The 57,671-nt window shown below is 68.9% G+C and carries 48 protein-coding genes (1 of these 48 running past the window's edge); 26 read left to right on the top strand and 22 right to left on the bottom strand.

Going from position 1 to position 57,671, the window contains the following annotated elements; all coding sequences use genetic code 11:
* Positions 1-1,882 carry the 3' portion of an AAA family ATPase gene (locus ACIG5A_RS40885; RefSeq protein ID WP_397250454.1) on the top strand. The gene continues 821 nt to the left of window position 1, outside the view, so only the last 1,882 of its 2,703 coding nucleotides appear in the window; its start codon lies beyond the left edge, outside the window; the stop codon is at positions 1,880-1,882.
* Here the strand turns inward: ACIG5A_RS40885 and ACIG5A_RS40880 are convergent.
* Positions 1,872-2,090, bottom strand: coding sequence for a hypothetical protein (locus tag ACIG5A_RS40880; protein WP_397250452.1), 219 nt, complete (start codon positions 2,088-2,090; stop codon positions 1,872-1,874). The two genes, ACIG5A_RS40885 and ACIG5A_RS40880, sit on opposite strands and share 11 nt — an antisense overlap.
* Before the next feature lie 86 nt (positions 2,091-2,176).
* On the opposite strand from ACIG5A_RS40880, the gene ACIG5A_RS40875 reads away from it, so the two are divergent.
* Together ACIG5A_RS40875 and ilvA are read left to right on the top strand one after the other, a co-directional pair.
* Entirely contained in the window at positions 2,177-2,611 is a 435-nt protein-coding gene (locus ACIG5A_RS40875) for a nitroreductase family deazaflavin-dependent oxidoreductase (RefSeq protein WP_397250450.1), read from the top strand.
* Positions 2,612-2,665: 54 nt separating this feature from the next.
* Positions 2,666-4,021: a threonine ammonia-lyase IlvA gene (gene ilvA / locus ACIG5A_RS40870; protein ID WP_397250448.1), complete on the top strand. Its 1,356-nt coding sequence runs from the start codon at positions 2,666-2,668 to the stop codon at positions 4,019-4,021.
* A gap of 109 nt (positions 4,022-4,130) precedes the next feature.
* Here ilvA and ACIG5A_RS40865 read toward each other — a convergent pair whose 3' ends face one another.
* Both ACIG5A_RS40865 and treZ read right to left on the bottom strand, forming a co-directional pair.
* A complete protein-coding gene (locus tag ACIG5A_RS40865; RefSeq protein WP_397250446.1) occupies positions 4,131-5,378 on the bottom strand; it encodes a serine hydrolase domain-containing protein in 1,248 nt (415 codons plus the stop codon).
* 66 nt (positions 5,379-5,444) lie between these two features.
* Positions 5,445-7,169, bottom strand: coding sequence for a malto-oligosyltrehalose trehalohydrolase (gene treZ / locus ACIG5A_RS40860; protein WP_397250444.1), 1,725 nt, complete (start codon positions 7,167-7,169; stop codon positions 5,445-5,447).
* A 64-nt stretch (positions 7,170-7,233) separates the two neighbouring features.
* Between treZ and ACIG5A_RS40855 the strand changes: the two genes are divergently transcribed.
* Entirely contained in the window at positions 7,234-7,851 is a 618-nt protein-coding gene (locus ACIG5A_RS40855; protein WP_397250442.1) for a class I SAM-dependent methyltransferase, read from the top strand.
* Here ACIG5A_RS40855 and ACIG5A_RS40850 read toward each other — a convergent pair whose 3' ends face one another.
* Entirely contained in the window at positions 7,852-8,250 is a 399-nt protein-coding gene (locus tag ACIG5A_RS40850; RefSeq protein WP_397250441.1) for a hypothetical protein, read from the bottom strand.
* Between the two features lie 212 nt (positions 8,251-8,462).
* On the opposite strand from ACIG5A_RS40850, the gene ACIG5A_RS40845 reads away from it, so the two are divergent.
* Complete coding sequence (locus ACIG5A_RS40845) at positions 8,463-9,035, top strand: TetR/AcrR family transcriptional regulator (RefSeq protein ID WP_397250440.1); 573 nt, start codon at positions 8,463-8,465, stop codon at positions 9,033-9,035.
* A 91-nt stretch (positions 9,036-9,126) separates the two neighbouring features.
* Positions 9,127-10,317, top strand: a complete 1,191-nt coding sequence (locus ACIG5A_RS40840; protein ID WP_397250438.1) for a Cmx/CmrA family chloramphenicol efflux MFS transporter — start codon at positions 9,127-9,129, stop codon at positions 10,315-10,317.
* A gap of 47 nt (positions 10,318-10,364) precedes the next feature.
* Here ACIG5A_RS40840 and dnaE read toward each other — a convergent pair whose 3' ends face one another.
* Positions 10,365-13,904, bottom strand: a complete 3,540-nt coding sequence (gene dnaE, locus ACIG5A_RS40835; protein WP_397250436.1) for a DNA polymerase III subunit alpha — start codon at positions 13,902-13,904, stop codon at positions 10,365-10,367.
* 375 nt (positions 13,905-14,279) lie between these two features.
* On the opposite strand from dnaE, the gene ACIG5A_RS40830 reads away from it, so the two are divergent.
* The 8 genes from ACIG5A_RS40830 to ACIG5A_RS40795 all read left to right on the top strand — a co-directional run bounded on the left by ACIG5A_RS40830 (position 14,280) and on the right by ACIG5A_RS40795 (position 23,642).
* The gene (locus ACIG5A_RS40830) at positions 14,280-15,485 is read left to right on the top strand and encodes a sensor histidine kinase (protein ID WP_397250434.1); all 1,206 of its coding nucleotides are present in this window, start codon (positions 14,280-14,282) and stop codon (positions 15,483-15,485) included.
* Positions 15,486-15,513: 28 nt separating this feature from the next.
* Positions 15,514-16,353 carry a LytR/AlgR family response regulator transcription factor gene (locus ACIG5A_RS40825; RefSeq protein ID WP_397250432.1) on the top strand — a complete coding sequence of 280 codons (840 nt, stop codon included), beginning with the start codon at positions 15,514-15,516 and terminating at the stop codon, positions 16,351-16,353.
* The gene (locus ACIG5A_RS40820; RefSeq protein WP_397250430.1) at positions 16,350-16,715 is read left to right on the top strand and encodes a hypothetical protein; all 366 of its coding nucleotides are present in this window, start codon (positions 16,350-16,352) and stop codon (positions 16,713-16,715) included. Before ACIG5A_RS40825 ends, ACIG5A_RS40820 begins: the two co-directional genes overlap by 4 nt.
* 4 nt (positions 16,716-16,719) lie before the next feature.
* Positions 16,720-18,474, top strand: a complete 1,755-nt coding sequence (locus tag ACIG5A_RS40815) for a cation acetate symporter (RefSeq protein ID WP_397250428.1) — start codon at positions 16,720-16,722, stop codon at positions 18,472-18,474.
* 165 nt (positions 18,475-18,639) lie between these two features.
* The gene (locus ACIG5A_RS40810; RefSeq protein WP_397250426.1) at positions 18,640-18,984 is read left to right on the top strand and encodes a DUF485 domain-containing protein; all 345 of its coding nucleotides are present in this window, start codon (positions 18,640-18,642) and stop codon (positions 18,982-18,984) included.
* The gene (locus ACIG5A_RS40805; RefSeq protein WP_397250424.1) at positions 18,981-20,615 is read left to right on the top strand and encodes a cation acetate symporter; all 1,635 of its coding nucleotides are present in this window, start codon (positions 18,981-18,983) and stop codon (positions 20,613-20,615) included. The genes ACIG5A_RS40810 and ACIG5A_RS40805 overlap by 4 nt, the downstream gene beginning before the upstream one ends.
* Before the next feature lie 49 nt (positions 20,616-20,664).
* Complete coding sequence (gene acs, locus ACIG5A_RS40800; protein ID WP_397250422.1) at positions 20,665-22,590, top strand: acetate--CoA ligase; 1,926 nt, start codon at positions 20,665-20,667, stop codon at positions 22,588-22,590.
* A 113-nt stretch (positions 22,591-22,703) separates the two neighbouring features.
* Positions 22,704-23,642 (top strand): alpha/beta hydrolase family esterase, encoded by a 939-nt coding sequence (locus ACIG5A_RS40795; RefSeq protein WP_397250420.1) that lies wholly within the window; start codon positions 22,704-22,706, stop codon positions 23,640-23,642.
* A gap of 270 nt (positions 23,643-23,912) precedes the next feature.
* Here ACIG5A_RS40795 and ACIG5A_RS40790 read toward each other — a convergent pair whose 3' ends face one another.
* The 5 genes from ACIG5A_RS40790 to ACIG5A_RS40770 form a co-directional block, all read right to left on the bottom strand.
* Complete coding sequence (locus tag ACIG5A_RS40790; RefSeq protein WP_397250418.1) at positions 23,913-24,866, bottom strand: alpha/beta hydrolase; 954 nt, start codon at positions 24,864-24,866, stop codon at positions 23,913-23,915.
* Between the two features lie 49 nt (positions 24,867-24,915).
* Positions 24,916-25,614, bottom strand: a complete 699-nt coding sequence (locus ACIG5A_RS40785; RefSeq protein ID WP_397250416.1) for a B3/4 domain-containing protein — start codon at positions 25,612-25,614, stop codon at positions 24,916-24,918.
* Positions 25,615-25,797: 183 nt separating this feature from the next.
* The gene (locus ACIG5A_RS40780) at positions 25,798-26,130 is read right to left on the bottom strand and encodes a hypothetical protein (protein ID WP_397250414.1); all 333 of its coding nucleotides are present in this window, start codon (positions 26,128-26,130) and stop codon (positions 25,798-25,800) included.
* A gap of 151 nt (positions 26,131-26,281) precedes the next feature.
* Positions 26,282-26,869, bottom strand: a complete 588-nt coding sequence (locus ACIG5A_RS40775) for an NADPH-dependent FMN reductase (RefSeq protein WP_397250412.1) — start codon at positions 26,867-26,869, stop codon at positions 26,282-26,284.
* Positions 26,866-27,774 carry an alpha/beta fold hydrolase gene (locus ACIG5A_RS40770; RefSeq protein ID WP_397250410.1) on the bottom strand — a complete coding sequence of 303 codons (909 nt, stop codon included), beginning with the start codon at positions 27,772-27,774 and terminating at the stop codon, positions 26,866-26,868. The genes ACIG5A_RS40775 and ACIG5A_RS40770 overlap by 4 nt, the downstream gene beginning before the upstream one ends.
* Before the next feature lie 532 nt (positions 27,775-28,306).
* Between ACIG5A_RS40770 and ACIG5A_RS40765 the strand changes: the two genes are divergently transcribed.
* The 4 genes from ACIG5A_RS40765 (at position 28,307) to ACIG5A_RS40750 (ending at position 34,042) form a co-directional block, all read left to right on the top strand.
* Positions 28,307-31,798 (top strand): BTAD domain-containing putative transcriptional regulator, encoded by a 3,492-nt coding sequence (locus tag ACIG5A_RS40765; RefSeq protein ID WP_397250408.1) that lies wholly within the window; start codon positions 28,307-28,309, stop codon positions 31,796-31,798.
* Between the two features lie 491 nt (positions 31,799-32,289).
* Positions 32,290-32,967: a hypothetical protein gene (locus ACIG5A_RS40760; protein WP_397250406.1), complete on the top strand. Its 678-nt coding sequence runs from the start codon at positions 32,290-32,292 to the stop codon at positions 32,965-32,967.
* A complete protein-coding gene (locus ACIG5A_RS40755; RefSeq protein WP_397250968.1) occupies positions 32,957-33,532 on the top strand; it encodes a DUF6529 family protein in 576 nt (191 codons plus the stop codon). Before ACIG5A_RS40760 ends, ACIG5A_RS40755 begins: the two co-directional genes overlap by 11 nt.
* A gap of 18 nt (positions 33,533-33,550) precedes the next feature.
* Positions 33,551-34,042 carry a ubiquinol-cytochrome c reductase iron-sulfur subunit gene (locus tag ACIG5A_RS40750; protein WP_397250404.1) on the top strand — a complete coding sequence of 164 codons (492 nt, stop codon included), beginning with the start codon at positions 33,551-33,553 and terminating at the stop codon, positions 34,040-34,042.
* On the opposite strand, the gene ACIG5A_RS40745 is transcribed toward ACIG5A_RS40750, so the two are convergent.
* Together ACIG5A_RS40745 and ACIG5A_RS40740 are read right to left on the bottom strand one after the other, a co-directional pair.
* Positions 34,039-34,509, bottom strand: a complete 471-nt coding sequence (locus tag ACIG5A_RS40745) for a VOC family protein (protein WP_397250402.1) — start codon at positions 34,507-34,509, stop codon at positions 34,039-34,041. The two genes, ACIG5A_RS40750 and ACIG5A_RS40745, sit on opposite strands and share 4 nt — an antisense overlap.
* A 96-nt stretch (positions 34,510-34,605) precedes the next feature.
* Positions 34,606-35,496 carry a hypothetical protein gene (locus tag ACIG5A_RS40740; RefSeq protein WP_397250966.1) on the bottom strand — a complete coding sequence of 297 codons (891 nt, stop codon included), beginning with the start codon at positions 35,494-35,496 and terminating at the stop codon, positions 34,606-34,608.
* Between the two features lie 142 nt (positions 35,497-35,638).
* On the opposite strand from ACIG5A_RS40740, the gene lspA reads away from it, so the two are divergent.
* From lspA to ACIG5A_RS40725, 3 genes are all read left to right on the top strand, one after another.
* Positions 35,639-36,241, top strand: coding sequence for a signal peptidase II (gene lspA / locus ACIG5A_RS40735; protein ID WP_397250963.1), 603 nt, complete (start codon positions 35,639-35,641; stop codon positions 36,239-36,241).
* 73 nt (positions 36,242-36,314) lie between these two features.
* Complete coding sequence (locus ACIG5A_RS40730) at positions 36,315-37,241, top strand: RluA family pseudouridine synthase (protein WP_397250400.1); 927 nt, start codon at positions 36,315-36,317, stop codon at positions 37,239-37,241.
* Complete coding sequence (locus tag ACIG5A_RS40725) at positions 37,234-37,905, top strand: hypothetical protein (protein WP_397250398.1); 672 nt, start codon at positions 37,234-37,236, stop codon at positions 37,903-37,905. The genes ACIG5A_RS40730 and ACIG5A_RS40725 overlap by 8 nt, the downstream gene beginning before the upstream one ends.
* Before the next feature lie 257 nt (positions 37,906-38,162).
* Here the strand turns inward: ACIG5A_RS40725 and ACIG5A_RS40720 are convergent, their stop codons facing one another.
* Both ACIG5A_RS40720 and ACIG5A_RS40715 read right to left on the bottom strand, forming a co-directional pair.
* A complete protein-coding gene (locus ACIG5A_RS40720; RefSeq protein ID WP_397250396.1) occupies positions 38,163-38,819 on the bottom strand; it encodes a response regulator in 657 nt (218 codons plus the stop codon).
* A complete protein-coding gene (locus ACIG5A_RS40715) occupies positions 38,816-40,036 on the bottom strand; it encodes a sensor histidine kinase (protein ID WP_397250394.1) in 1,221 nt (406 codons plus the stop codon). Before ACIG5A_RS40715 ends, ACIG5A_RS40720 begins: the two co-directional genes overlap by 4 nt.
* Before the next feature lie 134 nt (positions 40,037-40,170).
* Between ACIG5A_RS40715 and ACIG5A_RS40710 the strand changes: the two genes are divergently transcribed.
* Complete coding sequence (locus ACIG5A_RS40710; RefSeq protein WP_397250392.1) at positions 40,171-42,243, top strand: MMPL family transporter; 2,073 nt, start codon at positions 40,171-40,173, stop codon at positions 42,241-42,243.
* Between the two features lie 39 nt (positions 42,244-42,282).
* On the opposite strand, the gene ACIG5A_RS40705 is transcribed toward ACIG5A_RS40710, so the two are convergent.
* Together ACIG5A_RS40705 and ACIG5A_RS40700 are read right to left on the bottom strand one after the other, a co-directional pair.
* Positions 42,283-43,104, bottom strand: a complete 822-nt coding sequence (locus ACIG5A_RS40705) for a PhzF family phenazine biosynthesis protein (RefSeq protein WP_397250390.1) — start codon at positions 43,102-43,104, stop codon at positions 42,283-42,285.
* A 102-nt stretch (positions 43,105-43,206) separates the two neighbouring features.
* Complete coding sequence (locus ACIG5A_RS40700; protein WP_397250388.1) at positions 43,207-45,630, bottom strand: HAD-IC family P-type ATPase; 2,424 nt, start codon at positions 45,628-45,630, stop codon at positions 43,207-43,209.
* Positions 45,631-45,924: 294 nt separating this feature from the next.
* On the opposite strand from ACIG5A_RS40700, the gene ACIG5A_RS40695 reads away from it, so the two are divergent.
* Positions 45,925-46,854: an ADP-ribosylglycohydrolase family protein gene (locus ACIG5A_RS40695; RefSeq protein ID WP_397250386.1), complete on the top strand. Its 930-nt coding sequence runs from the start codon at positions 45,925-45,927 to the stop codon at positions 46,852-46,854.
* Between the two features lie 163 nt (positions 46,855-47,017).
* Here ACIG5A_RS40695 and ACIG5A_RS40690 read toward each other — a convergent pair whose 3' ends face one another.
* A complete protein-coding gene (locus ACIG5A_RS40690; RefSeq protein WP_397250384.1) occupies positions 47,018-47,980 on the bottom strand; it encodes a GlxA family transcriptional regulator in 963 nt (320 codons plus the stop codon).
* 72 nt (positions 47,981-48,052) lie between these two features.
* Between ACIG5A_RS40690 and ACIG5A_RS40685 the strand changes: the two genes are divergently transcribed.
* On the top strand, positions 48,053-48,571 hold the full coding sequence (locus tag ACIG5A_RS40685) for a PaaI family thioesterase (protein WP_397250382.1): 519 nt from the start codon (positions 48,053-48,055) through the stop codon (positions 48,569-48,571).
* 94 nt (positions 48,572-48,665) lie between these two features.
* Here ACIG5A_RS40685 and ACIG5A_RS40680 read toward each other — a convergent pair whose 3' ends face one another.
* From ACIG5A_RS40680 to ACIG5A_RS40670, 3 genes are all read right to left on the bottom strand, one after another.
* The gene (locus tag ACIG5A_RS40680) at positions 48,666-51,932 is read right to left on the bottom strand and encodes an arabinosyltransferase domain-containing protein (RefSeq protein WP_397250380.1); all 3,267 of its coding nucleotides are present in this window, start codon (positions 51,930-51,932) and stop codon (positions 48,666-48,668) included.
* Between the two features lie 224 nt (positions 51,933-52,156).
* Positions 52,157-52,654 (bottom strand): hypothetical protein, encoded by a 498-nt coding sequence (locus tag ACIG5A_RS40675; protein ID WP_397250378.1) that lies wholly within the window; start codon positions 52,652-52,654, stop codon positions 52,157-52,159.
* Between the two features lie 96 nt (positions 52,655-52,750).
* Complete coding sequence (locus ACIG5A_RS40670) at positions 52,751-54,082, bottom strand: DNA polymerase IV (protein ID WP_397250961.1); 1,332 nt, start codon at positions 54,080-54,082, stop codon at positions 52,751-52,753.
* Positions 54,083-54,431: 349 nt separating this feature from the next.
* Here ACIG5A_RS40670 and ACIG5A_RS40665 point away from each other — a divergent pair, with 349 nt between their 5' ends.
* Together ACIG5A_RS40665 and ACIG5A_RS40660 are read left to right on the top strand one after the other, a co-directional pair.
* A complete protein-coding gene (locus tag ACIG5A_RS40665; RefSeq protein WP_397250376.1) occupies positions 54,432-54,761 on the top strand; it encodes a hypothetical protein in 330 nt (109 codons plus the stop codon).
* 62 nt (positions 54,762-54,823) lie between these two features.
* A complete protein-coding gene (locus tag ACIG5A_RS40660; protein ID WP_397250374.1) occupies positions 54,824-55,708 on the top strand; it encodes a UTP--glucose-1-phosphate uridylyltransferase in 885 nt (294 codons plus the stop codon).
* A gap of 1 nt (position 55,709) precedes the next feature.
* Here the strand turns inward: ACIG5A_RS40660 and ACIG5A_RS40655 are convergent, their stop codons facing one another.
* Both ACIG5A_RS40655 and ACIG5A_RS40650 read right to left on the bottom strand, forming a co-directional pair.
* Entirely contained in the window at positions 55,710-56,645 is a 936-nt protein-coding gene (locus ACIG5A_RS40655; RefSeq protein ID WP_397250372.1) for an SMP-30/gluconolactonase/LRE family protein, read from the bottom strand.
* A gap of 73 nt (positions 56,646-56,718) precedes the next feature.
* Positions 56,719-57,249, bottom strand: a complete 531-nt coding sequence (locus tag ACIG5A_RS40650; protein WP_397250370.1) for an NlpC/P60 family protein — start codon at positions 57,247-57,249, stop codon at positions 56,719-56,721.
* Positions 57,250-57,671 lie beyond the last annotated feature (422 nt).

Here is a 57,671-nt window from a genome sequence, read left to right as displayed (position 1 = left end):
GCGCGCCGCTGCCACCGACGGCGTGCAGCTGGCCGACCTGCAGCCCGCACAGGATGCCGGACTGGTGCGCACCGACGGCGTGACCCTCTCGTTCCGCCATCCGCTGCTGCGCTCGGCGATCTATCAGGGCGCGCCGCTGGCCCAGCGGCTCGCCGCGCACCGCGCGCTGGCCGCCGCGCTCACCGACCCGAACGATGCCGACCTGCGCGCCTGGCATCTGGCCTCGGCCGCCACCGGCGCGGACGAGAACGCCGCCGCCGCACTGGAAGACACCGCCGCGCGGGCGCGCGGGCGCAGCGGCTACTCCGGCGCGGTCGCCGCGTACGAACGGGCCGCGGGCCTGAGCACCGACGCCGCGGCCAGGGTGCGCCGCCTGGTGCTCGCCGCCGAAACCGCCGGTGAGGCCGGGCTTTTGGACCGCGCGGGCGAGCTGGCCGACCGTGCCGCGCCGCAGACGGCGGATCCGCTGCTCTCGGCGCGCCTTGATCTGGTCAGGGCGACCGCGGAATTCGGTGCGGGCAAACCCCTTTCGGCGCACCGCCTGCTGCTGGCCGGTGCCGATCTGGTGCGCGAGGCCGACCCGTCCCGCGCGGTGCGCATGCTCGCGCAGGCATTGCACACGGCCTGGTATCTGAGCGCCACCGAGCTGGCCGAGGTGGCCGAAAGGATCACCGCGCTCGCCCTGCCGGAGAGCGATCCGATGACGCCCATCACCCGCTACGCGGTGGCCGCCATCGACGGCCGGTTCACCGTCGACCTGCGCGCGGCCGCCGCCGAGGCCGCCGCCCTCGGTGCCGACAGCCCGCGCGATCTGGTGCAGATGTGCGGCACCGGCCTGGTCATCGGTCAGGACGACCAGGCCGCCGAGCTGGCGGCGGCGCTGATCGCCGAATGCCGGGATCAGGGCAGGGCCGCGCCGCTACCCGCGCTGCTGTTCTTCCGCGCCGAGGCCGAGCTGTTCCTCGGCCGCCCGCGCGAGGCCAGGATCGCGGCGGTCGAGGGCCTGCGCATCGCCGAGGACAGCGGGCAGGGGCAGTGGATCAGCCAGATGAACGCCTTCCTCGCCTATCTCGCCGCCCTGGACGGCCGCGAGCAGGACTGCCACGGGCTGATCGGCCTCGCGCTGGCCGACGAACTCGGCGGTGCGGCCGCCCCCGGCGCGCCGTGGACGGTCGCCGCGCTCGGCATCCTGGAGCTCGGGCTCGGCCGGGTGGACAGCGCGCTGACCCGGTTCGAGGCGCTCACCGTCGAACCGGCGAGGCATCACGTGATCGGACTGCGCACGCTGCCGGATCTGATCGAAGCCGCGGTGCGGGCAGGCGATCAGGAGCGGGCGGCGGAGCAGCTGACACGGCTCACCGCGTGGGCCGCATCGGCGCGGCAGCCGTGGCAGGCCGCGCTCGTCGCGCGCTGCCGGGCGCTCGTCGCACCGGATGCCGAGGTGGACAACCACTTCCGCGTCTCGCTCGAGCACGGCGGGCGGCCGTTCGAACAGGCGCGCACCCGGTTGCTGTACGGCGAGTGGCTGCGCAGGACCCGGCGCAAGAACGACGCGCGGGCGCAGTTGCAGCCCGCGCTGGCGGCCTTCGAACGGCTCGACGCGGCGCCGTGGGCCGACCGCGCGCGCACCGAGCTGGCCGCGCTCGGCGTCGGCACGGCCGTCAAGCCCGCGCACGGCGTGCTGGCCAGGCTCACGCCGCAGGAGTTGCAGATCGTCCGGCTCGCGGCGCAGGGCATGTCGAATCGGGATATCGCGGCGCAGCTGTTCCTCAGCCCGCGCACCGTCGGCCATCACCTGTACAAGGCGTATCCGAAACTCGGGGTGCTCTCGCGGGGCGAACTGGCCGATCTGCCGCTGGACGCGGACCGGCTCAGCGCGTGACGAGTGCGACGATCCAGCGCAGCGCGGCCACCGCGGCGGCGGCAAGCACCGCGATCTGCGGCGAGCCCGTGATCAGTGCCAGGATCAGGCAGGTCACCACGCCCGCGGCCACGGCCTCGAGTTTGTAGGTCGGCCACGCGCTACCCGCGATGTCGACCGTCTGGGGGTGGACCGCGGGTGGGAGCTGGGTGGGATATGGCACTGCCATCTCGTCAGGGTACACAGAACTCAATGTTCGGTCCACCTAACATTTCAACGGGAACACTCGCGCACCCCGGTATGTTCTGCTTGGTTATGCCACTTTCAGGAGAGTACGCACCGAGTACCAGCGATTGGGCCCGTAAGCAGGCGGAAGCCATCGAGAACTCCGGCGGCGCCGAGGGCACCGTGCTGCAGGGCAAGCCCGTCATCGTGCTCACCACCGTGGGCGCGAAGTCCGGCAATCTGCGCAAGACCGCGCTCATGCGGGTGGAACACGACGGCGAATACGCGGTCGTCGCCTCGCTGGGCGGCGCGCCGAAGAATCCGGTCTGGTACTACAACGTCAAGGCGCAGCCGCATGTCGAGCTGCGCGACGGCGAGGTGGTCAAGGACTACACCGCGCGCGAGGTCTTCGGCGAGGAGAAGGCGCTGTGGTGGGAGCGGGCCGTCGCGGTCTGGCCCGACTACGCGAATTACCAGACCAAGACCGACCGCCAGATCCCGGTTTTCGTGCTCACCCCGCAGTAGCCGCCCTGCCACCCGCCGCGTCGCGCCGACGCGGCGGGTGGCAGCATATTTCGGGTGTCCAATCCGCTTGATGTCATCGACGCACAGTCCACCTCCCGTCCCGTGCTGAGCGCGGACGAGATCGACGCCGCCGCCAAGCGAATTGCCGACATTATCGATCCGACCCCGCTGCAGCGCAGCGAGCGGCTCTCCACGCTGACCGGAGCCGAGGTCTATCTAAAGCGCGAAGATCTTTCCGCGGTCCGTTCCTACAAGCTGCGCGGCGCCTACAACCTGGTCATCCAGCTGACCGAGAGCGAGCGCGCCGCGGGTGTCGTCGCGGCGAGCGCGGGCAATCACGCCCAGGGCGTCGCGTTCGCCTGCCAGGCGATGAAGATCAAGGGCCGCATCTACGTTCCGACCACGACCCCCAAGCAGAAACGCGACCGGATCCGGGTGCACGGGGGCGCCTTCGTCGAGCTGATCGCGGTCGGCGAGACCTATGACGCGGCCGCCGCGGCCGCCGCCGCCGATGTGGCGCGCACCGGCGCGACCATGGTGCCACCGTTCGACGACGCGCGCACCGCCGCCGGACAGGGCACCATCGCCGCCGAACTGCTCGAACAGCTGCCGAGCGCACCGGATCTGGTGGTGGTCCCGGTGGGCGGCGGCGGCTGCCTGGCCGGTGTCGGCACGTATCTGCGCGAAAGGTCGCCGCGCACCGGCATTCTCGGTGTCGAGCCGGCCGGCGCCGCCTCGATGACCGCCGCGCTGGTCGCGGGCGGGCCGGTGACGCTGCCGGAGATCGATCCGTTCGTCGACGGCGCCGCGGTGCGCCGGATCGGCGACGTGCCCTACGCCGCGGTCGCCCGCTTCGGCGGCCGGGTGGTCTCGCATGCCTCGCTGCCGCTGCTCACCGCCACCGATGCACCGCGCGGCGCGGGCGCGTTCCGGATGATGCAGATCGACGAGGGCGCCATCTGCACGGCGATGCTGCAGCTCTACCAGAACGAGGGCATCATCGCCGAACCCGCGGGCGCGCTCGCGGTGGCCGCGCTCGGCGATATCGGGGTCGAGCCCGGGTCGACGGTGGTGTGCCTGGTGTCCGGCGGCAACAACGACGTGTCGCGCTACGGCGAGATCATCGAGCGCTCGCTGGTGCATCAGGGCCTGAAACACTATTTCCTGGTGGACTTCCCGCAGGAGCCCGGCGCGCTGCGCCGCTTCCTCGACGAGGTGCTCGGCCCGGACGACGACATCACCACCTTCGAATACGTCAAGCGCAACAACCGGGAGACCGGTGCGGCGCTGGTCGGCATCGAACTCGGCGCGCCGGAAGGGCTGGGGCCGTTACTCGCTCGGATGGAGGAGTCGCCGATCCAGTGTGAGCAGTTGGAGCCGGGTTCCCCCGCCTACCGTTACCTGACCTGAAACCCGAACCCGTAGCGGCCCCGAGGATTACACCTCGGGGCCGCTGCGGGTCTCGGGCCGCTGCGCGTCTGCGAGGCTCGCACCGCCGCAGGTCTCGCGGCCGTGGGTCTCAGGCCGCTTCGCGAATGTCCAGCGCGGTGGTCCGGCGTCCCGTGCGCAGGCAGTTGAGCGTCATCGGCAGGATCCACGCCGCCGCCGACATATCCAGCGGCAGCAGGCTCACCGACAGCCGGTTGTGCACGAAGCCGACCGCGAGTCCCGAGCGCGGATCCGCCCAGCCGAACGAGCCGCCGAGCCCGATATGCCCGAACCCGCCGTGCGCGCCGGGCATCGGCAGCGAGTGGTATCCGAGATGCCAGAGCATCGGCGCGTAGAACAGGCCGTGGTCGAGCCGGTAGCTCTCGATCCTGCGCATCGCCTTCAGCGTGCGCGCCGAGAGGTATTCGTAGCCGTCGGGCGTCTCGCCGGTGGCCAGCGCGGCGTACATGGCGGCGAGCCCGTCCGCGGTGCAGACGGCGTTGCCCGCACCGAGTTCGGTGTCGAGGATCGGCGGGTCGGCGCCCTCCAGGATCTCCTCCAGGCCGGGCAGGAACAGCGAGCGCGCCGCGGCGCCCGCTGCCCCCGGCACCGCGTGGGTGCGGCCGAGAACCCGTGTGGTGAGCGGATTACCGATCGAGCCGAGCTGACCGCCGGACAGGATCGCGTACTCGATCGGCGCACCGGCGGGCGGACGGCCCAGGTGGATGCCGTCGATGCCGAGCGGCTCGGCCACCTCCGTGCGGAACAGCTCGGCCATGCCGTGGCCGGTGACCGCGCGGGCCAGCCCGGCGCACAGCCAGCCGAAGGTGAGCGCGTGGTAGGCCGGAATGCCGAGCAGGCGATCGGGTTTCGCGGCGGCCAGGCGCTGCTCCATCAGCCGATGGTCGAGCACCTCTGCCGCATCCTTGGCGAGCGGCCGCAGCGAGCCGAGCCCGGCACTGTGCGTCAGCACTTGGCGCACTGTGATTTTCGCCTTGCCATTCGCACCGAACTCCGGCCAGTATTCGGCGACCGGCGCGGCGTAGTCGAGCAGTCCGCGATCGGCGAGCCGGTGGATGACCGTCGCGGTGATGCCCTTGGTCGCGGAGAAGATGATCGCGCCGGTCTCGGCGGACCACACCCCCGATCCCGTACTGCCGGTCCAGATGTGGACCAGCGGCTCACCGTGCCGGTACACCGCGAGCCCGCCGCCCGCACCGCGACGGCGGCCGAATGCCTTACCGAAAGTGCGTACCAGCGGCCCGAATTCACCGGCGGCACTGCCGCCGACACCGGCGGGCAGATCCGCCGGTCCCCCGAACGAAGCCTCGTTGCTCATCTTTCTACGGTAATGGCGCGCATCCACCTCGGCAACGGTCTGTCTCGGACAGTTACGATCCGAGGGTCACGGTTCGAGCTCGAGCACCGCGAAGCCGTGGCCGGGAAGTACTGTTCCCGAGCCGGATTCGGCGCGGCGCGGCGGTTCCCAGGCCAGCAGCACCGCGCCGGTCACGGGCACCGTGACCGGATTCGGGGCCAGGTTGTAAGCCAACCGCAACCCACCCCGGCGCAGCACCAGCCAGCCTGCGTCCTCGTCGTACTCGACACCGAGGTGGGGCAGCCACGGATCGGTGAGCTCGGACCGGTTGCGGCGCAGCGCGATCAGGTCGCGATAGCAGGCCAGCAGCCTGGCGTGGCCCGGCTTGCCCGGTTCGGCCCAGTCCAGCTTGGAGCGCGAGAAGGTCTGGGGGTCCTGCGGATCCGGCACTTCCTCGGCGGACCAGCCGTGCTCGGCGAATTCGGCCTTGCGCCCGGCGGCGGTGGCGGCGCCGATCACCGGATCGGTATGCGAGGTGAAGAATTGGAACGGCGTGCGCGCGCCCCACTCCTCCCCCATGAACAGCATCGGCGTGTAGGGCGCGAGCAGCACGAGCGCGGCTTTCAGCGCCAGCTGGCCGTCGGTGAGGTAGGCGCTCGGCCGGTCACCGAGCGCGCGATTGCCGACCTGATCGTGGGTGCAGGTGTAGGCGAGCAGCGCGCTGGCGGGGACGAGCCCGGTGTCGATGGGGCGGCCGTGGATGCGGCCGCGGAAGCTGGAATACGTTCCGGCGTGGAAGAACCCGTTGCCGAGGGTGTGCGCGAGACAGGCGAGCGAGCCGAAATCGGCGTAGTAGCCCTGCCGTTCGCCGGAGACCGCGGTGTGCACGGCGTGATGCAGGTCGTCGTTCCACTGCCCGGTCAGGCCGTAGCCGCCCGCGGCGCGCGAGGTGATCAGCCGGGGATCGTTGAGATCGCTCTCCGCGATCAGGGTGAGCGGCCTGCCGAGATGGGCGGCCAGGCCCGCGGTTTCGGTGGCCAGCTGTTCGAGCAGGTGCACGGCGGTGTGGTCGACCAGTGCGTGCACCGCGTCCAAACGCAGTGCGTCGATATGGAATTCGCGCAGCCAGCGCAGCGCGTTGTCCAGGATGTAGCGGCGCACCTCGTCCGAATACAGATTCAGGCTCTGGCCCCAGGTGTTGCGTCCCTCGGTGAGATACGGGCCGAAGCGCGGCAGGTAGTTGCCCGACGGCCCGAGATGGTTGTGCACGACATCCAGCGCGACCGCCAAACCCTCGGCGTGGCAGGCGTTCACGAAGCGCTGTAAACCGTCAGGGCCGCCGTAGGGCTCGTGCACGGCATACCAGAGCACACCGTCGTAGCCCCAGTTGTGCACGCCGTCGAAGGCGTTGACCGGCATCAGCTCCACCACCGTCACACCGAGATCGACCAGGTGGCCGAGGCGTTCGACGGCGGCGTCGAAAGTGCCTTCCGGCGTGAAGGTTCCGACATGCAGCTCGTAGTAGACCGCACCCGCCAGTGGCCTGCCGGTCCAGTGCGTATCGGTCCAGCCCGCCGGGTCGAGCGTATGCAGTGCCGAGCGGGCGTGCACACCGTCGGGCTGGCGCGGCGAGCGCGGATCGGGCAGTACGGCCGGATCGTCGTCGAGCAGGTAGCCGTAGCGGGCATCGGGCGCGGCGGGCACCTCGGCCCGCCACCAGCCGCCCGCGTGGCAGGTCATCGGATGGATGACGCCGTCGAGATCGAGCCGTACCAGCTCGGCCCGTGGCGCCCACACCTCGAATGTTGTCACCGCGCCAGCATCGCATGGGCGCGGCGCCGATGCGGTCTGCGGCATTTCCTGACACAGTGGTGACGTGGGTTTTTACAACGATCGCGTCGTGCCGCGCCTTGTCGAGCTGACCTGCGGAATGAAGTTCACCCAGCCACTGCGCAAGCGCGTCTGCGCCGAGTTGCGGGGCCGGGTTGTCGAGATCGGGTTCGGGTCCGGGCTGAATGTGCCGTTCTATCCGGCGGCGGTGGAGTCGATCAGCGCGGTGGAGCCCGCGGATCTGGGCTGGCGGCTCGCGGCCCCTAGGGTCGCGGCGGCCACCGTGCCGATCGAACGGGCGGGGCTCGATGGCCAGTCGCTGCCCTTCGCCGACGACAGTTTCGACTGCGCCCTGTCGACCTGGACGATGTGCACCATCCCGGATATCGCGACCGCACTGGCCGAGCTGCGCCGGGTGCTTGCACCCGGCGGCACCCTGCACTTCGTCGAGCACGGTCTCGCGCCCGATCCGAAGGTGCAGGTCTGGCAGCACCGGTTCAACCCCATACAAAAAGCTGTAGCCGGCGGCTGCCATCTCGACCGCGATATTCGTGGTCTGATGTCAGCCGCCGGCTTCGAGATCCGCGACGTCGATGTGTTCTACGGCGAGGACGCTCCCCGGATCTTCGCCGCGCATTCGCTCGGCGTAGCGGTCTCGCCCTGACTAGTTGATCGTGACCGACAGCGTGTAGTTCGCGTCGCCGTGGGTCGGGTAGACCTGCACGGTGTACCAGCCGTTCTGCGGCAGGGTGATCTTGCTCCAGGTCTGGTTGACGCAGATCTTGTGGCCGTTCGGCGCGATGATGGTGAACCGCGCGGTGCCCTGCACCGAGGTCAGGTCGGTGATCTGGGTCTGGCCGGCACGGGCCTCCAGCCGGTAGCTGTCGACGCCACCCTGCCAGACGGTGCCGCTCACCGAGGCGTGGTTCGAGCCGGGCGCGAAGTAGATGTCGTAGCCCGAGGCGTTGGCCGCGCCGGTGCCTGCCAGTGCGAAGGCCGCCGTCGCGGCGATCGCGACCATGCCCAGGAGGAGCAAACGGACTTTTTTGAAGAGAGACTGCATGATGTTCCTTTGTTAGGTGTTGTGGCCTTGCGAGAACTACTTTCGGCCAGGGTCCCTAACGAATGCTTATGAGCCACTTGCAATTAGAGATCGTCCGCGGTGATCGAGGTTTTGCCGGTCCGGCTTCGGGCCGCGCCGCTGGTCACGCGGCCGTGCAGCGCGCGGGCACAGTTTTGAAACGTACAGTCCAAAACCGTGCTACCGTCTAACACATGGCACGACCGAGGCGGTTCGACGAGGAGCGGGCGGTGGACGCGGCGATGCGCGCGTTCTGGCGCGCGGGCTACGAGGGCACATCGACCCAAGACCTGTGCGAGGCAACAGGTTTGGGCCGCAGCAGCATCTACAACACCTTCTCGAGCAAGCACGACCTGTTCGAGCGGGCGCTGCGGCGGTACATGACCGTCAAGAACGCCACCATCTTCGAGCTGCTCGACGGTGATCAACCGGTGCGCGCCAAGATCCGGGCACTGCTCTGGCAGGTCGTCGAGGCACCGGAGGCGGAACCGCTCGGCTGCCTCGTCGTCAACTCGACGGTCGAACTGGCGCCGCGCGATCCCGAGGTGGCGGCGACGCTGCGCGAGGATCAGGAGCGGCGACTGGCCGCGCTCACCGCAGCCTTCGAAAGCGGTAGGCGCGCAGGCGATATCGACAAATCCAAGAACGCGCGCGACCTGGCGCACTTCGTGAACGCCACCATCGCGGGCATGCGGGTGGCGGCGCGCGGCGGCGCGGACAAGAGCGCGCTGACCGCCATCGCCACCACCGCGCTGAGCACCTTGTAGCCCCTGAACACCTTGTAACCCCAGGCGATCTCGGCCGCCTTCGTCATGTCCTCATTTTGAACCGAACGATCCAAAACAAGAGAGGTTTCCGATGCCGTTCGCTGTCTACGTCCTCGGGCTGTCCATCTTCGCCCAGGGCACCTCGGAGATCATGCTCTCCGGCCTGCTCACCGAGCTGGCCGCCGATCTCGGCGTCTCCATTCCGCAAGCGGGACTGCTGATCTCGGCCTTCGCCATCGGCATGCTGATCGGCGCGCCCGTCCTCGCGGTGGTGACGCTGCGCTGGCCGCGGCGCAGCGCGCTGCTCGCCTTCCTCGCGGTGTTCATCGCCGCGCACGTCGTCGCGGCGCTGACGCCAGGCTACTGGGTGCTGTTCGGCACCAGGGTGGTCGGCGCGTTCGTCTACGCCGGATTCTGGGCGGTGGCCGCCACGACGGCGCTGAGCCTGGTGCCGCCGGACGCGCGCGGCAAGGCGATGAGCATCGTCGCCGGCGGGCTCACCATCGCCAATATCGTCGGACTGCCCGCGGGCACCGTGATCGGCCAGCACTTCGGCTGGCGCGCCGCGTTCTGGGCGGTCGCCGCGCTGTCCGCGCTGACCATGGCCGGTGTCGCGGCCAAGATTCCGGGCGGGCGGCCCACCGAGGTGCCCGACCTGCGCCGCGAGCTGCGCACCATGGCCAACCCGCGACTGTGGTTGTCCTACAGCACCACCGCGCTGTCCACCGGCGCGCAGCTGGTCATCTTCGCCTACCTCGGCACGCTGCTCGCGAAGACGACCGGCCTGGCCGACGGCTGGATTCCCGCCGTGCTCGCCGTGTACGGCATCGGCGCGCTGCTCGGTATCACCCTGGGCGGCAGGACCGCCGATCGGTATCCGTTCCACACGCTGATCGTCGGCGTGGCCGGGCTGATCGTCATCGCCGGTGCGCTCGCGCTCACCGCGACCATGGCCGCGCCGGTGGTGGTGCTGGCATTCCTGCTGGGTGCCTTCGGTTTCGCCACCAACCCGGCACTGAATACCCGGGTGTTCAGCCTCGCGGGCGCCGCGCCGACGCTGGCCACCGCGGTCAACTTCTCCTCGTTCAACGTCGGCATCACCGTCGGCCCGTGGCTCGGCGGGCTGGCCATCGGCGGCGGCTTCGGCTACCCGTCGGTCGCCTGGATCGGCGCGGGACTCGGTGTGCTCGCGCTCGGCACCATCGTGCTGTCGATGGCGTTGCGGCGCAAGGAATCCCCCGCAGCCCCGGCCGAGGAGCCGATGCTGGTCGCCGCGCACTGACCGAAACACGAACTCCCGCATCCGCGATGGATGCGGGAGTTCGTCGGCTAACCCGCCAGGCAGCCCGGCCCGAGCAGTGCCTTCAGATCGCCCATCAGCGCCGAGGACGGCGAAACCCGCAGGCTGTCATCGAGTTTCAGCAGGGTGGTCTTCTCGCGGGCGCCGATGTGGCGCACGTGGACGTCCGAGGTGCCGGGATGGCGGGCGAGCACCCGCTTGAGCTCGCCGATCTTGTCGGGGGTGCACAGGCGGGTGGACAGGATCACCGCGAGCGGTTTGGCGACGCCGATGGCCGACAGGTCGGGGACGACGAGATCGTTGGCGATCAGCGAGATCCGGTCGTCGCGCACCGAGACCCGGGCCTTGACCAGCACCACCGCGTCCTCGACCACGTCCATGCCGTAGACCGAATAGGACTGCGGGAAGAACAGCACCTCAACGCCACCGGTCAGATCCTCCAGCTGCGCCGACGCCCAGGCCAGGCCGTTCTTGTTGATGCGCCGGTTCACCGAGGCGAGGATGCCGCCGATGGTCACCTGGGCGCCGTCCTTGACATCGCCCTCCAGGATCGCCGGAATCTGCGTATCCACCTGTGCGGCAAGGACATGTTCCACGCCGTTGAGCGGATGCCCGGACACGTACAGGCCGAGCATCTCGCGCTCCAGCGCCAGCTTGTGCTTGGACTCCCACTCGTCGTCGGGCACCTTGACGTTGAACACCGAGGCCACCGATTCGTCGGCGTCCATGCCGCCGAACAAGTCGAACTGCCCGATCGCCTCGGCCTTCTTGGTGGACATCACCGCGTCGATGGCGTCGGAGTGCACCAGCAGCAGGCCCTTGCGCGGATGCCCGAGCGAATCGAAAGCCCCTGATTTGATGAGGGATTCGGTGACCTTCTTGGTGCAGGCCAGCGCGTCGATCTTGTTCAGGTAGTCGGAGAAGTCGGTGAACTTCGACTTCTCCTTGCGCGCGGCGATGATCGAGGACACCACGTTCGCGCCGACATTGCGCACCGCGCCCAGGCCGAACCGGATGTCCTTGCCCACTGAGGCGAAGTTCTGCTCGGATTCGTTGACGTCCGGCGGCAGCACGGTGATACCGAGCCTGCGGCAGTCCGACAGGTAGACCGCGGCCTTGTCCTTGTCGTCACCGACGGAGGTGAGCAGGCCCGCCATGTACTCGGCCGGATAGTTGGCCTTGAGGTAGGCGGTCCAGTAGGAGATCAGGCCGTAGGCGGCGGCGTGCGATTTGTTGAACGCGTAGCCGGCGAACGGAAGGATGGTGTCCCACAGCGCCTTGATGGCCGGCTTGGAGAAGCCGTTGGCCTGCATGCCCTCCTCGAAGCCCTCGAACTCCGCGGCCAGCACCTCGGCCTTCTTCTTACCCATCGCGCGGCGCAGAATATCGGCTCGGCCGAGCGAGTACCCGGCCACCTTCTGTGCGACGTGCATGATCTGCTCTTGGTAGACGATCAGGCCGTAGGTCTCGCCGAGAATATCCTTCAGCGGTTCGGCCAGCTCCGGATGGATCGGCTTGACCTCTTGCCTGTTGTTCTTGCGGTCGGCGTAGTCGTTGTGCGCGTTCATGCCCATCGGGCCGGGCCGGTACAGCGCGCCGACGGCGACGATGTCCTCGAACGCGGTCGGCTGCATGCGGCGCAGCAGGTCGCGCATGGGGCCACCGTCGAGCTGGAAGACGCCCAGAGTGTCACCGCGGGACAGCAATTCGTAGGTCGCGGTGTCGTCGAGCGGCAGCGTGTCCATATCGAGCTCGATGCCGCGGTTGGCCTTGATGTTGTCCAGCGCGTCACCGATGACGGTGAGGTTGCGCAGGCCGAGGAAGTCCATCTTCAGCAGGCCGATGGCCTCACACGACGGATAGTCCCAGCCGGTGATGAGCGCGCCGTCCTGCGGCCGCTTCCACACCGGGATCGCGTCGGTCAGCGGATCACAGGACATGATGACCGCGCAGGCATGCACACCCGCGTTGCGGATCAGGCCCTCGAGGCCGCGGGCGGTCTCGTAGATCTTGGCGACATCGGGATTGCTGCCGATGAGTTCGCGGACCTCGGCGGCCTCCTTGTACCGCTCGTGATCCGGATCGGTGATACCGGAGACCGAGATGTCCTTGGCCATGATCGGCGGCGGCAGCGCCTTGGTGATCTGATCGGCGATGGCGAAACCGGGCTGGCCGAACAGCACTCGCGCGGAGTCCTTGATCGCGGCCTTGGTCTTGATGGTGCCGAAGGTGATCACCTGGGCGACCCGGTCGGTGCCCCACTTCTCGGTGGCGTAGCGCACCATCTCACCGCGGCGGCGATCGTCGAAGTCGATATCGATATCGGGCATCGACACGCGCTCGGGGTTGAGGAACCGCTCGAACAGCAGGCCGTGCGGGATCGGGTCGATATTGGTGATGGTCAGCGCGTAGGCGACGATCGAACCGGCGGCCGAACCACGGCCGGGGCCGACGCGGATGCCGACCTCGCGCGCGTGCTCGATCAGGTCGCCGACCACGAGGAAGTAGGCGGGGAAGCCCATCTCCAGGATGACGCCGATCTCGTAGTCGGCCCGATCCAGATAGTTCTGCGGCACACCGTCGGGGAAACGCCGCTTCAGGCCGCGGGCCACCTCCTTACGCAGGAAGCTGCCCTCGGTTTCGCCCTCGGGCACCGGGAACACCGGCATCCGGTCACGGTGTGCCCACACCTCGTCATAGGACTGGACGCGCTCGCCGATGCGCACCGTGTTGTCGCACGCGCCCGGCACCTCCGCGTCCCAGATCTCGCGCATCTCCTCGGCGGACTTCAGGTAGTAGCCGTCGCCGTCGAATTTGAAGCGGGTCGGGTCGCTGAGCGTCTTACCGGTCTGGATGCACAGCAGCGCTTCGTGATTGGTCGACTGATCCTTGGTGACGTAGTGGCAGTCGTTGGTGGCGATCGGCGGGATGCCGAGCTTCTTGCTGATCTCCATCAGGCCCTCGCGGACCCGGCGCTCGATGGACAGACCGTGGTCCATCACCTCGAGGAAGAAGTTGTCCTTGCCGAAGATCTCCTGCCACTTGGCCGCGGCCTCCAGCGCCTCGCGGTCGTGGCCGAGGCGCAGCCTGGTCTGCACCTCGCCCGAGGGGCAGCCGGTGGTGGCGATGATGCCCTCGGCGTACTGGGCGATGATCTCCTCGTCCATGCGCGCCCACTTGCCGAGCTGACCCTCCAGCGAGGCGAGGCTCGACAGTTTGAACAGGTTGCGCAGGCCGGTCGCGTTCTCCGCGACCATCGTCATGTGGGTGTAGGCGCCCGAACCCGAGACGTCGTCGCCCTTCTGGCTCGGATCGCCCCACTGCACGCGCTTGGTGTCGAACCGCGAGCCGGGCGCGATGTAGGCCTCGATGCCGATGATCGGCTTCACGCCGGCCTTCTTGGCGGAGTTGTAGAACTCCGACGCCCCATACATATTGCCGTGGTCGGTCATGCCGACCGCGTCCATTCCCAGCCGTTTCGCCTCGGCGAACAGGGGCGAGATTTTAGCAGCCCCGTCCAGCATCGAGTACTCGGTGTGGTTGTGGAGGTGTACGAATCCGGCAGACACGGGACCCGATTATGCCCCAATTTTGGGCTGCCGATGGGACGCTCGCCGCGCTTCGATCACAGCATTCGCGCTGACGTCACGCGGGTGAAAGAGATCGTGGCAGACGTCACGGCGTGTCCAGCGTGAACCGCCGAGACGACCTCGCAGTACAAGGAAACTGAGCGCGGCTGCAGAGTGGCGAGACTTCCCTGGAGGCTCGGCGTGTCGGTGTGCAGACCGTCGGCGCCGTTGAAATCCTTTTCCGAGGAGGCCGCACGATACCACCATCGCCGCCTCACTGGAGAATCACATAGCCGACATCAGCGCGTGTGCCTTCAGCCACAGAGCTGGGCGCGATAATCGGTCGGTGTCTACGCCATTGATCCAAGATCCGCGATGACAACCACCTTCGTCGCCGCGGTCGCCGCCGCCATGCTGATCGCCGGTGCGCTGGTGATGTGGCAGCGCGCCAGGCGCGTGGTGACCACACCCGCCGAGCGCGCCGTGCACGCGACGCTGCACACCGCGTCGCTGGCGGCGGTCCCGTTGCGGCGCGGGCTCACCGAGGAGTCCGCGGCCGCGGCCGCACCGCATCTGCGCGCGCTCACCGGCGCGCAGGCACTCGGCATCGCCGATGCCGAGGGCGTCGTACTCGCCTGGGACGGGCCCTATGCCGAGCTGGCCGCGCACTTCGCCGACGCCGCCAAGCGGGCGGTCGAGGGCGAGCGCGCGGTGCTGGTCGCCGGTCCCGGCCGCGGCGGGCAGGCGCACACCGCGCGCACGCTCATCGCGCAGCCGCTGCTCATCGAAAGCAACGGCGTGGCAGGGGCGCTCGGTGTGGTGACCACCGGACAGCCGGGGCCAGGCACGCTCGGCGCCGTCGCCGAGGTGGCCCGCTATGCCTGCGGGCAGCTGGAATTGGCCGAGCTCGACGCCTCTCGCGCGCGGCTCGACCGCGCCGAGGTGCGGGCACTGCGGGCCCAGATCAGCCCGCATTTCATCTACAACGCGCTCAACACCATCGCCTCGTTCGTGCGCACCGATCCGGATCGGGCGCGCGAGTTGATCCTGGAATTCGCCGATTTCACCCGCTACTCCTTCCGTGCCGCGGGGGAATTCACCGTGCTGGCCGACGAGCTGCGCAACATCGAGCGCTACCTGGCGCTGGAGCGCGCGCGCTTCGGCGACGCGCTACAGGTCAAACTGCAGATCGCGCCCGAGGTGCTCGGGGTGGTGCTGCCGTTCCTCGCGCTGCAACCCCTGGTGGAGAACGCCGTGCGGCACGGCCTGGCCGGTGCGGCGCGCGGCGGCACCGTCAGCATCCTCGCCGTCGACGCGGGCACCGACTGCCTGATCAGCGTCGAGGACGACGGCATCGGCATGGATCCCGAGCTGCTCCGCTCCGGTGCCCTCGACGCCATCGAAACCGGCACCGGCCCAGCGGGTTCCGGTGAGACCGCACACGTCGGCCTGGCCAATGTGGACGACCGGCTGCGCGCCGCCTTCGGCAACGACTACGGCCTGATCGTGGAGACCGCACCCGGCGCGGGCACCAAGGTGAGCATGCGCGTCCCCAAATTCCGCGCGGGCATTCAGGCATGAAAACGGCAGTGTTTACGATGGAACAGCTGTGACCCGGACCACCGACCTTCCCGGCGGCGCACTGCGCGTGCTCGCCGTCGACGACGAGAAGCCCGCTCTGGACGAGCTGGTGTATCTGCTGCGCACGCAAGACGAGGTCGGCGAGATCCATGCGGCCGGCGATGCCACCAGCGCACTGCGCGAGCTTCGTGCGCACGCGGTGGACGCGGTATTCCTCGATATCAATATGCCCGGGCTGGACGGAATGGAGCTGGCCGGGATCCTCTCGGAATTCGCCGCACCGCCCGCGGTGGTGTTCGTGACCGCGCACGACGATCGGGCGGTGGCGGCCTTCGACCTGGGGGCGGTGGACTATCTGCTCAAGCCGCTGCGCGAGGCACGGCTGGCCGAGGCGGTGCGGCGCATCCTCGCCGCGCGCGGCGCCGGTGCGCAGCCCGATGCTTCGGCGGTCGGCGCCTCGACTACCGGTGCGTCGAATGCGCCTGCGCCCAAGGCGGATCCGAACGAGGTGATCCCGGTGGAGCTCGGCGGGGTGACCACACTGGTGCACCGGTCGAGCGTGCACTGGGTCGAGGCGGACGGCGACTACGCCCGACTACATACCGGCGATGGCTCGCATCTGGTGCGAATTCCGCTGTCCGCGTTGGAGTCCCGGTGGGAGGATGCCGGATTCCTGCGGGTGCACCGGTCGTATCTCGTCGCGCTGCGGCTGGTCACCGGGTTGCGGACGGTCGGCAACGGCACCGTGGTCTGCCTGCGCGCCGACGGCGCCGCCGGTGCGGTGGAGCTGCCGGTGAGCAGGCGGCAGGTGCGAGAACTCAAGCAGCGCTTGGTACACGGGCCGCGCCAGACCTGGACACAGCGGTGACGGGGCCCGCCCGCCCGGCGCGTCAGCGGGTGGTGCTCGCCGAGCGGCGCGGGGCGCGGCGGGTGCGCACCAGGGTGGAGGTGGCCGAGCAGACCGAATTCGGCGAGGCGATGATCGGCGGGCTGATCCGGGCGCAGTTGGGGCTCGCGACACGGGCCGGACTGCTGGTGGTGCTCGTCTTGTGTTCGCTGCCGGTACTTTTCGGGATCGACTCACTGGGAACGATGACGCTGCTCGGCATTCGGCTCCCGTGGCTGCTGCTCGGCGTCGCCGTATATCCGGTGCTGTACGGCGCGGGCCTGATCTATGTGCGGCTGGCCGAGCGCAACGAGCAGGATTTCCTCGACGTGGCCGAGGACTGAACGCGTGAGCTCAGCGACCGCGCCCGCGCTCACCGTCACCGCGCTGGTGCTCGCCGCACTGGCCACCGTCGCGATCGGCGCGTACGGGGTGCGGATGGCGCGTACCACCTCCGATTTCCTCGTTGCCTCGCGCAGCGTCGGACCGCGCTGGAACGCCGCCGCCATCTCCGGTGAATACCTTTCGGCCGCATCCTTTCTCGGCGTCGCCGGGCTCATCGCGAAGTACGGCGCGGACGCGCTGTGGTACCCGGTCGGGTTCACCGCGGGATATCTCGGGCTGCTGCTGTTCGTCGCCGCGCCGCTGCGGCGTTCCGGGGCCTACACGGTGCCGGACTTCGCCGAATTCCGGCTCGGCTCACTGCGTTTGCGCAGGCTCGCCGCCGTGGTGGTGGTGCTGGTGTGCGGGGTGTATCTGATTCCGCAGTTCCAGGGCGCCGGGTTGACGCTGCGCATTCTGCTCGGCGTGCCGGACTGGGTGGGCGCACTCGCGGTGGGCGCCATCGTCATCGGCAATGTGGCCGGCGGCGGCATGCGCTCGATCACGCTGGTGCAGGCGTTCCAGTACTGGCTCAAGCTGACCGCGGTGGCGCTGCCCGCGCTGGTGCTGCTCGGGCATTTCCTGCACGACGATCGGGAACTCGGCGCGCCGGCACCGCCCATGGTGTCCGAGCGGACGACGGTGGACGTGAACACCGATGTCCGGGTCCAAGTCGGTGCGGCGCAGCAGGTTTGGTTCGTCGGGCGACTCGACGGCGTCCCGATCGACGGTCCGGTCCTGCTGACGCAGGGCAGGCATGTGGTCGCGGAGGGCAGCCGATTGATCCTCGACGCGGGCGCGCCCGTTCCGGTGGTGGCGGGCGCGCCGACCGACGGCGCGGCCTGGCTCTCCCCCGGCGGCGGGTTCGGCGGGAGACACCCTGCGTACCAGGTGTATTCGCTCATCATCGCCACCTTCCTCGGCACCATGGGCCTTCCGCATGTGCTGGTGCGCTTCTACACCAATCCCGACGGCAGGGCGGCGCGCACCACCGCGCTCGCGGTGATCGGCCTGGTCGGTGTGTTCTATCTGTTCCCCATCCTGCTCGGCGTCTTCGCGCGCCTGTACGTGCCGCAGTTGCTGATCACCGGCACCTCCGACGCCGCGGTGGTGCTGCTGCCCGGTTCGGTGCTGAGCGGCCTGCCCGGTCAGCTGCTCGCCGCGCTGGTCGCCGCGGGTGCGATCGCGGCCTTCCTGTCCACCTCGTCGGGGCTGCTCGTCAGCATCGCCGGGGTGCTCAGTACCGACATGCTGCACGGGCGGATTCGCGATTTCCGCGCCGCCGCGGTGTGCGCGGGCGCGGTGCCGGTCGCGCTGTCGCTCGCGGTCGCCTCGCTCGATCTGTCGCGCACCGTGAGTTTGGCGTTCGCGGTGGCCGCCTCCACGCTGTGCCCACTGCTGGTACTCGGCATCTGGTGGCGCGGGCTCACCGCGAAGGGCGCGGCGACCGGGCTGGCGGCGGGCGGTCTCGTCGCGGGCAGCGCCACGGTGGTCTCGGTGCTCGGCGGCATCTCCCACGAGGTCGCGGGCGGCTGGCCCGCCGCGCTGCTCGGCTATCCCGCGGCGATCAGCGTTCCGCTGGCCTTCGCGACGATGATCCTGGTCAGCAAGGTGACGCGGGGACAGAGTGCGCGCACGGTCGGGCGCATCTTCGTGCGGATGCACGCACCCGAGCCGATGGGCATGGGCGCGGACCGGGAACGCCGCCTCCGGTCGAACTGACCCTCGATCGCCGTGGTGACCAAGCGACCGTTCGTCGCAGCCGAGTGACCGTTCACCGCACAATCGGCTACCTTCACGGAGTGACCCACACCACATCATCAAATCCTCACGCGCGCCTCGTTATGTTCTGCGGTAGTAAGCCATGTCACACGCAAGGACGCTCACATGACCACTACCGACGCGCAGGGCCGCAGCCCGAGCGCCGATGAATTCCTCGCCATGCAGGCGAGTCCGGAGTTCCAGGAACTCCGAAGCAGGCTGCGCCGCTTCGTCTTCCCGATGACCGCGCTGTTCCTGATCTGGTATCTGAGCTACGTGGTACTCGGCGCCTACGCGCACGACTTCATGGCTACCGAGGTATTCGGCAAGATCAACGTCGGATTGCTGCTCGGCCTCGGGCAATTCGCCTCGACGTTCCTCATCACCGGGCTCTACGTCCGGTTCGCCAACAAGGAGCTCGATCCGCGCGCCGCCGCGATCCGCGAAGAGCTCGAGGGAGACCACGCGTGAACATCAGCGTCACCGCTGCCGCGACGACGGTCGGCAACCCCGTCGCCAATATCGGGATCTTCGCCGTCTTCGTCGTGATCACCATGGTCGTGGTGATCAGGGCCAGCCGCAGCAATGCCACCGCCGCCGACTACTTCACCGGCGGCCGCGGCTTCTCGGGCCCGCAGAACGGCATCGCCATCGCGGGCGATTACCTCTCCGCCGCAAGCTTTCTCGGCATCGCGGGCGCCATCGCGGTCTACGGCTACGACGGCTTCCTCTACTCCATCGGCTTCCTGGTGGCCTGGCTGGTCGCGCTGCTGCTCGTCGCCGAGATGCTGCGCAACACCGGCAAGTTCACCATGGCCGACGTGCTGAGCTTCCGGCTCAAGGAGGGCCCGGTCCGCACCGCGGCCGCGCTCACCACGCTGGCGGTCTCGCTGTTCTACCTGCTCGCCCAGATGGCGGGCGCGGGCGGTCTCGTCGCGCTGCTGCTCGACATCTCCGACAAGACCGGGCAGTCGATCGTGATCGCCGTCGTCGGCGTGCTGATGATCGTCTACGTGCTCGTCGGCGGCATGAAAGGCACCACCTGGGTGCAGATCATCAAGGCGGTGCTGCTGATCACCGGCGCGGCGCTGATGACCGTCATGGTGTTCGCCAAGTTCGGCTTCAACTTCTCCGATATCCTCGGCTCGGCCCAGGAAGCGGTCACCGGCTCCAAGAGCAAGGCCGTCGCCGCGCGCGACGTGCTCGCCCCCGGCGCCCAGTACGGCGCCACCGGCACCTCGAAGCTGAACTTCCTCTCGCTCGGCCTCGCGCTGGTACTCGGCACCGCGGGCCTGCCGCACGTGCTGATGCGCTTCTACACCGTGCCGACCGCGAAAGAGGCCCGGCGCTCGGTGGTCTGGGCGATCGGCCTGATCGGCGCCTTCTACCTGTTCACCCTGGTGCTCGGCTACGGCGCGGCCGCCATCGTCGGCCCGGACCGGATCCTGGCCGCCGCGGGCGGGCAGAACTCGGCGGCACCGCTGCTCGCGTTCGAACTCGGCGGCGTGGTGCTGCTCGGCGTCATCTCCGCCGTCGCCTTCGCGACCATCCTCGCGGTCGTCGCCGGCCTCACCATCACCGCGGCCACCTCGTTCGCGCACGATATCTACGGCAGCGTGCTCAAGCGCGGCGGCGCGGACGAGAATGCGCAGGTGCGGGTTTCGCGGATCACCGCGGTGGTGATCGGCCTACTCGCCATCGGCCTCGGCATCCTGGCCAACGGGCAGAACATCGCCTTCCTCGTCGCGCTGGCCTTCGCGGTCGCCGCCGCGGCGAACCTGCCGACCATCCTCTACTCGCTGTTCTGGCGGCGGTTCAACACCACCGGCGCACTGTGGAGCATGTACGGCGGCCTCATCTCGACGATCGTGCTGATCGTCTTCTCCCCCGCCGTCTCCGGAACCAAGACGTCCATGCTGCCCGGCTCGGACTTCGACTGGTTCCCGCTGTCCAACCCCGGAATCGTCTCCATCCCACTGGCTTTCGTGCTCGGCATCGTCGGCACCTACGTCGGCGGCAAGGCGAGCGATCCGGTGAAGGAAGCCGAGATGGAGGTCCGCGCGCTTACCGGAGTCGGTGCCGAGAAGGCGGTGGTGCACTGATCCGGTAACTGTTTGCCGCCCTTGGTACTTTCGATAAGGAGATTTCGTCTTGACCAGCGTCACCGACCAGACCGTCTACTCGCCGAGCGCCGAGTTCACCGCGCAAGCCAATGCCGGTGCGGGGCTTTACGATCGGGCCGCGGCCGACCGGTTGGAATTCTGGGCCGAGCAGGCTCGGCGGCTGTACTGGGAACAGCCGTGGAGCCGGGTACTCGACTGGAGCCGGGCACCGGTGGCCGAGTGGTTCGTCGACGGGAAACTGAACGTCGCCTACAACTGTGTCGACCGGCATGTGCTGGACGGTCACGGCGATCAGGTGGCGATCCACTGGGAGGGTGAGCCGGGCGATTCGCGGGATCTCACCTACACCGAACTCCTCGCCGAGGTATCAAGGGCGGCAAACTATCTCACTCAGCTCGGGCTGCGGGCCGGCGACCGGGTCGCCATCTACATGCCGATGGTGCCCGAAGCCATCGTCGCCATGCTCGCCTGCGCACGGCTCGGCCTGACCCACTCGGTGGTCTTCGCCGGGTTCTCCCCCACCGCACTGCGCCAGCGCGTCGACGACGCCGAGGCGCGGCTGATCATCACCACCGACGGACAGTGGCGCCGTGGTACCGCGGCGCCGTTGAAAGCCGCGGTCGACGAGGCACTGTCGGAGGGCGCGCACACCGTCGAGCACGTACTCGTGGTGCGGCGCACCGGAATCGACGTGCCGTGGACCGAGGGCCGCGACCTGTGGTGGCACGACACGGTCACCGACGCCTCGCCCGATCACACGGCACAGGCCTTCGACGCCGAGCATCCGCTGTTCATCCTCTACACCTCCGGCACGACCGGTAAGCCCAAGGGGATCCTGCACACCTCGGGCGGTTATCTCACCCAGGTCGCCTACACCCACCACAATGTCTTCGATCACAAAGCGGGACAAGACATCTACTGGTGCACCGCCGACATCGGCTGGGTCACCGGGCACAGCTACATCGTCTACGGACCGCTGGCCAACCGTGCCACCCAGGTCGTCTACGAGGGCACGCCGAACTTCCCGGATGAGCACCGGCACTTCCAGATCATCGAAAAGTACGGCGTCACCATCTATTACACGGCACCCACCCTGGTGCGCACATTCATGAAGTGGGGCAGGGAGATTCCCGACTCGCACGACCTGTCCTCGCTGCGCCTGCTCGGCAGCGTCGGCGAACCCATCAACCCCGAGGCGTGGCGCTGGTACCGGGAAGTCATCGGCGCCAACCGGACTCCGATCGTCGACACCTGGTGGCAGACCGAAACCGGCGCCATCATGATCTCCCCGCTGCCCGGCGTCACCGCGACCAAGCCCGGCGCCGCCATGGCGCCGCTGCCCGGCATCTCGGCCAAGATCGTCGACGACGACGGTGCCGAACTGCCCGCCGACAGCTCCGGTCTGCTCGTCCTCGATCAGCCGTGGCCGTCCATGCTGCGCGGCATCTGGGGCGACATGACGCGCTTCCAGGAAACCTACTGGGACCGATTCGCCTCCGCCGGTTGGTATTTCGCCGGTGACGGGGCCAAGGTCGATGCCGACGACGCACTCTGGGTGCTCGGCCGCGTCGACGACGTGATGAACGTGTCCGGACACCGGATCTCCACCGCCGAGGTGGAATCGGCGCTGGTCGGACATGCCGGGGTCGCGGAGGCGGCGGTGGTCGGCGCCACCGACGCGACCACCGGGCAGGCCATCGTCGCGTTCGTCATCCTCACCGCGGGGACCTCGAATACCGGCGACGCGCTCGTCGGCGAGCTCAAAGCGGAGGTATCGCGGGAGATCAGCCCGATCGCCAGGCCACGGGAGATCCACGTGGTGCCCGAACTGCCCAAGACCCGCAGCGGCAAGATCATGCGCAGGCTGCTGCGCGACGTGGCCGAAGGCCGCGAACTCGGCGACACCTCGACCCTGGTGGACCCCAAGGTCTTCGAGGCCATCGCCCGCGGGTAACCCCCGCCCGTGTGACGGGCCCGGCCACCCTCGGTGGCGATGAGCGGGCCGGGTCCGTCGCCCCGGAAATCGATGGCGTTTCCCCAGTTCGGCGCCCCGCTAGAATTCCGGCTGTGCGAAACACCACGCTTCGCCTCTTCGGAGTTCTGCTCCTGATCACCAGCGCCTGCCTGCTGTTCGGCCTACCGAACGCGCAGGCGCAGGCGGATAAACGCTGCTACACCAACGCCGCGGGCACACGGTGCTACTACCTGCACGTCCCGCCCGGCCCGGCCGCGGGCCGACCGCTGATGGTGTACCTGCACGGCTGCAACGATCCACTGAACGACCCGCAGCCGACCGGTTTCTCGCTCACCCGGGTCGCCGACGAGCTGGGTTTCGTCCTCGCCTATCCGCTCCAGGACAAGGCCGCCAACAAAGAAGGCTGCTGGAACTGGGACAAACCCGAGCACCGGGAACGCGGACAGGGTGAGCCGTCGCTGATCGCGGGCATCACCTCGACGCTGATCAGTGAATTCGCGCTGGACCGCTCGCGCATCTACCTCGGCGGGTATTCCGCGGGCGGCGCGATGACAACCAACCTCGGCGTGCTCTACCCGGATCTCTACGCCGCGATCGCACCGATGGCGGGCGCACCGTTCCGGCTCGAGCTCGGCGGAAAGGTGATCATCGACGCGATGGGCTCCCGTGCCCGCCCGATGCCGACCTACTTCCTGCAGACCCTCTTCGACCAGATCAGCAACTACGTCATCGGCCGCACCAATATCGCGCAGTGGCTCGAAGCCGACAATCTCGCCGATCCGGGTTCGGCCCCGACACTGCCCACCGGGCTCGAGGTGCTGGTCGTCGGGCCGGGCCTGCCCATCCCGCTCACCGTCGAGCACTACGCCAGCCAACGCGGCTGTGAGATCGCACAGTTCACCACACCGCTACTGGCCGAACACTCCCTCGGCGCACGAATAGTCCAGGACGAGTCCGGCATCGAAGTCCAGCGCAACCTCATGCGCTTCCTCCTCGCCCACCGCCTGACCCCACCCCACCAGACCTGCTAGCACCCGCCCGAAAGAGCTGCGGCACTACCAACTCCGGCCAGCTTCGTCGAGCGCAGTCGAATGGCCCTGCGACACGCCGCAACCAACGGCCTTTTGACTGCGCTCGACGGCGGATTCAGTGGACGGTGCTGTGCACCAGTGCATACCGAGCCAGGTGCCGCGCAATCCCTGCGCCCTGAGCAGTATGCGGAGGAGCTCGTCGAGCGCAGTCGAATGGCGGTGCGACACGCCGCTATCGGCCACCAGTTGACTGCGCTCGACGGATCTCGGTTACCTGGTGGCCGCGACGCTGGCCAGCCAGGCGGTGACGGCGGCCATTGCTTGCGGGTCGAGGAGGGCGTCGGGGCTGTTGTAGTCGGTGCCGATCGTCAGATCTGAGCGGGGCCGAAGTTCTTGCTTCAGTACGTGGTTCGCGTTCTCCGGGAACAGGAATTGTACGTTCGTACCAGCGACGCGGCGAAGTGGGTCACCGTCGGCCTGCCAGTCCACCTGGATGTCCTTCTTGCCGATGACCACCAGCACCGGAATGTCGATGCGCCCGAGCAGCTCGGCAGCGTCGGCGGTCCAGAATTCCCGGGTGAAGGGCAGGTTGATCGGAGTCTCCAGGCTCCGCAGCAACTGCTGAAGTCCCTCGGGGAGTGCGGGATCCGGATCCACCGGTTGTCCGGCCAGGAATCGGTCGATCGCTTGGTCGAACAGCTCGAGCAACTCGTCACTGTTCGGCAGGCGGGCGGCCTGTGCGGCCAGTTGCGACCGTGCGACAGCGCCGATCACCCGGCCCGGTGGCGCGATCAACACCATTCCGGCCAACGGGATTTCCGGCTTCCTCAGCTGGTAGTGCAGAGCGTGCAGCGCCCCCTCACTATTGGCGACGGCGAAGATGCGCTCACTGTTCAGCTGTTCCGCGGCGGCACGCACCGCGCCCGCGAGTTCGTCGGCGAAACTCTGCATGCTGACTTTGCCGACGAGCGCGTCGAGCTGTTGCACACCATGCGGGCCGATACCCCGCTTGTCGTAGCGCACCGATGCGAACCCGTTGCGCGCCAGCACTTCCGCGATGAGCTTGCCGCTGCCGTTGGCGCCGGGCAACAGCGGGGAATTCCAGTCCCGGTCCGTCGGTCCACTGCCTGCCACCAGGACCGCCGCCGGAAACGGGCCGGGCCCGTCCGGCCGGATCGCGCTGCCGTAGACGGTCGTCGAGTCGAGCGGCCAACTGATTTCCACGCTGACACCTGACGGGCTCATGTTTCCATCCTCCGTCAGGCTGCCGAATTCAGCCGAAGTCGAAGGTGGTGTCATCCCGCGTGAGCCGCTGCGTGCGAACCGAGCCGGATTCGAGCGGCCCTGTCGCGGCGGTCAATTCGCGAACGACCAGGTCGAGGGTCGGCCCCGATTCCTCGTGCATCGACTCGGCGACGATCAGCACCCGCCGCGTCGATTCGCCCGCGGCCGACAGCGCGCTCTGGCGGTGACACCAGCGACGGGCGTGCACGTTACGGGCGTCATCGCGGAAGATGACCTCCCCCGGCTCCGGCGTCTCGGTTTCGCCGGAGAACGCCAGGTAGGTTTCGTCTCCCGCACTGAAATCGACAAGCAGCGAACCGGACACCTTGTCGAGATCGAACACCGCGATGGGCACCGCGGCGGCGACCGACACCGCATTGTAGTAGTCCACCAGCGGGTTGACCTGCGGCATATCCCCCTGAATCCGCAGCCTGCGCAACAACGCTTCGGCCGCACACCGATACTTCGTCGGCTTCAACCCCATACTCCCGAAAGCCGCACGCCACGCCTGGATCTCGGGAAACTCACTTTCGGCGGCACCTGTCAGCCGCTGCTGCGCGTCCCCGGTCAACCGGACGCGATCCTCATGCGCCCCCTCGAAATCCGCCCGCAACCGCCCCGTCAGCGCCACCGCACCGAGCCCGGGAAACTTGCTCCAGATATCACCGGAATGACCGAATGTGCTCACGAAACCCGAGCTCCTCTGCTACCAGGCAAACCAACCGTCGCACCCGCGTCCCGCCACGCACGTTCGACCGGCCGCATCAGCGCACATGGTAGCTCCACCCGACTCGACGCAGCCGACAGCCGGGATCGAAGGCCTGAAAAGTCCTGTGGCTGAAGCCATATCGGCATTCAGATCGACGGCGGATCAGCCTGTCGTGACCGGACCGATGGCGTCCAACCGGACGTCGAAGACGAAGGGCCTATCGTCGGCCATACTCGTCACCCACCGTGTGCTGACGGTAGCGATGCCGTCGTCGACGCTATCGATCGTGCACTCGATGCTGGCCGGGCAAGGGTAGGTCGATGTCGGCCACAGGTCACCACCGAAGTAGGCACTCTTCCCGACGAGTTGGTGCGGGCGGCCGTACGCATCCACCAACTCGACGAGAACAATCCCCGGTTGCGGTTCGTCGGTAAGCCAGAAGACAGCGGTGGCAGGCAGTTCGCAGCCGTCACCACTGTTCGAGATCGACCCCATGGCACCACCTTATCGACGGACAACCAACAGATGGCCGGTGACAACGCCTTCCGGCCGCGCGCGACGAGCCACAGGTATCGACCGCAGTCGAATGGCCCTCGAATACGGCGTGTCGCAGGGCCATTCGACTGCGCTCGGCGATTCGGCTTGCCTAGGCGACGAACGGGGATGTACTGCGGGCGGTTCGTAAAGCTGTTGCCCACCAGGTGAGTTGGTCAAGGGCGGTGCGTACGGCTTCGTCGAGTTCGGGGTCGCGGCGGGGCCAGGTGCCGTCGGCGGCGAAGCGCTGCCAGGCGCGGGCGATGGTGACGGTGCGGCGGATGGGGACGGCGTCGAGTTCGCTGAAGACCTGGCGGAGTTGGGCCGCGGCGCGAGCGCCGTCGGTGTCGCGGCCGTAGCTGACCACGGTGACCGGTTTGCCCGCCCATTCGGTGTCGAACCAGTCGATCGCATTCTTCACTGCCGCGGGGAAACTGCCGTTGTATTCGGGGGTGATCACGACGAAGGCGTCGGCGGCGGCCAGGCGGGCGCCCAGTGCGAGCACCGGGGCCGGTGCCGGCTCGTCGTGGTCGGTGAGCTGATCGGGCAGTTCGACGGCGGCGAGATCGATGCGGTCCGGTTCGAGGTCGCGACGGCGGCGTACCCGGTCGGCGAACCAGTCGGCGACGGTGGGCACGAACCGCCCGGTGCGGGTGCTGCCCAGAATGAGCGCCACCCGCAGCCGGTCGGAGGTCGTCACCGCGCGTCCTTGATGGGGGCGTCGAGGAAGGCCGGGATCATCGGGAGCAGCAGTTCGGGATGGTGCGGCAGGGTGACGTGCGAGGTGCCCGGCAGGATGGCCAGCTGCGAATTCGGCAGGCCCGCAGGGGTATCGCCCATGATGCCGCCACCGAAGAGGCGGAACATCTCCACCGCGTGCTCGGGGCGAACGATATCGGAGTCGCCGATCACGGTGAGCGTCGGCGCCTTCACCTGGCGCGCGGTCTCCGGTGTCACCTCGGGCGTGCCGTTCTGGTCCTGCTCACGCACCCGCTCGACGAGGCGCGGAAAGTCTTGCGGCCGTGGGGCGTTCTTCAGGTAGTCGGTGTGGAACGGTGAGCCGTGCAGCATCTCGGGCTTCAGGTCGGCCAACCCCTCCAGCAGATCGGGATGCAGACCGGCAGCGCCGAGACTGCCCGCCGCCAGCACCTGCTTACGTACCAGATCCGGATGTTTGATCGTAATCTCCAGCGCCACACCGGCTCCCATGCTGTAGCCGAGGATGTCGGCGCGCTGCACGCCGATCTTGCGCAGCAGCGCCACGGTGTCCTCGGCCATCTGCGGAGTGCGCAGCGGCCGGTCGACATCGGCGGTCCGCCCGTGTGCCTGCTGCTCGATCGCGATCACCTGCCGCGTCTTCGACAACTCGGGAATCAGCTGGCCGAAATCGGTGCCGATACCCGACAGCGCGCCGTGCAGCAGCACCAGCGGCGGCTGCTGGGTCGGCTTGCCGTGCACCTCGTAGTACATGTGCAGTCCGTTCACGTCGGCGTAGGCGCCGGGCTGTACCGGCTGCGTGGGCTGCTGGTTCTCGGCGGACCCGCAGCCGGTGAGCACCGTGGTGGCGGCGATCGCGGTGGCGGCGAAGACAGTGGTGAGTTTCATGTCGGGCTCCTTGCGTGGTTGGTTCCTCGTTGACGCCAACTCTGCGGGGAGCACCTTCCGGTTTGTTTACGGTCGGATTCCGCCCCCACTCGGCGCTCGCTACCCGGCTCCGCACACCGCAGTCCGATCAGCACATCGACGCCGGATCCGATGCTCGACACGGGCGAGCGAACACCACTGCGCCGTTGCCGCACTGCGGCGCACCCGCATCCACCGCACTCGATATCGGAGTGCAGCAGATACCGTCCCCATGCGCGGCGCGTGACGACCGCCGATGCGCACCCGTCCGGATGCCCCATCGACGCTGCCTCGCCTCCGAGCCCAGCGTCCTGGTCGACCGCAGCGTGTGCACCGTGCCCCACAGCGCCGCTGTGGGGATCGACGTGGTCGGCGCGCTGATCATCGTGTTCGTCCGCGCCGAAGGCACGCCTCCGCGCTCACGGCTGGTCGACGGTTGCCGACGCGGTCGCCCGATCATCGGCCGGGCCCACTGGAACTGGGGTCCCCTTGGGAAGCTGGTTACGCTGCGTGCATGCGTTTCGGTGTGCTCGGTCCGTTGAGTGTCTGGACGGACGGGGGCGCCGTGGTGCCGGTGCCCGGCACGAAGGTGCGCGCGCTGCTGGCGGATCTGCTGATCGCCGCGGGGCAGCCGGTATCGGCCGACCGGCTCATCGATGACATCTGGTCCGATGATCCGCCGGGCAATCCCGCGGGCACGCTGGCGGCGAAGGCGTCGCAGTTGCGGCGGGCGCTCGAGGACGCCGAGCCCGGCGGGCGCGATCTGGTGGTCTCCCCGCCGCCGGGCTACCGACTGGCAGCCACCGACGTCGACGCGCTGCGATTCCGCGCGCTGCTCGCCACCGCGCGCGAGGCCGTCGACACCGAGATCCGAGTGCGGGTGCTCACCGAAGCGCTCGCGCTGTGGCGCGGGCCCGCGTACGCCGATTTCCGCGACGCCGAATTCGCCACGCCCGCCATCGCTCAGCTGGAAGAGCAGCGGCTGGTCGCGGTCGAGGAGCTGGCCGAGGCGCGTCTCGCACTCGGTGCGCACCGCGAGGTGGCGGGCGATCTCGCCGCCTTCGTGCGCGCGCACCCGCTGCGTGAACGACTGCGCGCCAATTACCTACGGGCACTGTACGGTTCGGGTCGGCAGGCCGAGGCGCTCGACAGCTACGAGGATCTGCGCACCCAGCTCGCCGACGAGCTGGGCCTCGACCCGGGCCCCGAGCTGGTCGCGCTGCAGCGCGCCATCCTCGGCCAGGAACTCGACATCGCCGCTCCGCGAACGGAACCCGTGATCCGGCGGCGCACCACCAACATTCCCGCCCAGCGCACCGCACTGATCGGCCGGGACGGCGAACTCGCCGAGCTGCGCGAGACCGTCCGTGACACCCGGCTCGTCACGCTGACCGGTCCTGGTGGCGTCGGCAAAACCCGGCTCGCGCTGGCCGCCGCGGCCGGGCTGACCGCCGAATTCCCGGACGGCACTTGGCTGGTCGAACTCGCCCCGCTGCACCCGACCGCCGCCGACGGCACCCTGTGGCTGGCCGGCACCGTCGCCCAGGTGCTCGGCATCCGCGTGCCCGAGGGCATGCCAGCGGACCCGGTCGAACTGCTCCGCGACACCCTCGCCGAGCAGCACCTGCTGCTGGTGCTCGACAACTGCGAACACGTCGTCGACCACGCCGCCGATCTGGCCGAACTGCTGCTCGGCGCGGCGCCCGGCCTGCACATCCTGGCGACCAGCCGCGAACAACTGCGGCTGCCCGGCGAAGATATCGTCGCGGTCGACCCGCTCACCGTTCCCGCCCGCGACACCGCGCTCGCCGAACTCGAACAGGCCAGCGCCGTCCAGCTTTTCGTGACCCGGGCCCGCGCGAGCGCCCGCGATTTCGTCCTCGACGCCGACACCGCCGAACCCGTCGCCACCCTGTGCCGCAGGCTCGACGGCATCCCCCTGGCCCTGGAGCTCGCCGCCACCCGCGTCCGCGCCCTCGGCGTCCACGAGATGGTCGCCCGCCTCGACGACCGCTTCAAACTCCTCGCCAGCGGCCACCGCGGCGCCCCACCTCGCCAGCAGACCCTGACCGCCATGATCGATTGGAGCTGGGAACTCCTCGACACCACCGAACGCACCGTCCTGCGCCGCCTCGCGGTCCACGCGGGCGGCTGCACCCTCGACGCCGCCGAATCAGTCTGCGCCGGAAAGTACTTCGGCGGGCGCGGCACCGAGGCCGTGGCGCGGGCCGAACACACGACAATGCCTGGACAGTTCGGCAGGCCGATCGCGGCGGAGGGTTCGTCGAACGTAGCTGCCCTCACCGGCACCGACGAACGGCCCGGTGCCCGCACCGGGGTCACCAGCGACCCCGCAGCCGATCGCGTGACAGCACTCGCGCCGTCCGGTCAGTCGATGGATGCGAATGAATCGGTGTCGGGCGCAACCCATTCCACCGACTCCGCGGATAATACCGAGGGGGCGGACCCGATCGATGCGGCGATGGTCGCGGATATTGTTGCGCGGCTGGTGGATCGGTCGCTGGTGCAGATGACGGGGCGGCGGTATCGGCTGCTGGAGTCGGTGGCGGCGTTCAGTGCGGATCGGCTGGCGGAGGCCGGGGAGTCCGGTGCGGTGTACCGGGCGCATCATCGCTATTACCTGCGCGTGGCCGAGCTGGCCGCACCCGAGTTGCGTGGTGCGGATCAGCAGCGGTGGTTGCGCAGACTCGATGACGAATCCGCCAATCTGCGTGCGGCGCTCGATGGTTTCGTTCGCGCAGGTGATGCCGACGCGGCCTTGCGGCTCGTGAACGCACTCGCCTGGTACTGGATGTTGCGTGGGCGGCTCACCGAGGCGCGGCGCTGGTTCGAGGCCGCGCTCGCGCTCGGCGGTTCGGCGCGACGGCGCGCCCCGGTGCTGGCCTGGCAGGCCGCATTCTCCTTCCAGCAGGGCGAATTCGCCGACGCGGCGGCCAAGCGGGCCGAGGTGTTCGCCGTCTATGACACCGTCGACGATCCCGCGGGCCGCGCACGCGCGGAGATCCTGCTCGCCATGACCGCGCTGGAGTCCGGTGATCTGCCCGATCTGGAAATGCTGCTGCGGCGGGCACTTCCGGTATGCGAGCGGCTCGGTGACCGGTGGAGCACCGCGACCGCGCATGTCGCGCTGGCCAAATGCGGGCACGCCAAGGTCGACCTGACCGCGCTGGAACATCACGGCCGCACCGCAGCCAGGCTGTTCACCGAGATCGGTGACCGCTGGGGCAGGCTGCAGGCCGCCGAGTGGCTGGGCGGGCTCGCCGAATTGACCGGCGACCTGACCGGCGCGGCCGAGATCCACACCGAGGCACTCGGTCTCGCCCAGGAGCTCGAACTCTGGGGCCAGGTGTGCACCCACCTGTGCTGGCTGGGCTGGATCGCCATGCAGCACACCGACTTCGATCGCGCCGACCATCTCGCCCAGCAGGCGATGCGCGTCGCCGCCGAGCACGGCTACGGCCCCGGCCGCATCTTCGCCTCGGTGGTGCTCGCCTTCACCGCGCGCCGCGACGGCAAACCCGAAGCCGCCGAACACATCCTGCGCGAACTGATCGCGCTGACACCGGCAGGCAGCGAGGACACGCCCCTGTTCCTGCCGATGCTCCAGGTCGAACTCGGCTACATCCTCGAACAGCGCGGCGACGCGGCGGAAGCACTCACCATGCAGCTCACCGCCTTCGACGGCGCCCAGCGCATCGCCGCACCCCGCGACACCGCCTTCGCCCTGGCCGGATTGGCCGCCGCCGCAGCCGGTCTCGGCGACTACGACACCGCCGCCCAGCTCCTCGGCACCGCCGCCACCGTCCGCGAAGCCAACGGCATCCCCCTCCTCCCCGCCGAGCGCCCCGACATCGACCGCCCCACCGAAACCATCCGCTCCGCCCTGAGCGAACCAACGTTCACCACCGCCTACACCACCGGCACCACCCTCACCCCGCCGGAGGCCGCCGCCCTCGCGCGCAACACCGCAGCGAACGGCTCGTAAGATCCGATCGTCTGCCGCGCGGCAACTCGGCATGACCAGCGCGCCGTGCGCTCGCGGAGCAGCCACACCGATTGCTACCGCGCACCGATTGCCGCGCCGCACTGCGGATTTCGCGATGTTTAGGCGGCGTTCGAATGATCGCGCGGCACCGCTGCCACCGATCGTGTGCAGGATCGGGAACGCGACCACCACCGGTCGACGAGGCTGGAAGCTGAGCCGAAACCGACGGGCGGGACGATAGGCGCTCGCCGATTTCTTGATCTTGAAGCGGGACCTACCGGTCCGGCGCGACGGGAAATGGTCTGTTTGCCAGGGGAATTCGTCCGGACATCCGCTGTATGGAAAGGCCTCGGGTTAGGGGACCGCAAGGCGCGACGCGGAATGTGGCAACACGCCGATTATTGCTGTCTTGAATGTCTGATTGAACCGTCGAGGTGTCCTGGCCCGTAGACAATTCGAGAAGCGGATCCGCGCAATATCGAGGAGATTCTATGAAGCGGCTGGGACCTTGGCTCACGCTCGCGGCCGTCGCCGTGCTCGGCATTGCGCTGGTTGTCATCAATATGTCCAAAGACAGCGAACCCGCGGCGCAGAACGCCAATACGGGGGTGACGACCACCAGCGCGGCCGCGGCGCCACCGACCACCGCACCACAGACCACGGCACCACCCACCACCGCCGCGCCGGCGAAGTTCCCGGCGAAGGCCGACTACGTCGGCGCCATCGCCCAGCAGACCGGCGGCGCCATCACCGTGTCGATCACGGTGCAGGGCGACAAGGCCACCGCGTACGCCTGCGACGGAAAGTCGATCGAATCGTGGTTGCAGGGCAGTGCGATCGACGGTGTCTTGCAGCTGACCGGGAAGAACGGCGCGAAGCTCGACGGCCGCCTCGACGGCACGGCGGTGCGCGGGACGCTGTACCTCGGCGACAAGAAGTGGGATTTCACGGCGCCGCCGGTGCAGGCGCCCGCCGGACTGTACGTCTACAGCGAGGCGGGCACCCGCCAGAGCTGGATCGTCGACAGCAACGGCGGCGTGACCGGCGTGCAGCGCGCGCCCGACGGCAGCACCTCCCCCGCCCCGGGCCTGGCGCCCGACGGCACGGCAATCGTCAACGGCAAGAAGATAACTGCGAACAAGGTAAGTGGTGGTGACAGTGTCGGCTGATCGTGAGGCGCCCACCGTACGGGCCAGGACGAATCCCGCGCCCGCGGCGGCGATCATCATCCCGCTGCTGGTCGGCGCCGCGGTCGCCATCGTGCTCGGCGTCTACGGCAAGGTGCACGAGCCCCGGTTCTTCTCGGTGAACGTGGCCGGATTCTCCAGCCCGACCGCGGTGAAGGCATGGCTGGCCACCCTCGCCGCCGTCCTCGCCCTCGGCCAATTGACCTCGGCCCTGGCGATGTACGGCAAGATCCCCGGTTTCAACCCGCCCTGGATCGGCGCCGTGCACGTGTGGACCGGCAGGCTCGCCGTGCTGGTCAGCGTGCCGGTGGCGGTGCACTGCCTGTTCGCCCTTGGTTTTCAGGACTACCAGACGCGGGTGCTGCTGCATTCGCTGTTCGGCTGTTTCTTCTACGGCGCCTTCGTCGCCAAGATGCTGCTGCTGACCCGAAAGGGACTGCCCGGCTGGGTGATCCCGGTCGCGGGCGGGCTGGTGCTCACCGGGCTCGTCGGCATCTGGCTCACCTCGGCCCTGTGGTTCTTCCAGAACCACGGCCTCACCTTCTGACAGATCGGAGATCGGCACATGACCAACGAGGACCCGGTGCTCAGCCGCCGGTCGGTGATGGCGGGCGCGGGTGTGGTGGCCGCGGCCGCCACACTGTCCGCCTGCACCACCTACGGCAAGAACGAAAGTCCCGCACCGCCGCCCAACCCGGCACCACCGCCCAACCCGGCACCGGCGACCACCGCCCAGCCCGGCGCGAACCCGTCCGCGCAACCGCCAGCACCGCCCGCGGCGAACGCCATCGCCAAGACCGCCGACATCCCTGTCGGCGGTGGCGTGATCGCGGGCGACACCGTGGTGACCCAGCCGACCGCGGGCACCTTCGTCGGCCTGTCCGCGACCTGCACGCACGCGGGCTGCAAGGTGGCCACCGTGTCCGGCGGCACCATCAACTGCAACTGCCACGGCAGCAAGTACGGACTCGACGGCTCGGTCGTCAACGGCCCGGCGCCCAAGCCGCTCGCCTCGAAAAAGGTGCGCGTCGAAGGGGATTCGATCGTGCCGGGTTAACCCTGGCTGCCGAACAGCTCTTTCATCCGCTTGTCCATCTCGTCCGGCGAGACATCCTCGATGTGCGTGGCCACCGTCCAGCGGTGCCCCCACGGATCCTCGAACGCTCCGGTGCGGTCGCCGTAGAACTGGTCGGCGATCGGGGTGATCTCCCTGGCGCCCGCACCGATCGCGGCCGCGAAAGCGCCGTCGACGTCATCGACATAGACCATCAGGTTGACGGGTGTGCCGCCGACCGTCTTCGGGTCGAGGAATTCCATATCCGGGGCCGGATCACCGAGCATGATCACCGAATCGCCGAACATCAGCTCGCAATGCGCGATCTTTCCGTCCGGACCCGGAATGCGCATCCGCTCGGACGCGCCGAATACGTGCTTGTAGAAATCGATCGCGGCAGCGGCGCCGTCGATCGCCAATCCGGGTGAGACGACCGGATATCCGTCGGGAATGGGTTTGACATCGGACATGGGAAAACCTCCCAGCAAGGCGATGGATCGGAACTCCCCGAGCCTATTCCCGGGCACCGACAAAAACGCCCCTATCGCCGGAATGATCTCGGCGGCTCACTCGGTCCAGGTGACCTTGGTATCCAGGGTCTGCTGCAGCACCACCGCGCTGCGCGGGTCACGGTAGGACTGATGCCCGCCGACCGTGATCGATCCGGCCACCGGCAACGGCAGCCCGAGATCGACGGTGATGACACCGGTGCCGGTCATGCCGTAATCCTGGATCTCCAGCTTGCCCGCGTTGTTCGGCAGGTTCCACACCGGCGATTTCGGGCGCTGGGTCACGTTCAGCGCGATGGTCAGCCGGTTGCCGTCGCGCTTGGTCAGCGTCGCGGTGGTCACCTGGTCGAGCGTGACGCCGCCGGTCACCTCCTGTCGCACCGTCCACACCGCGCCCTCGCCGACCGGCTCGTCCGGAAACGCGATCGACTGATAGACCGCTTGATAGAAGGCCTGTTCCAGCGCGGCCCGCGCGGCGTTGGAGGTATCGGGCGACGGCGCGAGCCGCAGCGCGGTGATCGCGCCGAGCTCGCTCATGTCGAAACCGGCGCGTGAGCCGCCCGCGGCGGTCAGCGCCTTGTTCAGCAACGGATCCGGCGTCGTGACGGTGCCGAGCGTGCAGTCGACACCGTCGGCGCCGGTCTTGGCCGTCATCGGGATGGTCAGCGACGGCGTCGAGAAGTCGCGCACCGGCTGATCGTTGATCTGCTGGGCGATCCGGTGATCGGTGCGCAGCGTCACCTGCTGCACCGTGCCCACCGGGTAGTCGGGGCGCAGCAATTCGCGCGGCTCGTCACCGGGATGGACGACGGTGGCCACCGCCATCGCGATCGGCACGGTCACCTCTTTGCCGATCCCCAGCGGCTCGGTGCTGTCGCTCGCCGTGCGTGTTCGGGTGTCATCGCTGCAGGCAACGCCGAAGGTGGACAACCCGACCGCGAGCACCATCAGCAACACGCCCGACGCCGCGATTCGGGGAACGTGGGGGGAAGACAACACCGTCACGAGTCACAGAGTACGACCGGATCCTGAGTGTCTCCTGGGACATGCGGGACACCGACGCACCGGGCTCCGCATAGCTCGAGAGATGATGGTCGTCGTGAGTGATGACCGGCCGCCCGAGGAGACCACCGCCGACACTGCCGAGGAGGCGGTGCGGCCGCCACGGCGGTTGCGCACCCTGCTGATCATCGCGGGTGTGCTGCTCGGCCTCGACCTGCTCACCAAGACCCTCATCGTGGCGAATGTGACGCCGGGTCATCCGGTGTCGATCATCGGCGACGTGGTGCAGCTGCGCCTGGTGCGCAACCCCGGCGCCGCGTTCTCGATGGCCACCGGAATGACCTGGCTGCTGACCCTGATCGCGACCGCGGTGGTGATCGGCGTGATCCGCATCGCACGCAAACTGCACTCGCTGTGGTGGGCCGTCGGGCTCGGCATGGTGCTCGGCGGCGCGCTCGGCAACCTGATCGATCGGTTCTTCCGTTCGCCCGGTCCGTTGCAGGGGCATGTGGTCGACTTCGTCTCGGTCGGCTGGTGGCCGGTGTTCAACGTGGCCGACTCGTCGATCGTGTGCGGCGCGATCCTGCTCGTCGCGCTGACCGTCTTCGGTTTCGAACCCGACGGCAGCCGCACCAAGCACGACAGCACCGAGACCGCGGTGAAGCCGACGGGTGAGGAGAACGCGGCGTGAGTGAGCGAAGCGAACGAACCATGTCACAGCGGGCTTCGCTCATGCCGGAACCGGGCGCCAGCGAGGTGGAGGCGTGAGGGAGACCAGGACCATGCCCGTTCCCGACGGGCTCGACGGGATGCGGGTCGACGCCGGACTGTCCCGGCTGCTCGGACTTTCGCGCACCGCGGTCGCCGCGCTCACCGCGGACGGCTCGGTGCAGCTCGACGGGGTCGCCGCGGGCAAATCGGATCGGCTCGTCGCGGGCGCCTGGCTCGAGGTCGAATTCCCGGAACCCAAGCGGGAACTCACCATCGAGGCGGCACCGGTCGAGGGCATGAAGATCCTCTACGCCGACGACGATATCGTCGCGGTGGACAAGCCGGTCGGCGTCGCCGCGCACACCGGTGTCGGCTGGACCGGGCCGACCGTGGTCGGCGGGCTGGCCGCCGCCGGCTACCGCATCTCCACCTCCGGCGCGCACGAGCGCCAGGGCATCGTGCACCGATTGGACGTCGGCACCTCCGGTGTGATGGTGGTCGCCCAGTCCGAGCACGCGTACACGGTGCTCAAGCGCGCGTTCAAACAGCGCACCATCGATAAGCGGTATCACGCACTGGTGCAGGGACATCCGGATCCGAGCAGCGGCACCATCGACGCGCCGATCGGCCGGGCGCGCGGCAACGACTGGAAGTTCGCGGTGACCGCGGACGGCCGTCCGAGCATCACCCACTACGACACGGTGGAGGCGTTCCAGGCCGCGAGCCTGCTCGACATCCACCTGGAAACCGGCCGCACCCACCAGATCCGGGTGCACTTCTCCGCGATCAGGCACCCATGCTGCGGTGACCTCACCTATGGCGCCGACCCGCGCCTGGCCGAACGGCTCGGGCTGCAACGCCAATGGCTGCACGCCCGTTCGCTCGGCTTCAACCATCCGGCCGACGGCCGGTACCTCGAGATCACCAGCGATTATCCGGACGACCTGAAGAACGCGCTGGACGTCCTGCGCAATGCCTGACCGGCGGGACCTGCCGTGGCGCGGCATCGCGTACAGCGTCGCCGCGGCAGGTCTCGTGGTCTTCATCGTGCTGCTCGGTGTGCTGATACCGCCACGCCAGATCGGGGTTTCCACCGACCGGCTCGGCCCGGAACAGGGCGAACAGGTCACGAATTATCTTGCCCGCGCCCACGATACGCTGAACCAATCCGATGACGCCGAGCACTGGGCGCTGGTCTCCTTCACCGAATACCTGACACCCCAGCAGATCCCGGCCCACAGCGGTGGCCTGCGCATCGCCAGGGTGATCCACCACGTGCCGATCGACCGCGTACAAACCCCGGTACTCGCCATCCCCGTGCCGCCGGGCGACGAGGTCGCCGTCGCCTCAGCGAACGCGGCGGCGAGCGCACTCTCGGTGGGCAACACCGGAAATGAACGCACCGATCGCGTGCACGCCGTCTCCGCGGCCCGCCTCCGCGCCGGATGCGCCTGCACCGCGGCCCTTCTCGTCCGCGGCCCCCTACCCCAACTTCGAGCACTCGCCACCCAGCCCGGCATCCGCGCCGTCGAAGCACTACCCCCCGACGCGGAATCCGGCCGCTTCGCCCTCGTCCCCCTCCTCCCCGAACAAACCAGCGCCATCCTCCCACCCCCAGACGACGGCCCAGTCCCCAACCCCTGACCGCCGAGCGCAGTCGAATGGCCCCTCTTCACGGCGTGTCACGGGGCCATTCGACTGCGCTCGACGAAAACCCAGCCCACGCAGGTGGCCTCGGCCGCCGACGTTGCGGGATCGGCTCACTCACCTGGCTTCGGTGGAGCGCACCGCATTTCAGCCATCCCCTGACTGAGGTTCAGCGGGCGGACGCACGCGAGCGCAGTCGAATGGCCCCTGTTCACGGCGTGTCATAGGGCCATTCGACTGCGCTCGGCGGATGGTCAGCAGGAGGGGGTGATGAGGCCTGCTTCGTAGGCGGCTATCACTAGTTGGACTCGGTCGCGGACCAGGAGTTTCGCGAGGATTCGGCTTACGTGGGTTTTTACGGTGAGGGGGCTGAGGACCAGTTTCTCGGCTATTTCGGCGTTGGTGAGGCCGCGGGCTATGAGGATGAGTACGTCGGTTTCGCGGTCGGTGAGGCCGTGCAGGTCCGGTCGCGGGGCGGGGTCGGGGACGGCGCGGACGCGGGCGATGACGGCGGCGGTGGCGCTCGGGGAGAGCAGGGCGTCGCCTGCGGCCACGGTGCGGATGGCGTCGAGCAGTACGGCGGGTTTGGTGTCCTTGATGAGGAATCCGCTTGCGCCCGCGCGTAATGCGGCGAGGACGTTGTCGTCGGTGTCGTAGGTGGTGAGCACGAGGACCCGCACGCCGGCGAGGTTTTCGTCGGCGGCGATGAGGGCGGTGGCGGCGATACCGTCCAGGTCCGGCATGCGGATGTCCATTACCACCACGTCGGCCCGCTCGGTGCGCGCCATCGCGACCGCCGCGCGTCCGGTCGCCGCCTGGCCGACCACCTCCATGCCGGGATCCGAAGCGATCAGCAGCGCGAACGCCTCGCGAACCAGCGACTGATCATCAGCGATGAGCACCCGAATCATGAGGCGGCCCAGGCGGGTTCGCTAGGCATCGCAGCGGTGTGCGTGGTGTCCGGGGCGCGGGACTCCGCCGGTATCTGACGGGCGATGGGAAGTTCGGCCATGACCACGAACCCGGACGAATGGCCCGCCACCACCACGGTGCCGCCGATCGCCTCGGCACGCTCGCACATCCCGCGAATACCGAATCCGGTGGCAGGCCACTCGGTTTCGCGCGCCGCCGCGCGGCGACCACTGTCGGTGACGTGGATAGTCAGCCGATCCGGCCCGTAGTCGAGCCGGACCTCGGCCCGGGTGGCGGCGGCGTGCTTCGCCACGTTGGTCAGTGCCTCCTGGACGATGCGGTAGCCGATCATTTCGACCGTCGCCGCCAGTGGGCGTACCGCCCCGGTGATCGCGAATTCGACCGTCACACCGGCCGCTTCGACAGGACCGGCCAGTGCGGGGAGTTGAGCGAGGGTGGGTTGGGGGGCAAGGGATTCCGGGGAGGGGGCGCGCAGGACGCCCACCGTGGCGGCGAGTTCGGTACGCGCGTCGGCGCAGGCGTCGGCGATGGTGTCGAGTGCGGCGGCGACCACGGCGGGGTCGGCTCGGCCGGTGTGCACGAGGTGAGCAGCGACGCCCGCTTGGACCTGGATGACGGTGATGGTGTGGGCGAGTAGATCATGCAGGTCGCGGGCGATGCGCAGGCGCTCCTCGGTGACCTGTCTGCGCGCTTCCTCGTCACGGGCCTGCTCGGCGCGCTCGGCGCGCTCGACGGTGGTCGCGAGCAGCGCGCTCTGCAGCCGCATCGCTTCACCGGCCACGCAGGCCACCAGCACCCAGCCCGCGGAGCCGATGGAGTCGACGAGGGTGTTGTCGTTGGGCGCGGAGTAGATCCAGATCCCGACCACCACGATGACCGCGACGATCACCACCACCAGCGTCGTCCGCGCCCTGCTGCCGTAGCGCGCCACCGTGAGCAGCGCGAACATGGTGGCCGGGATCAGCGCCTCGTGCGGGTAGTCGTAGAAGTGGTAGACCAGCGACACCGCGGTGTGCGCGACGAGACCGAGCAGCGCCGCGTTGCGATACCACAGCAGCGGCACGATGGCCGCGGTCATGAGCAGCACCCCACCCACGTCCAGCGGATGCCCCTCCGGCACCAGCTGCGCCCAGCCGATCCCGAGCAGCAGCAGCCCGGCGATCAGCGCGCCGTCGATTCGCCATCGCCTGTCCATTCCAGCCATTGTCCGCGTGCCGGGCGGTCGCGGGTACTCCGCGCGGAGTATCCGCAAGTGCCGACCAGGGGCGGACGTATCGGCGGCCCGATCTCGGAACCCTGCAAGGGAACCCGTAATCGAGGAGATATGTGATGGGACCGAGAACGACCGCGTCCGCCGTCATCGCCGGATGGCTCGTCGCGCTGGCGGTGCTGCTGCCGCTGGCGGGCAAGCTCGGCGATGTGAAGACCGATCGGCTGATCGACTACCTGCCCGCGTCGGCACAGTCCACCGAAGCGGCGCAGCTGGAACAGAAATTGCCCGGCGGCAATTCGAACCTGTTCGTGGTGGCCTACTCTCGCGCGACCGGCCTGACCGAGCAGGACAGATCCACTGCCGCACAGCAGTTTTCGATGCTGAGCGCGCGATACGCCCCCGATGCGCCGATGGACGCGCAGCCGATGGCCGCTCGCGACGGCACCGCGCTGCTGTATCAGCTCGTCGTCGACGAATCCCACGGCAAGGCAACCGAATACATCAAGGACCTGCGCGCGGCACTCACCGACCGCCCCGACGGCTTACGGGTGCAGGTCACCGGACCTGCCGCGCTGCAGGCCGATTTCGAGGGCACCTTCGACGGCGTCGACGGCAGGCTGCTGCTGGTGACGGTGCTCGTGGTCGCGGTGCTGCTGTTGCTCATCTACCGCAGCCCGCTGCTGTGGCTGGTGCCGCTGATCTCGGTGGCAGTGGCGAACGTCGCGTCGATGGCGCTGGTGTACGGGCTGGTGCGGTGGTTCGACATCGTGGTGAGCGACCAGAGCGCCGCGGTGCTCACCATTCTGGTCTTCGGTGTCGGCACCGATTACGCGCTGCTGCTCGTCGCCAGGTATCGCGAAGAGCTGCACCGTTATCCGTCGCCGAGCGCCGCGATGATCGCCGCGCTGCGCCGGGCCGCGCCCGCGATCATCGCCTCGGCCGCCACGGTGACCGCAGGCCTGCTGTGCCTGCTTGTCGCCGATATGAACAGCACCGCGGGCATGGGCCCGGTGGGCGCGGCGGGCATCGTCTGCACGCTGGTGGTGATGCTGACGTTCTTCCCCGCATTCCTGGTGCTGTGCGGACGCTGGGTGTTCTGGCCGCGAATCCCGCACGCGGACAACGTCGTCGCCGAGCAGCGGGTGGGTCTGTGGGATCGCGTCGGTACGGTCATCGCCCGGCGCCCCGTACTCGCGGCCGCCGCGACCACCGCCGTGCTGGCGCTGCTCACGCTCGGTCTGCTCGCCGACACCGACAATTTGGCCCAGGTCGACCGCTTCGTCAGCAAACCGGAATCGGTGGCAGGCCAGGAACTCGTCGCCGAACGATTCCCGGAGCGGGGCGGGCTGCCGCTGACGGTGATGGCGCGCACCGAAACCCGTGACGCCGCACTGCGCGCGATCCAGGCCGATCCGGGCATCGGCTACGCGGAGGCGGGCCGTACCGGTCAGGGGTACGCGGAAATCATCGCGATTCCCCGCGACCGCCCGGATTCGGCGGCCGAGTACGCCACCATCGATCGGCTGCGCGAGATCCTGCCGAAGGTCGCGCCCGGCGCGCTGGTCGGCGGCGCGAGCGCGTCGAATCTCGATACCGACACCGCATCGGGCCACGACAACAAACTGGTGCTGCCGCTGGTACTGCTCATCGTGACGCTGATCCTCGGGCTGCTGCTGCGCTCGGTGGTCGCGCCGATCGGGCTGGTGCTCACCGTGGTGCTGTCGTTCGGCTCCGCGCTCGGCGCGAGCGTGTTCCTCTACCAATACGCCTTCGGTTTCCAGGGATTGGAGCCGTCGCTGATCGTGATGACCTTCCTGTTCCTGGTCGCGCTCGGCGTCGACTACAACATCTTCCTGATGAGCCGGGCCAGGGAGGAATCGCTGCACTCCGGCACCAGGACCGGCATCCTGCGCAGCCTCGCGGTGACCGGCGGCGTGATCACCTCGGCCGGTGTGGTGCTGGCCGCCACCTTCGCGGTGCTCACCACGCTGCCGCTGGTCGCCATGGTGCAGGTCGGCTTCACAGTGGCCTTCGGCGTGCTGCTCGACACGCTGCTGGTGCGGTCGGTACTCGTCCCCGCGCTCACGCTGATCGCGGGTGATCGCACCTGGTGGCCGTCGAAGGTGCCCGCCGCCGCACACGATGACCGGCCGCAGGTCGAGCGCGAGCCCGAACCGGCACGGATCTGACGCGGAGAAGGCCCCGAATTCGTTCGGGGCCTTCTCGTTTCACAGGTCGGGTAGCGTCACGACACCGTCGAGATAGCGACGGCACCGCCCGAACAGCAGCACCCGATCACCGGCCAGCTCACCGCGCAGCGTGCCGCCGCGCGCGGAAAGCTGCCTGGCGGTGAGGGTGTCGCGGCCGAGTTCGCGGCTCCACAGCGGAATCAGCTGGGCGTGCGCCGATCCGGTGATCGGATCCTCGATCACGCCGAGATCGGGACCGAAGACGCGCGAGACGATATCGGCGCTCTCCCCGCGCGCGGTGATCACCGCGTCGAACGCGATGGGCGGGAAGGCCGCGAAATTCGGCTTGGCGTCGCGCACCTCCTGCTCGGAGCCGAGCACGATCACTTCGTCGAAGCCGGTGAACGCGCGCAGCGGCCGCACGCCGAGCGCCTCGACCAGCGCGGGATCCGGTGTGATCTCGGTGGATTCGAGCGCGGGCAGATCGAGCACGTATTCGTCGTCGTCGGTGCGGTCGACGTGCAGCCAGCCGCTGCGGGTGAAGAAGCTGACCCGATCCGCGCCGGGGTGCACATCCTCGAGTATCTGCGCGGCCGTGGCCATGGTGGCGTGGCCGCACATGTTCACCTCGACCGTCGGGGTGAACCAGCGCAGGTGGAAGGCGGGCCGATCACCGGGGGGCGTACCGGCCTCCGCCGGTAACTGCGCGGTGTAGAAGGCAGTTTCGGCGAGGTTGTTCTCCTCGGCCAGGTGTTGCAGCAGGTGGTCGGGCAACCACGACGGCAGCGGCATCACCGCGGCCGGGTTGCCGGAGAACGGAGCGTCGACGAACGCGTCGATCTGGTGCAGCAGAACCTCCATATTCGGAGAAGGTACTCCAACCCCGAATCAGCGCTTCGCACAAGGCATCTCGCGGCGCGCCAGGTCGGGCGTCCAGTTGACCCGGCGCCGCGGACGCGCTGTTCAGGCCCCTGCGCCGCCGGGCGAAGCCGGGAACAACTTGTGCTTTTCGCCCTGCATCGCCGCGCTCACCCACCAGGCCGCCTCGACGAGCACGATGCCCACCGCGCCGCAGACGAACGCCGCGGTGGTGAGCCCGACATCGGACGGATCGAGCTTGAAGAAGTGCCGGGTGAACGGGATGGTGAACAACAGCACATACGCGGCGACGGACGCGCCGATCAGCACGACCTTCCACCACACGTACGGCCGCGCGACGATCGCGAGCACCCACACCGCGATCATGATGAGGGTGATCAGCGCGGTGGTGCCCGCCTGCTCCTTCTGCTGTGCGGTGGCGTCCGGTCCCGCGTAGGCGATCAGGTACGCGACGAAGGTGGCGACGCCGATGACCACACCGGAGGGAATCGCCAAACGCATGACGCGCGCGACGAATCCGCTGCGGGCGCGCTCGTTGTTCGGGGCGAGCGAGAGGATGAAGGCGGGGATGCCGATGGTGAACCAGGCCGCGATCGTGACGTGGCGCGGCAGGAACGGGTAGCCGATCGGGTCGTAGCCGAAGATCTGCGAACCGACGCCCGCGATACCGACCAGGAAGGCGAGCAGCACCGAGTAGACGGTCTTGGTGAGGAACAGGTTGGAGACCCGCTCGATATTGCCGATCACCCGCCTGCCCTCCCCCACCACATACGGCAGGGTGGCGAACTTGTTGTCCAGCAGCACGATCTGCGCGACCGCGCGGGTGGCAGGGCTGCCCGCGCCCATCGCCACGCCGATATCGGAATCCTTCAGCGCGAGTACATCGTTCACGCCGTCACCGGTCATCGCGACGGTGTGGCCGCGAGATTGCAAGGCGGCGACCATGGCTCGCTTCTGATCGGGGCGGACCCGGCCGAAGGTGGTCTTGCGCTCCAGCACGTCGGCGAGTTCGTCCTGATCGTCCGGTAATTCCCGGGCGTCGACCGCGTTGTCGCCGCCGGGCAGGTCGAGCGAGGAGGCGACCGCGCCCACCGAGACCGCGTTGTCGCCCGAGATCACCTTGATCGCAACATTCTGACCGGCAAAGTATTCGAGAGTTTCCCTGGCGTCGGGGCGCACCTTCTGCTCCAGCACCACCAGCGCCGCCGGGTCGACATGGCCGGGTGCGTCGGGTGCGTCCACCGGGCGGTCGCTGCGTGCGAGAAGCAGGATGCGCAGGCCCGAGGAACCCAATTCCTCGGCGACCCTTGCGTCTTCGGACTGCGGGTCGAGCAGCACGTCCGGCGCGCCGAGCAGCCAGTTGCCGTGCTCGCCGTAGGAACTGCCGCTCCACTTCTTCGCCGAGGAGAACGGCGCGATCGCGCTCTGCCGCCAGCCCGGCGTCTCGTCGAGGCCCTCGGCGATGGCCTGCACGCTGGCGTTCGGGCGCGGATCGTCGGCGGCCATGGCGGCCAGCGCGTTTCGCACCTCGGTATCGTCGAAACCGGTCAGCGTCTTGATATCCGACAGGCGCATGCCGTTCTCGGTGAGCGTGCCGGTCTTATCGGCGCACACCACATCCACCCTGGCCAGGCCCTCGATCGCGGGCAGCTCCTGCACCAGGCATTTGCGCCTGCCGAGGCGAACCACGCCGACCGCGAAGGCCACCGAGGTCATCAGCACCAGGCCCTCCGGCACCATCGGCACCAGCGCGGCCACCATGCCGGTCACCGCGGGCCGCCAGCTCTCCTTACTGGAGAACAGCTGGTTGTAGATGCTCAGCAGGCCCGCCGGGATCAGCAGGTAGGTGATCACCTTCAGGATGGTGTCGATACCGCTGCGCAGCTCCGACTTCACCAGCGTGAACTTGCTCGCCTCCTCGGCCAGCTTCGCCGCGTACGCGTCCTTGCCGACCTTCGTCGCGCGATAGCAGCCGCTGCCCGACACCACGTAGCTGCCCGACATCACCGCGGCGCCGACCTGCTTATCGATCGGATCGGCCTCACCGGTGAGCAGTGATTCGTCGATCTCCAGCAGCGCGGACTCCTCGACGGTGCCGTCCACCACGATCTGATCGCCGGGCCCGAGCTCGATGAGATCGTCGAGCACCACCTCGCGCGGCGCCACCTCCACCGAGGCGCCGTCGCGGCGCACCGTCGGCTTCGCCTGGCTGACGATGGCCAGCTGATCCAGCGTGCGCTTGGCCCGCACCTCCTGGATGATGCCGACCGCGCTGTTGGCCACGATCAGCAGGCCGAACATCCCATCGATGATCGAGCCGGTGGACAGCACCAGGATGAACAGCACGCCGAGGATGGCGTTGATCCTGGTGAAGACGTTCGCGCGGACGATATCGCGCACCGAGCGGCTGGCCCGATCCGGCACATCGTTGGTGAGCCCGTCGCGGCGGCGTTGCTCGACCTCGGCCGTCGTCAGTCCGGTTGCGCCCTTGGCGAGGGTTGTCGACATGACCGCCAGCCTAATGAGAAAGGCGGGCGTTCTGGTGCAGCGCAGCGGCCCGGCCCGTGGTGTGGCGTGCGCCGGGTAGTTGGCGAGTCGCACAGCGACGTGCCGGGCGACACGCCACAACGGACCGGTAGCGGTGTGCGAGATTCCGAGGTGCGGGCGGTAAACCGTTGCAGTGGCGAAGGATTCGTGAGGGCGGGCTAGGTTGAGGTACCGCCGGTTGTGGATACCGACAGGGTGGAATGCCACCGGATTTCGGTACATTGACCGCGATCACCGCAGGACTGGAGGGGTTGGATGGCCTTGGACGACGCACGACTGGACCGGGCGGCCGGTGTGCTGCTCGGCACCGCGGCGGGCGATGCGCTCGGCGCGGGCTACGAATTCAGCTATCCCGCACCGGATGTGACGATCGACATGATCGGCGGCGGGCCGTTCCAGTGGGCGCCGGGCGAATGGACCGATGACACCTCCATGGCGCTGGCCATCGCGCTGGCCGCGGACAAGGGGCCGGGCATCAACCTCGATGATGTCGCGGCCGGATTCGTGCAGTGGTGGGATTCGGATCCGCCGGACGTCGGCAACCAGACCAGGCGGGTGCTCTCGGCACGGCCGAAATCGGCCAGGGAGATGCAACTGCAGGCCATGTCGCTGGAGGGGCTCACCGGCGGCAACGGATCGCTGATGCGCACCGCTCCGGTGGCACTCGCCTATCTCGCCGATGCCGACGAATGCGTCCGCATGGCAGGGGCCATCGGCGCGCTCACCCACCACGATCGCCAGGCCATCGAGGCGTGCAAGATCTGGAGCTACGCCATCCAGCACGCGGTACTGCACGGCACCTTCGACGGCGTCCGCCGATACGTCGCCGCCTCCGACAGCGCCGCCTACTGGACTCCCCTGCTCGACCAAGCGGAATCCGGTGCGCCACGCGACTTCTCGAAGAACGGCTGGGTCGTCCACGCACTGCAAACGGCATGGTGGGCGATCACCAATACCGACCAGTCCGGCCCCGAGCACCTCCCGCGAGCACTGGAACTGTGCGTCCGCGCGGGCGGCGACACCGACACCACCGCCGCCATCGCCGGCGGCCTGCTCGGCGCCCGCTGGGGCGGCCACGCCGTCCCGAAACACTGGCGCGACCTACTCCACGGCTACCCCGGCCTCAACGGCGACGACCTCGTCGCCCTCGCCCTCCGCATCGCCACCGACAACCCCGCGCCGTAAACCCCGCGCACGGACTCCCGGGTCGAATCGTGCGCGGCGCGAAGACCGGTGCGCTGCGGCGAGCTCGGCCGCCGGATACGCCACGCGCGGATTCCGGTGCGGCGCACCGAGTACACCGCCACGCACAAATCTCGCGACCAGTCGGTGCGCGGCGGCGGGCGGGTCAGCCGTGGTGGCGCAGGACGCGGGAGCTGGTGCCGAAGCGGTCGCGGAGCAGCGCTTGGAGGGCGCCCGGGTTTTCGTAGCCGACGCTCTTGGCGATCGCGGCGAGCGAGAGGTCGGTGGTGCGGAGCAGGTGGGTGGCCTGTTCGACGCGCAGGTTCTGGACGAGGCGGATGGGGGTGCAGCCGAGGGTGCGGACCACGGTGCGTTGCAGGGTGCGTTCGCTGACGCCGAGGTCGTGGGCGGCGGTGGCGATGGCGAGCGGGTGGCTCAGGCGGGAGCGAACCCACTGTTCGAAGGCCGAGACGAGCGGGTCGTGGCGGGTGAGGGCGCTGGGAATGGTGTAGGACGCCTGGGAAGCTCGGTCGTCGATCACCAGATAGCTGCGGACCAGGTCGGCCAGCGCCGGACTCCGCATGCCGACGATGGCGAGCGCGAGATCGAGGTGGCTGAACGCCGCGCCCGCGGTGGTGACGCCGTCGGCGGTGGTGACCATGCGGGTCTCGTCGACGGTGACGCGGGGGTAGTGCTCGCGGAAGACCGGGGAGAGCCACCAGCTCGTGGTGGCCTGCAACCCGTCGAGCACGCCGGACTCGGCGAGTAGGAACGTCCCGGTACACGAGGACGCGAGCGGGGTCCGTCTGGCCCTGGTCTCGGCGAGTAGTTCGCGGATGGGGCGATGCCGCTCGGAGGCGACGAGATCGAGCAGCGCCGCGGGCTGTCGCTCGGCCAGCGCGGGCAGTACCACCAGATCGGCTGTCGCGGCGACGCTCAGCGGCTCCGCGTCGATCCGGTGCCCGAGACCGGTGCGTACCGATTCCTGCACACCTACCGTGTGCACCTCGAAACCTGTTGGCGGACTGTCCATCTGACCACGCAGAGCGTTGGCCGACTGCAATACGTCGAGTACCGCGGAGACGCCTGAGTCGAAGACGCCCTCGGCAGCGAGCACAGCGATCTTCATGTCGGGAACGGTAGCAAAGGTGTCGGATCCGACCCTTTCCGGACACCCGTTTCGCCCCCTACCGTCGATGACATGACAACGACGCGCACCCTGCGCACCCGCACGCACAGCTGGCAACCCCGCCCCGAGACCATGCCGGACCTGAGCGGCATGACCGGCCGGGAGATCCTGCAGGGCGCGCTCGACGGCATCTTCCCCAGCGCGTCGATCATGAGCACCCTCGGCTTCCGCCTCACCGAGATCGGCGACGGCACCGCGACCTTCGAGGGCGACCCCGGCGACCACCTGCTCAACCCCATGGGCACCGTCCACGGCGGCTTCATGGCCACCCTGCTCGACTCCGCCCTCGGCTCGGCCGTCATGACCGAACTCCCCGCGGGAAGCTCGTACACCACCGTCCAACTAGGCATCCACCTACTACGCCCCGTCCTCGCCGACACCCCACACCTACGCTGCGTCGGCACCACCATCCACGTAGGCCACACCACGGCCACCGCCGAAGCCCGCCTCACCGGCACCGAAGACAACAAGCTCTACGCCCACGCCACCACCACCTGCGCCATCCTCAGACTGCGTCCAGAAAGCCGCTGAGGCAACCGGATCCGCCAGCCTCGTGGCGCCACCGCCGCCGGTGCGCTCCTGCGCTTGCGGGAGTGTCGTAGTCGACTTCGCGCGCGAAGACCGGCTAGTAGGCGACGTTGATCGGGCCCGGGTTCCAGAAGCCGGAGCGGTCGGTGGGGGTTACCGACAGCTGGGCCGGGGTTGTCGTCGGGTCCATGCGGCTGAACTGCTGGAGCTCACCCCAGTCACGGCGCCAGTCGTGGTTCAGATAGGTGGCGAGGGTCTTGGAGCGCAGGAGCAGGCCGGTCCAACCGAGGGGGCCGCCGTTGTCGTGGCCGAGCCAGAGGCTGGTCATCTGCGCGCCGCCGCGGTCGGGCAGGATGCGGTAGGCGGGGATCTCCACGGCGACGCCGTCACGGTGATCGAATGGGCGCTGGCACGGGAACTGCAGTCCGACAAGCCAATCCGGCAGCGTCGGCACATCCGAACCGACCACCTGCTGCAACGTCTTCGTCTGCGGGACACGCGGCGGGGTCAGCGCGACCCACTGCTTCGGGTTGCGGTCGCGGTCGGTGGCGACGATGCGGATGACATCCGCCTCGTTCGGGATCTCGGTGAACGGCACCCGCAGGTTGCGCCACGACGGCGCGGGACCGATATCGATCGGGGTCACCTTGCCGAGCGGCCGCGCCGTGGTCGCGGAATCGGTGGCGCCGTACTCGATTTCGACCGGCTGACCGGGCTTCTCGACACCGTCGCGATCGAACGATCTGATCCGTCCCGCCGCGCTCACCGCGACGATACCGTCGCGCTTGCCGACCTCGGGCAGCCGGTACCAGCCGGTCGTCAGCTCGGCGGGCCCGAGATCGCCGGAGCGGTAGCTGCCGAGCATCGGTGTCGTCGCCGGATCCAGTCCGAAAGGCAGTGCCGCGGTGCGGGTTCCCGCCTTGTCGTCGGAGGCGGCCTTACCGCTGAACGCGTCCGCGATACTGGCGGACTGGCTCTCCTCGGTATCGGGGCGCAGATCGTCGGCGACACCGGCTGGGCTGAATCCCGTTGCGGCGGCGGCGAACGTACTCGCCGCATCACCGTCGAGGGGCCGCAGCATGCCCGCGTTCGGATCGGACTCGACCAGCACCTGATCGGCCAGCCCGCACGACTTACCGAGCACCGCATTGATATTCGAGCTCGCCAGCGAGAACGCCGGATACTGCGCGACCGAGGACTTCGCGAACGAGGCCACATCGAACAGCACCAGCGCCACCAGCGCGATGGTCAGCGGCGGCAGCGCCGACACCCGCCAGCCCACCCGCGAAATCCGGTGCGGTGTCCCCGGTTCCGGCGCGCGCACCTGCCACCAGGCGGCGACGACCAGCAGCAGGATGGTCAGCACGAGGAACAGTTTGTTCACCCCGATGCCCGCCAGCACCGGCGGCTTGTCGCCCCACGGGATGGCCCAGTTGGAGACGTACCACCAGCCGTTGGTGCCCGAGAACACCAGCGCGAGCATGAATGTCACCACCGCGGCGAACAGCGCGCGGTTGCGCGGCGAGCGCAGCACCCGCGGCCCGACCGCGACGGCGGCCAGCATCGCGACCACGCCCGCCACGCCGGCGAAGACGCCGAGGTGATGGGTCCACTTGGTGGGGGTGGTGGCGATCAGCAGCATCGCGCCGACGGTGACGCCGAGGATCCGCCGGGACGGTCCCGGCGCGGTGAACGGAATCCGGCCACCCTTGCGCAGCAGGACGAAGACGCAGACGAAGATGCCCAGGATCATCGCGAAGATGCCGATGCGCCTGCCGACCGATCCGTCGATCTCCGGCTGGAAAAGGTACTGGTAGCGCACGTATTCGTTGAACCACTCGACATTGGGGCCCAAAGCCTCGTGCACCCTGCGCATTTCGAACACGGCGGCGAGCGGCTGGTCGGAGAAGGCCACCGCGAGGACCATGGTGCCCGCGGCGAGCAGCGGCGCGACGAACGGCAGTGCGGCGATGATCCGCGCGCGCACCGAACCCGCGTCACGCACCCGGGAGAGCACGATCCGGCTCAGCGGCCGAATCCCGGCCACCAGCGCGGCAATACAGATGAGCCCGGACGGTCCGGCGGTATTGGCGAACGCCGCGGCGAGAATGGCGACGGCGGCGGGCAGCAGCCGCCTGGTCGCGATGGCACGCTCCATCGAGCACCAGCTGAGCAGCAGCGCGCCCGCCACCCACGGCTCGGGGCGCAGGCCGTTGTTGTAGGCCAGCCACACCGCGAGGAAGCCGAACGCACCGGTCCACATGGCAACCCTGTTGTGCCGCACCGCCGTTCCGAGCCGTGGCGCCACCTCACGGCTGAGCAGCAGCCAGATCAGCACGCCGACGAGCAGCGCGGGCAACCGCACCCACGGGCTCGCCGTCGTCACGCCCTCCATCACCCGGATCAGGTCATAGGGCAGGCCGACCGGCGTCTCCGGCACATTGAAGTAGCCGAAGTAGTTCGCCATATATCCGGCGACACCCGACGCCCTGGCCATATTGAACTGGTAGCCGTCGTCGGAGGTGGCCGAGCCGATGAAGTACCAGACCACCAGCGTGCCGAGCACCACCGCGTCGAGCAGCGAGAACGTCCACCACCGCGCAGGCAGGAACCGGCGCGCGCGGTGCCCGTCGAGCAGGTCGAGCCGGTGCAGCGCGAGCAGCGAGACCAGGGTGGCGAGCAGTGCGAGCACGATGGCGACGCGCTTGATCGGCGTCGGCGTGGAGGAGAAGCGCGAATCCACCTCAGCGGTGACGCGCGCGCCGTCGGCCGCGGCCAGATCGCTGAAGACACCGACCATTTGGGGCCGGTAGTCACCGTTCAACGTCAGCGGCAGGCCGGGCGCCGTGCCGCCGGACATGGTGACCGTCGCCGTGGTGAAGTCGGCGTGCACGCTGAGTTCGGAACCGGGCGTGAGCTGTTCGACCGGCACGCTCAGCAGTGCCTGATTGCGCAGCATCACGTCGAGCCGGGCGGGCGTGTCGGCGCTCGGCGCCTGCACCCGCGCGATGAATCCGTAGCGCGGCAGGTCGGGCGCGCCGTTGGGGCCGGTGGCGGCGAGCACGCCGCCCTTGACGGCGAGCTGCTCGATGGCGGCGTACGGCAGGGTCGCGTCGAAACTCAGTGGCGCGTAGCCGACCAGCGGTGCCTCGATGCTGCGGGCCGAACCCGCCTGCGGCCAGGTCAGCGTCGTCGCGTCCACCCGCACCGGAAGCAACGGCACCGCGATCGCGCACAGCGCGCCGATCAAGGCCGCGATCAGCGCGACCGGCCGAGCCCATCCCCCACCACTTCTGCTTTGTGTCGTACCGCGTTCGGATCCCTCGACGGACGACTGCCCCGCCCACACCATCGTGTCAGCCACGCCGAGGATGTTAGCGGGGACACCGATCCCGGAAATACTTGCGCGCGTGAGCGATATCACATTTCGACGCGAGAAAGGCGTGCCAGCTGGGCTTTTCACATTTCTGAGAATTGGCTGTCAACTACGGCCGAGAGGTTGCGCGAACGGCGCGCAACGACAACGGTCCGGCACCCGAGTGAACGGGTACCGGACCGTGGCAGAGCTGGATCAGGCGGAAACGCCGATCAGGCAGCGCACGCGGGCGACTGCTTGCCGAAGTTGGTCAGCATCTGGCAGGCCCACGCCTTCTGGACCTTCCACTTGCCGTTCTCGGCGACGAACGGCACGTCGGCGATGTTCTCCTGGCCGTTCAGGGTGATCTTCGCCTTGGCGTTGATGGTGTCACCGAAGGCGGTCACCTCGGTGACCTCGATCTTGGCGCCGGTCTGCTTGTATGCCTCGGCCAGGATGTTCGGCAGTTCCGGATCGGCCTGCGCGCCCTGGACCATGTCCAGCTTCTCGCCGTTGGGCACCGACGGATCGAGCGCGCGCTGCAGCTGGGTATTCAGGTCCGCCACGGAGGGGACCGGCGGCAGGTTGGTGTTGCTGGCAGCCGCCTTCTGGCTGGTCGACGTCTTGGCCGGCTTGGCGGTGTCCTTCTTGTCGTCGCTACCACATGCGGTCATGGTCAGAGCGGCGACGATGGCCAGCCCGGCGATCGCGATGCGTCCAGTCTTGTGCAACTTGCTCGTCCTTTGCGTTCGAGTAGGTACGTGTCGTAACACCGATGGCAGCGCCCCACCGAACGGCGGCGCTGCACGAGTTACACAGGCTACCCGTCAGCGGAGACTGCCGAGCGGATCCGCCCGCGACAAACTGATGTCGTCGGCAGCGAACGTACGCGCCGGACCCGGCCCTGTCGAGCTCGTCTCGAAACGGACCGTCACCACTCCGAGCCCGGCGCCCTGTACCCAGCCGTGCCCGAATTCGGGGTGTTCGACATCCATTCCGGGATACCAGACAGGCCGTGCTGCCGCCACCGGCCGTGCCGCGGCAGGCACTGGATCGCCTGCGGGCGCGCCCGAATCCCAGTGGGCGACATCACCTTCCGCGCTCTCCGGCATGGGCGCCCGATCGAGCTCGGGGAACAGCGATTCCTGGCGCACCGTGGAAAGCCCGCCGTAGCCGACGCCGACCAGCCGGACCGGCCCGAGTTCGACCGGATCGATGGCCGAGCGCTGCGCGGCGGTGGTGAGCGTGGCCAGATCCGTTGTCGCGTAGGGCAGCGTGAACGAGCGGGTCACGATGCTCATATCGGATTTCTTCAGCTTGAGCACCACGGTGCGCGCGGCGCGCCCGTCCTTGCCGAGGCGGGTATGCGCGGCGGCGGCCATCTTCTCGATCGCGACGCGCAGCTGCGGCATGGTGACGATGTCGTGCTCGTAGGTGTTCTCGGCGCTGATCTGCTTGGCCTCGGCGCGCTCGGCGACCGGCCGGTCATCGATGCCGCGCGCCAGCCGGTGCAGCGCGGTGCCCATCGCGCCGCCGAGCAGCGACGCCGCCTCCGATTCCGGCAGCGCGGCGAACGCGCCGACGGTCTCGATGCCGAGCGAGCGCAGCCGCCCCTCGGCCACCGGCCCGATCCCCCACAGCTTGCGCACCGGCAGCGCGGCGAGCATCCGCTCCTGCTCGGCGGGCGAAACCACCCGGATACCATCGGGTTTCGCGAGCCCGGAGGCGATCTTCGCCAGCTGCTTGCCCGTGCCCGCACCGACCGAGGCGACCAATCCGGTGCGCTCCAGCACCAGCGCCCTCAGCCCGGCACCGAATTCGTGCACCTGCGCCACCGACGCCCCGGCCAGTTCCGCGGGTTCACCGAAGGCCTCGTCGAACGACAGCGTCTCCAACACCGGAATGCGGCTGCGCAGCGCGTCGAACACCTGACCGCTCACCACGCCGTAGACCGCACCGCGCGGCGGCACCACCACCGCGGCGGCACCGACCAGCCTGCGCGCCTGATGCATCGGCATCGCCGAGCGCGCACCGAATACCCGCGCCTCGTAGCTGGCGCCCGCCACCACGCCGCGCCCGCCCACGCCGCCGACGAGCACCGGCCGCCCGCGCAGTGTCGGCCTGGTCATCTGCTCGACCGAGGCGAAGAACGCGTCCATATCTATGTGCAGCACCCAGCGCCGAGCGGTGCGCTCGGCATGGTCGGGCGGGTACGGCTCGGTCACCGCGGCCCGGCCTGCCGCTTCCCGCGCCGGCGCACCGCGCACGGGCACCCGATTCGCTCGCTGCGCTCACCCATGCCCGGAAATCTACGCTGCCGTACCGACAGGTCCGGTGCACCGGGAACGGCAGGCCCAGCGGCCGGTGTCGGCGATCAAATCCGCAGGTCCGCGCCCCGCCCGCGGACCGCGCGCGACGCCCGATCGAAACATGAGATACCCCAGGCGAATTCACCGCAGGGGCCGGGTACTCTTGCCCGAATCTGTTCTCTAGCGAGGGGTGTGGCGCGTGCGTAGCTCGATGGTTTCCGTAATGGCCGCCGGTGCGGTGCTGCTCGGCGGCGGTGTCGCCGCGGCGGCGCCGAACACCAACGATCTCGGCCCGTTCTGCCAGAAGATCAGCGAGGAGATCCGCGGCAGCGCCGAGGACCGCGCCATGGTGAAAGCACTGCTCGGGACGGACAATCCCACCAAACGCGACGTCAAGAAGTTTCTCGAGGCGATCATCAACAGCGAACAGGGACGCAAGGATTCGACGCCGGAACAGCGGGCGTCGGCGCTGACGATGGTCGACGAGCAGTTGCGCACCGTGCCCGCCTGCGCGGCACTGCCCAACTGACACCGGATCGGCAGCCGGGGATCGAACTCGCGGCGGCTCGGACATATGTGATGATCGGACGCATGAAGATCCGCAAGGCCGTGATTCCGGCCGCCGGTATCGGTTCCCGACTGCTCCCGCTGACCAAGGCCATTCCCAAGGAAATGCTGCCGGTCGGCGACAAGCCGGTCATCGAGCACACCGTGCGCGAGCTGGTCGCGTCAGGGATCACCGATATCACCATCGTGGTGAGCAGCGGAAAGTCGTTGATCCAGGACCACTTTCGGCCGAACCCGGCCCTGGTGGCGCAGCTGCGCGCCGACGGCAAGACCGCATACGCCGACGCTGTCGAAGAGGTCGGCGAGCTGTCGCGGCTCGGGCATATCACCTACCTCGATCAGCACGGCCCCTACGGCAACGGCACGCCGGTGCTGAACGCGGCCCGCAACCTCGGCGACGAGCCGATGCTCGTGCTGTGGCCCGACGACGTCTTCGTCGCCGAGGTGCCGCGCGCGCAGCAGCTCATCGACGCCTACGAGGCCACCGGCGCCCCCGTGCTCGCGCTGATGCCGATGGATCCGGCCGAATCGCAGCGCTACGGCGTGCCGGTGGTCGCCGACGATCAGGGCAACGGCCTGCTGCGCATCACCGGCCTGCGGGAGAAGCCCAAGCCCGAGGACGCGCCGTCGCAGTTCGCGGCGATCGGCGGCTACGTGGTGACACCGGGCATCATCGACGAGCTGAAGATCCAGACCAAGCGCTGGTACGAACACCAGACCGGCGAGGTGTACCTGACCGACGCGATCAACGCGCACGCGACGGACAACCCGGTATTCGGCCAGGTCATCCGGGGCCGCTGGTACGACACCGGCAACCCGGCCGACTACCTGGTCGCCCAGTTCGCCTCGGCGCTGGCGCATCGGCAGTACGGACCGCTGCTGCGCCAGCTCGCCGCGGATCTCGGCTGACCTACACCGCGACGATCACGATCTTGTTCTCCGGCATGGCCGGGATCAGCAAGTACTTGCCCGACTTGTCGAGGGTGAAATCGGCTGTGCCGCTCGGGGTGCCGGGCAGCTGCACCTTCGACACCTCGGTGCCGTCGGTCTGGTAGACGGTGACCGCACCCGGCACAGGGTTGTCGGAGGAAACCCAGTCGGAGACGACGAGGTTCCCGTTGGGCAGCAATGCGATCCCGTCGTACACGCCGTGCAGGGTGCCGATCCGCTTCGGGATGACGGGTGTGCGCCCGAGGTCGAGCTGGAACAGGTCACCACCCTCGAATTTCGCGCCGTTGGCGGCGACGTAGGCGATCTTGCCCGACGTGTCCACCACCACGCCGTTGGCGCCCGCCACGCCGGTGGTCAGCGTGCCGAACTTCTTGTCCTCGATGCCGAGCTTGTACACCGAGCCGCGCAACGTATCGGTGACGAGCAGGGTCTTGTCGTCGAGCACCGCGATGTCGTTGAGCAGTGTCGGGGCGTCGCCGCCGATCGGCGCCTCGAAAACCTGCCCGAGGGAATCGATGTCGTAGCCGACCACCCGGTCGATATCGGCGACGAAGATCTTGTTGTCGGCGAAGGCCATGCCCTTGGGCGCGTTCAGCGGCGGATCGCCCGCGCGCGGAATCGCTTTCGCCGCGGTCACTTTCCCGGTCCCATCCAGCCTGGACAGGAATCCGTCACCGTCCTTGGTGACCGGCTCCACCGCCGCACCGACGTTGGAGACGAAGTACCCGTCACCCACCACGAGCACGCTTTCCGGCGTCGAAAAGCCGGATAGCACACCGGGTTTCAGATCGGCCCCGGCCTTGTCGGCACCACCCTTGCCGTCGCTGCCGCAGCCCACCGCCGCCACGGCGAGCACACACGCGACGAGCCCACTTCCTAACGCACGCATTGTCATCCGAATCGCTCCCTCATCTTCGGCTGCCCCCTTGCAGGCGAAAATAGCCGATGCCGCAGGGGATTTCGCGGGTTCAGAAGCGACGGATGCTGTAGATGTCGAATTCGCCGAGCGGATGCAGGCCGACCGGCACGCCCCAGTCGTGCGCGTCGAGGATCTGCCCGAATCCGGCGTAGATGCCGACGTGCGAGGCATCGGTGTTCAGGATGACCACGTCACCGGGCGAGAGCGCGAAGAACGGGACCGCCATCCCGGCTCGCGCCTGCTGCCAGGTGGTGCGCGGAATGGCGACCCCGACCTGACGGAAGGCCCACTGCACCAGCCCGGAGCAGTCCCACGCGTTCGGGCCGACGCCACCCCACTCGTACGGTTTGCCGGTCTGGGTGGAGGCCGCGGTCAGCGCGCCGATGCCCGCGGTGCTCGGCAGCGGAATCGACCCCGACCCACTGGAGCTGCCCGACGCCGAGCCCGAACCCGCCGAGCCCGAGCCGCCGCTACCCGAGGCACTCCCGGTATCCGACCAGGCGGGCCCGGCGAGCAGCAACGTCGCGAGCAGGCTCACGACGAAGCCGAACAGAATGCGGCGCAACGGTTTTCTGGTCACGGGCCTGCCCGCCTTTCAGCAAGGACAACACGCGGTAACACTGGACAGCCGTATCAGTAGTTGACTGTCGTCACAGCAGCAACATTTTCGATTCTGCCGGGACGCCGGCGAGCCCGACAAGAGTTCAGCAAACTTCCAGCATGTGACCTTGGTCACATCACCGCCCGAGATTCAGGTGCCGCCCGAGCCAGCGGCATCGATACGGTCGGGGGGGGGGGGGGGGGGGGGGGGCCCCGCCCCCCCCCCCCCCCCCCCGCCGGGGCGCCCACCCCCCCCCCCCCCCCCCCCCCCCCCCCCCCCCCCCCCCCGCGGCCCCCCCCCCCCCCCCCCCCCCCCCCCGCCGGCCCCCCCCGCCCCCCCCCCCCCCCACCCCCCCCCCCCCCCCCCCCCCCCGCCCCCGCCCCCCCCCCCCCCCCCCCCCC

It is taken from the genome of Nocardia sp. NPDC052566 (genome assembly GCF_044547285.1).
Taxonomy (GTDB): domain Bacteria; phylum Actinomycetota; class Actinomycetes; order Mycobacteriales; family Mycobacteriaceae; genus Nocardia.
The sequence above is the reverse complement of the archived record's forward strand: the minus strand, read 5'-3'. Positions and strand labels throughout refer to the sequence as shown.

Bases quoted from the DNA above. Each gene is read 5' to 3' on its own strand.
- ACIG5A_RS40880 (WP_397250452.1), bottom strand. From the start codon at position 2,090: ATGGCAGTGCCATATCCCACCCAGCTCCCACCCGCGGTCCACCCCCAG.
- ACIG5A_RS40875 (WP_397250450.1), top strand. From the start codon at position 2,177: ATGCCACTTTCAGGAGAGTACGCACCGAGTACCAGCGATTGGGCCCGT.
- ACIG5A_RS40865 (WP_397250446.1), bottom strand. From the start codon at position 5,378: ATGAGCAACGAGGCTTCGTTCGGGGGACCGGCGGATCTGCCCGCCGGT.
- ACIG5A_RS40850 (WP_397250441.1), bottom strand. From the start codon at position 8,250: ATGCAGTCTCTCTTCAAAAAAGTCCGTTTGCTCCTCCTGGGCATGGTC.
- ACIG5A_RS40845 (WP_397250440.1), top strand. From the start codon at position 8,463: ATGGCACGACCGAGGCGGTTCGACGAGGAGCGGGCGGTGGACGCGGCG.
- ACIG5A_RS40840 (WP_397250438.1), top strand. From the start codon at position 9,127: ATGCCGTTCGCTGTCTACGTCCTCGGGCTGTCCATCTTCGCCCAGGGC.
- ACIG5A_RS40830 (WP_397250434.1), top strand. From the start codon at position 14,280: ATGACAACCACCTTCGTCGCCGCGGTCGCCGCCGCCATGCTGATCGCC.
- ACIG5A_RS40810 (WP_397250426.1), top strand. From the start codon at position 18,640: ATGACCACTACCGACGCGCAGGGCCGCAGCCCGAGCGCCGATGAATTC.
- ACIG5A_RS40780 (WP_397250414.1), bottom strand. From the start codon at position 26,130: ATGGGGTCGATCTCGAACAGTGGTGACGGCTGCGAACTGCCTGCCACC.
- ACIG5A_RS40770 (WP_397250410.1), bottom strand. From the start codon at position 27,774: ATGAAACTCACCACTGTCTTCGCCGCCACCGCGATCGCCGCCACCACG.
- ACIG5A_RS40765 (WP_397250408.1), top strand. From the start codon at position 28,307: ATGCGTTTCGGTGTGCTCGGTCCGTTGAGTGTCTGGACGGACGGGGGC.
- ACIG5A_RS40760 (WP_397250406.1), top strand. From the start codon at position 32,290: ATGAAGCGGCTGGGACCTTGGCTCACGCTCGCGGCCGTCGCCGTGCTC.
- ACIG5A_RS40750 (WP_397250404.1), top strand. From the start codon at position 33,551: ATGACCAACGAGGACCCGGTGCTCAGCCGCCGGTCGGTGATGGCGGGC.
- ACIG5A_RS40745 (WP_397250402.1), bottom strand. From the start codon at position 34,509: ATGTCCGATGTCAAACCCATTCCCGACGGATATCCGGTCGTCTCACCC.
- ACIG5A_RS40740 (WP_397250966.1), bottom strand. From the start codon at position 35,496: ATGGTGCTCGCGGTCGGGTTGTCCACCTTCGGCGTTGCCTGCAGCGAT.
- lspA (WP_397250963.1), top strand. From the start codon at position 35,639: ATGGTCGTCGTGAGTGATGACCGGCCGCCCGAGGAGACCACCGCCGAC.
- ACIG5A_RS40725 (WP_397250398.1), top strand. From the start codon at position 37,234: ATGCCTGACCGGCGGGACCTGCCGTGGCGCGGCATCGCGTACAGCGTC.
- ACIG5A_RS40720 (WP_397250396.1), bottom strand. From the start codon at position 38,819: ATGATTCGGGTGCTCATCGCTGATGATCAGTCGCTGGTTCGCGAGGCG.
- ACIG5A_RS40715 (WP_397250394.1), bottom strand. From the start codon at position 40,036: ATGGACAGGCGATGGCGAATCGACGGCGCGCTGATCGCCGGGCTGCTG.
- ACIG5A_RS40710 (WP_397250392.1), top strand. From the start codon at position 40,171: ATGGGACCGAGAACGACCGCGTCCGCCGTCATCGCCGGATGGCTCGTC.
- ACIG5A_RS40705 (WP_397250390.1), bottom strand. From the start codon at position 43,104: ATGGAGGTTCTGCTGCACCAGATCGACGCGTTCGTCGACGCTCCGTTC.
- ACIG5A_RS40700 (WP_397250388.1), bottom strand. From the start codon at position 45,630: ATGTCGACAACCCTCGCCAAGGGCGCAACCGGACTGACGACGGCCGAG.
- ACIG5A_RS40695 (WP_397250386.1), top strand. From the start codon at position 45,925: ATGGCCTTGGACGACGCACGACTGGACCGGGCGGCCGGTGTGCTGCTC.
- ACIG5A_RS40690 (WP_397250384.1), bottom strand. From the start codon at position 47,980: ATGAAGATCGCTGTGCTCGCTGCCGAGGGCGTCTTCGACTCAGGCGTC.
- ACIG5A_RS40685 (WP_397250382.1), top strand. From the start codon at position 48,053: ATGACAACGACGCGCACCCTGCGCACCCGCACGCACAGCTGGCAACCC.
- ACIG5A_RS40670 (WP_397250961.1), bottom strand. From the start codon at position 54,082: ATGGACGCGTTCTTCGCCTCGGTCGAGCAGATGACCAGGCCGACACTG.
- ACIG5A_RS40660 (WP_397250374.1), top strand. From the start codon at position 54,824: ATGAAGATCCGCAAGGCCGTGATTCCGGCCGCCGGTATCGGTTCCCGA.
- ACIG5A_RS40655 (WP_397250372.1), bottom strand. From the start codon at position 56,645: ATGACAATGCGTGCGTTAGGAAGTGGGCTCGTCGCGTGTGTGCTCGCC.